At 41.6% G+C, this 57,671-nt stretch carries 44 protein-coding genes and 1 pseudogene (1 of these 45 running past the window's edge); 16 read left to right on the top strand and 29 right to left on the bottom strand.

Annotation, left to right across the window (positions count from 1 at the left end; all coding sequences use genetic code 11):
* The 4 genes from HWQ39_RS27625 to HWQ39_RS27610 all read right to left on the bottom strand — a co-directional run.
* Nucleotides 1–300, bottom strand: partial view of a hypothetical protein gene (locus HWQ39_RS27625; protein WP_292852461.1) — the 5' portion only. 3 nt of this gene lie to the left of the window's left edge; 300 of the gene's 303 nt are visible here — the first part of the coding sequence; it begins with the start codon at nucleotides 298–300; the stop codon falls past the left edge of the window.
* Between the two features lie 179 nt (nucleotides 301–479).
* Nucleotides 480–1,427: an NAD-dependent epimerase/dehydratase family protein gene (locus HWQ39_RS27620; protein WP_292852459.1), complete on the bottom strand. Its 948-nt coding sequence runs from the start codon at nucleotides 1,425–1,427 to the stop codon at nucleotides 480–482.
* Nucleotides 1,428–1,680: 253 nt separating this feature from the next.
* Complete coding sequence (locus HWQ39_RS27615; RefSeq protein WP_292852456.1) at nucleotides 1,681–4,434, bottom strand: GAF domain-containing protein; 2,754 nt, start codon at nucleotides 4,432–4,434, stop codon at nucleotides 1,681–1,683.
* Nucleotides 4,435–4,991: 557 nt separating this feature from the next.
* A complete protein-coding gene (locus tag HWQ39_RS27610; protein ID WP_292852454.1) occupies nucleotides 4,992–5,462 on the bottom strand; it encodes an NADAR domain-containing protein in 471 nt (156 codons plus the stop codon).
* A 227-nt stretch (nucleotides 5,463–5,689) separates the two neighbouring features.
* On the opposite strand from HWQ39_RS27610, the gene HWQ39_RS27605 reads away from it, so the two are divergent.
* Nucleotides 5,690–7,987: a response regulator gene (locus HWQ39_RS27605; protein WP_292852451.1), complete on the top strand. Its 2,298-nt coding sequence runs from the start codon at nucleotides 5,690–5,692 to the stop codon at nucleotides 7,985–7,987.
* Nucleotides 7,988–8,117: 130 nt separating this feature from the next.
* Here the strand turns inward: HWQ39_RS27605 and HWQ39_RS27600 are convergent, their stop codons facing one another.
* The 3 genes from HWQ39_RS27600 to HWQ39_RS27590 form a co-directional block, all read right to left on the bottom strand.
* Nucleotides 8,118–9,320: an AAA family ATPase gene (locus tag HWQ39_RS27600; protein WP_292852448.1), complete on the bottom strand. Its 1,203-nt coding sequence runs from the start codon at nucleotides 9,318–9,320 to the stop codon at nucleotides 8,118–8,120.
* A gap of 516 nt (nucleotides 9,321–9,836) precedes the next feature.
* A complete protein-coding gene (gene argJ, locus HWQ39_RS27595; protein ID WP_292852445.1) occupies nucleotides 9,837–11,006 on the bottom strand; it encodes a bifunctional glutamate N-acetyltransferase/amino-acid acetyltransferase ArgJ in 1,170 nt (389 codons plus the stop codon).
* A 161-nt stretch (nucleotides 11,007–11,167) separates the two neighbouring features.
* Nucleotides 11,168–13,123: a PAS domain S-box protein gene (locus HWQ39_RS27590; RefSeq protein WP_292852442.1), complete on the bottom strand. Its 1,956-nt coding sequence runs from the start codon at nucleotides 13,121–13,123 to the stop codon at nucleotides 11,168–11,170.
* A gap of 556 nt (nucleotides 13,124–13,679) precedes the next feature.
* On the opposite strand from HWQ39_RS27590, the gene HWQ39_RS27585 reads away from it, so the two are divergent.
* Nucleotides 13,680–14,036: a hypothetical protein gene (locus tag HWQ39_RS27585; protein WP_292852439.1), complete on the top strand. Its 357-nt coding sequence runs from the start codon at nucleotides 13,680–13,682 to the stop codon at nucleotides 14,034–14,036.
* Between the two features lie 133 nt (nucleotides 14,037–14,169).
* Here the strand turns inward: HWQ39_RS27585 and HWQ39_RS27580 are convergent, their stop codons facing one another.
* The 3 genes from HWQ39_RS27580 to HWQ39_RS27570 all read right to left on the bottom strand — a co-directional run bounded on the left by HWQ39_RS27580 (nucleotide 14,170) and on the right by HWQ39_RS27570 (nucleotide 18,060).
* The gene (locus HWQ39_RS27580) at nucleotides 14,170–14,517 is read right to left on the bottom strand and encodes a cupin domain-containing protein (protein WP_292852436.1); all 348 of its coding nucleotides are present in this window, start codon (nucleotides 14,515–14,517) and stop codon (nucleotides 14,170–14,172) included.
* Nucleotides 14,514–17,417, bottom strand: a complete 2,904-nt coding sequence (locus HWQ39_RS27575; protein WP_292852433.1) for a glycerol-3-phosphate acyltransferase — start codon at nucleotides 17,415–17,417, stop codon at nucleotides 14,514–14,516. Before HWQ39_RS27575 ends, HWQ39_RS27580 begins: the two co-directional genes overlap by 4 nt.
* A 466-nt stretch (nucleotides 17,418–17,883) precedes the next feature.
* Nucleotides 17,884–18,060, bottom strand: coding sequence for a hypothetical protein (locus HWQ39_RS27570; protein WP_292852652.1), 177 nt, complete (start codon nucleotides 18,058–18,060; stop codon nucleotides 17,884–17,886).
* A gap of 233 nt (nucleotides 18,061–18,293) precedes the next feature.
* On the opposite strand from HWQ39_RS27570, the gene HWQ39_RS27565 reads away from it, so the two are divergent.
* Nucleotides 18,294–19,253 (top strand): SGNH/GDSL hydrolase family protein, encoded by a 960-nt coding sequence (locus HWQ39_RS27565; RefSeq protein WP_292852430.1) that lies wholly within the window; start codon nucleotides 18,294–18,296, stop codon nucleotides 19,251–19,253.
* Between the two features lie 165 nt (nucleotides 19,254–19,418).
* Here the strand turns inward: HWQ39_RS27565 and HWQ39_RS27560 are convergent, their stop codons facing one another.
* The 5 genes from HWQ39_RS27560 to HWQ39_RS27540 all read right to left on the bottom strand — a co-directional run bounded on the left by HWQ39_RS27560 (nucleotide 19,419) and on the right by HWQ39_RS27540 (nucleotide 25,805).
* Nucleotides 19,419–20,768, bottom strand: a complete 1,350-nt coding sequence (locus HWQ39_RS27560; protein WP_292852427.1) for a nitrate/sulfonate/bicarbonate ABC transporter ATP-binding protein — start codon at nucleotides 20,766–20,768, stop codon at nucleotides 19,419–19,421.
* 25 nt (nucleotides 20,769–20,793) lie between these two features.
* Nucleotides 20,794–22,527 (bottom strand): ABC transporter permease subunit, encoded by a 1,734-nt coding sequence (locus HWQ39_RS27555; protein WP_292852424.1) that lies wholly within the window; start codon nucleotides 22,525–22,527, stop codon nucleotides 20,794–20,796.
* A 180-nt stretch (nucleotides 22,528–22,707) separates the two neighbouring features.
* The gene (locus tag HWQ39_RS27550; protein WP_292852421.1) at nucleotides 22,708–23,355 is read right to left on the bottom strand and encodes an HAD family hydrolase; all 648 of its coding nucleotides are present in this window, start codon (nucleotides 23,353–23,355) and stop codon (nucleotides 22,708–22,710) included.
* A 139-nt stretch (nucleotides 23,356–23,494) separates the two neighbouring features.
* Nucleotides 23,495–24,688, bottom strand: coding sequence for an NAD(P)/FAD-dependent oxidoreductase (locus HWQ39_RS27545; protein ID WP_292852418.1), 1,194 nt, complete (start codon nucleotides 24,686–24,688; stop codon nucleotides 23,495–23,497).
* 295 nt (nucleotides 24,689–24,983) lie between these two features.
* Nucleotides 24,984–25,805, bottom strand: coding sequence for an SDR family oxidoreductase (locus tag HWQ39_RS27540; RefSeq protein WP_292852415.1), 822 nt, complete (start codon nucleotides 25,803–25,805; stop codon nucleotides 24,984–24,986).
* Between the two features lie 280 nt (nucleotides 25,806–26,085).
* Between HWQ39_RS27540 and HWQ39_RS27535 the strand changes: the two genes are divergently transcribed.
* From HWQ39_RS27535 to HWQ39_RS27520, 4 genes are all read left to right on the top strand, one after another.
* Nucleotides 26,086–27,804: an ATP-binding protein gene (locus HWQ39_RS27535; RefSeq protein ID WP_292852412.1), complete on the top strand. Its 1,719-nt coding sequence runs from the start codon at nucleotides 26,086–26,088 to the stop codon at nucleotides 27,802–27,804.
* Between the two features lie 370 nt (nucleotides 27,805–28,174).
* Nucleotides 28,175–28,453: a GlsB/YeaQ/YmgE family stress response membrane protein gene (locus HWQ39_RS27530; RefSeq protein WP_292852409.1), complete on the top strand. Its 279-nt coding sequence runs from the start codon at nucleotides 28,175–28,177 to the stop codon at nucleotides 28,451–28,453.
* A gap of 58 nt (nucleotides 28,454–28,511) precedes the next feature.
* Nucleotides 28,512–29,426 carry a general stress protein gene (locus tag HWQ39_RS27525; protein ID WP_292852406.1) on the top strand — a complete coding sequence of 305 codons (915 nt, stop codon included), beginning with the start codon at nucleotides 28,512–28,514 and terminating at the stop codon, nucleotides 29,424–29,426.
* Nucleotides 29,427–30,336: 910 nt separating this feature from the next.
* Nucleotides 30,337–33,981, top strand: coding sequence for a response regulator (locus tag HWQ39_RS27520; RefSeq protein WP_292852403.1), 3,645 nt, complete (start codon nucleotides 30,337–30,339; stop codon nucleotides 33,979–33,981).
* On the opposite strand, the gene HWQ39_RS27515 is transcribed toward HWQ39_RS27520, so the two are convergent.
* The 10 genes from HWQ39_RS27515 to HWQ39_RS27470 all read right to left on the bottom strand — a co-directional run bounded on the left by HWQ39_RS27515 (nucleotide 33,955) and on the right by HWQ39_RS27470 (nucleotide 44,011).
* Nucleotides 33,955–34,290 (bottom strand): hypothetical protein, encoded by a 336-nt coding sequence (locus HWQ39_RS27515; protein ID WP_292852400.1) that lies wholly within the window; start codon nucleotides 34,288–34,290, stop codon nucleotides 33,955–33,957. The genes HWQ39_RS27520 and HWQ39_RS27515 overlap by 27 nt on opposite strands.
* A gap of 287 nt (nucleotides 34,291–34,577) precedes the next feature.
* Nucleotides 34,578–35,795: a M20 family metallopeptidase gene (locus tag HWQ39_RS27510; protein WP_292852397.1), complete on the bottom strand. Its 1,218-nt coding sequence runs from the start codon at nucleotides 35,793–35,795 to the stop codon at nucleotides 34,578–34,580.
* A 98-nt stretch (nucleotides 35,796–35,893) separates the two neighbouring features.
* Nucleotides 35,894–36,586 carry a DUF4337 domain-containing protein gene (locus HWQ39_RS27505; protein WP_292852394.1) on the bottom strand — a complete coding sequence of 231 codons (693 nt, stop codon included), beginning with the start codon at nucleotides 36,584–36,586 and terminating at the stop codon, nucleotides 35,894–35,896.
* A gap of 83 nt (nucleotides 36,587–36,669) precedes the next feature.
* Complete coding sequence (gene bioD / locus HWQ39_RS27500) at nucleotides 36,670–37,350, bottom strand: dethiobiotin synthase (RefSeq protein WP_292852391.1); 681 nt, start codon at nucleotides 37,348–37,350, stop codon at nucleotides 36,670–36,672.
* A complete protein-coding gene (locus tag HWQ39_RS27495) occupies nucleotides 37,350–39,101 on the bottom strand; it encodes a serine/threonine protein kinase (protein WP_292852389.1) in 1,752 nt (583 codons plus the stop codon). The genes bioD and HWQ39_RS27495 overlap by 1 nt, the downstream gene beginning before the upstream one ends.
* A 172-nt stretch (nucleotides 39,102–39,273) precedes the next feature.
* Nucleotides 39,274–40,842 (bottom strand): glycosyltransferase family 39 protein, encoded by a 1,569-nt coding sequence (locus HWQ39_RS27490; RefSeq protein WP_292852386.1) that lies wholly within the window; start codon nucleotides 40,840–40,842, stop codon nucleotides 39,274–39,276.
* A gap of 52 nt (nucleotides 40,843–40,894) precedes the next feature.
* Entirely contained in the window at nucleotides 40,895–41,230 is a 336-nt protein-coding gene (locus HWQ39_RS27485; RefSeq protein WP_292852383.1) for an EamA family transporter, read from the bottom strand.
* Between the two features lie 52 nt (nucleotides 41,231–41,282).
* Nucleotides 41,283–41,912 (bottom strand): YqeG family HAD IIIA-type phosphatase, encoded by a 630-nt coding sequence (locus tag HWQ39_RS27480; protein WP_292852380.1) that lies wholly within the window; start codon nucleotides 41,910–41,912, stop codon nucleotides 41,283–41,285.
* A 299-nt stretch (nucleotides 41,913–42,211) separates the two neighbouring features.
* Nucleotides 42,212–42,850 (bottom strand): bifunctional 2-polyprenyl-6-hydroxyphenol methylase/3-demethylubiquinol 3-O-methyltransferase UbiG, encoded by a 639-nt coding sequence (locus HWQ39_RS27475; RefSeq protein ID WP_179068695.1) that lies wholly within the window; start codon nucleotides 42,848–42,850, stop codon nucleotides 42,212–42,214.
* A 171-nt stretch (nucleotides 42,851–43,021) separates the two neighbouring features.
* Nucleotides 43,022–44,011, bottom strand: coding sequence for a decaprenyl-phosphate phosphoribosyltransferase (locus HWQ39_RS27470; protein ID WP_292852374.1), 990 nt, complete (start codon nucleotides 44,009–44,011; stop codon nucleotides 43,022–43,024).
* A 658-nt stretch (nucleotides 44,012–44,669) separates the two neighbouring features.
* Between HWQ39_RS27470 and HWQ39_RS27465 the strand changes: the two genes are divergently transcribed.
* From HWQ39_RS27465 to HWQ39_RS27455, 3 genes are all read left to right on the top strand, one after another.
* Nucleotides 44,670–45,686, top strand: a complete 1,017-nt coding sequence (locus HWQ39_RS27465) for a ribose-phosphate pyrophosphokinase (RefSeq protein ID WP_292852372.1) — start codon at nucleotides 44,670–44,672, stop codon at nucleotides 45,684–45,686.
* Nucleotides 45,687–45,795: 109 nt separating this feature from the next.
* Nucleotides 45,796–46,014, top strand: a complete 219-nt coding sequence (locus HWQ39_RS27460; protein ID WP_292852370.1) for a hypothetical protein — start codon at nucleotides 45,796–45,798, stop codon at nucleotides 46,012–46,014.
* Between the two features lie 180 nt (nucleotides 46,015–46,194).
* Entirely contained in the window at nucleotides 46,195–46,875 is a 681-nt protein-coding gene (locus tag HWQ39_RS27455) for a RibD family protein (protein WP_292852368.1), read from the top strand.
* 49 nt (nucleotides 46,876–46,924) lie between these two features.
* Here the strand turns inward: HWQ39_RS27455 and HWQ39_RS27450 are convergent, their stop codons facing one another.
* Together HWQ39_RS27450 and HWQ39_RS27445 are read right to left on the bottom strand one after the other, a co-directional pair.
* Complete coding sequence (locus tag HWQ39_RS27450; protein WP_179064094.1) at nucleotides 46,925–47,275, bottom strand: histidine triad nucleotide-binding protein; 351 nt, start codon at nucleotides 47,273–47,275, stop codon at nucleotides 46,925–46,927.
* A 149-nt stretch (nucleotides 47,276–47,424) separates the two neighbouring features.
* On the bottom strand, nucleotides 47,425–48,075 hold the full coding sequence (locus tag HWQ39_RS27445; RefSeq protein WP_292852365.1) for a hypothetical protein: 651 nt from the start codon (nucleotides 48,073–48,075) through the stop codon (nucleotides 47,425–47,427).
* A gap of 149 nt (nucleotides 48,076–48,224) precedes the next feature.
* Here HWQ39_RS27445 and HWQ39_RS27440 point away from each other — a divergent pair, with 149 nt between their 5' ends.
* Entirely contained in the window at nucleotides 48,225–48,908 is a 684-nt protein-coding gene (locus HWQ39_RS27440) for a response regulator transcription factor (protein ID WP_292852363.1), read from the top strand.
* Nucleotides 48,905–50,419: an ATP-binding protein gene (locus tag HWQ39_RS27435; protein WP_292852360.1), complete on the top strand. Its 1,515-nt coding sequence runs from the start codon at nucleotides 48,905–48,907 to the stop codon at nucleotides 50,417–50,419. Before HWQ39_RS27440 ends, HWQ39_RS27435 begins: the two co-directional genes overlap by 4 nt.
* Nucleotides 50,420–50,501: 82 nt before the next feature.
* On the opposite strand, the gene priA is transcribed toward HWQ39_RS27435, so the two are convergent.
* Nucleotides 50,502–53,060 (bottom strand): primosomal protein N', encoded by a 2,559-nt coding sequence (gene priA, locus HWQ39_RS27430; protein WP_292852357.1) that lies wholly within the window; start codon nucleotides 53,058–53,060, stop codon nucleotides 50,502–50,504.
* Between the two features lie 801 nt (nucleotides 53,061–53,861).
* Between priA and HWQ39_RS27425 the strand changes: the two genes are divergently transcribed.
* The 4 genes from HWQ39_RS27425 (at nucleotide 53,862) to HWQ39_RS27410 (ending at nucleotide 57,465) form a co-directional block, all read left to right on the top strand.
* Nucleotides 53,862–55,031 (top strand): RpoD/SigA family RNA polymerase sigma factor, encoded by a 1,170-nt coding sequence (locus HWQ39_RS27425; RefSeq protein ID WP_292852639.1) that lies wholly within the window; start codon nucleotides 53,862–53,864, stop codon nucleotides 55,029–55,031.
* A gap of 162 nt (nucleotides 55,032–55,193) precedes the next feature.
* Complete coding sequence (locus tag HWQ39_RS27420) at nucleotides 55,194–55,688, top strand: GNAT family N-acetyltransferase (protein ID WP_292852636.1); 495 nt, start codon at nucleotides 55,194–55,196, stop codon at nucleotides 55,686–55,688.
* 346 nt (nucleotides 55,689–56,034) lie between these two features.
* Complete coding sequence (gene petJ, locus HWQ39_RS27415; protein WP_292852633.1) at nucleotides 56,035–56,370, top strand: cytochrome c6 PetJ; 336 nt, start codon at nucleotides 56,035–56,037, stop codon at nucleotides 56,368–56,370.
* A 171-nt stretch (nucleotides 56,371–56,541) separates the two neighbouring features.
* Nucleotides 56,542–57,465, top strand: a complete 924-nt coding sequence (locus HWQ39_RS27410) for a tetratricopeptide repeat protein (protein WP_292852354.1) — start codon at nucleotides 56,542–56,544, stop codon at nucleotides 57,463–57,465.
* Between the two features lie 11 nt (nucleotides 57,466–57,476).
* Here the strand turns inward: HWQ39_RS27410 and HWQ39_RS27405 are convergent.
* Nucleotides 57,477–57,671: pseudogene (locus HWQ39_RS27405) on the bottom strand (hypothetical protein); the annotation flags it as partial.

The raw sequence follows: 57,671 nt of genomic DNA, 5'->3' as shown, positions 1-57,671 counted from the left end.
TCGCGGACATTCTGGTAAACTTCTCTCAGCGTAATTGCAATCAAAATAAATTAGAGCTTCCCTACTAGAAGCAAATGCTCTAGTTGTGGAGTGTGCGTCACTGTTTTGACTTGCTTCAGATGACCAAATTTTCAAGTAGTAACCACTATTATCATCGGTAGACCATAATTCATAACGGTAATTACCTCCTGAACCCTGACTATTTAAATAGTCAGCTAGTGCTGTATTGGATGTAGATACAAAGCTAAATACAGTCAAAACAGGAATTACAGCTACCTTTAGTATTTGGATTAATTTCATATATCCAGAAAAAATTTACCTCCTCTAGCTTCCTGTACCGAAGTGATTTTTGGAACCAGTAATTATCAGGAATGTTTTGTGAGGATATCGTAATGTCTAACTTTTGCTGAAACGGCCCAACACCAAAGCCTGCTTGACTGTGAGATAAAACCTAAAACCCAATCCCTAGTTGTCTAAAGTTAATACAACGACTTAATCCACTCCCATTCCCGTGTCAAACCCTCTCTTAGGGAAACTTGCGGCTGATATCCCAGGAGTTTCTGCGCTTTAGATACATCAGCAGCCGTGTGGCGGGCGTCTCCCATCGCCTTTTCTATGTGGTTTCTTTTAATTGGTTTCCCGACAATTTCTTCAATCGTATCTAAAACTTCTGCTAAAACTACTCTGCTACCACCACCGATATTAAAGATTTCTCCCACGGCTTCGGGTGCGATGGCGGCTGCTAAATTAGCGGCAATGATATCACTAACAAAGGTAAACTCCCGCGTTTGCTGCCCATCGCCGTAAATAGGAATCGCCTCATCTTGCAAAATGGATTTAAAAAACTTATTAAATGCCATATCTGGGCGCTGTTTAGGGCCATAAACTGTGAAATAACGCAATGCCACACAGGGTACGCCAAAGTTTTTGTGATACACTTCACATAAAAACTCCGCTGCTAGCTTCGTAATGCCGTAAGGAGAAACTGGTTGAGGACAAATTCTCTCATGGGTAGGTAATGTTTCCGCATCACCATATACACTTGATGAAGAAGCAAACACCAACCTTTTCAGGTGTTTAGCATCCTTAGCTGCTTCTAGCAAAACTTGTGTAGCATTAATATTTCGTTCTGTATAACCTCGAAAAGATTTACCCCAACTTGCTCTAACACCTGCTTGGGCTGCTTGATGGTAAACTACATCAACATCTTTTAGGAGTTGCTGCCAATCTAAAAACTGCATATCTCCTTCAATTAAAGTAAAGCCAGGTGACTGATGCAAGTGTGCAATATTTTTAAACTTTAACATCGGATCGTAGTAATCATTGAATTCATCAATCCCGATCACTTCTTCCCCTTGTTGCAGCAATGTTTCTGCAAGATGAGAGCCAATAAAGCCAGCGGCTCCAGTAATAATAATTTTAGCCATGTTGCTTATTTTTTGATATTTTCATTAATCTGCATATTCACAGGTTAATACTTGTAATCAATGATCGTCATTACCTGAAGATGATTTTTTACTCAATTATTTCAATGCTTAAAAAAATCATTATAAACACTTAAGCTTTATAGTTATACTTTAAAATCCTAAGTATATTTATTGAATTATTGCTATTAATAACATTGATTACATCTTTTGCTTAAGTTGACACCAATGCCCTGTGCCCCTACCTCCTCTACCTTTAGTTAACTATTTTGGCTGGAGGCTTAATGGGAATCTCAATCCAGAACTCTGTACCTTTGCCTAGTTCTGAAATGCACTCCATTATTCCCCCATGTTTTTCGACGATAATCTGATAGCTAATTGACAGTCCCAAACCTGTACCCTTACCTACGGGTTTGGTAGTGTAAAACGGGTCAAAAATTCGCTTTTTCACCTCTTCAGTCATTCCAGGCCCATTGTCACTAATACGAATCAACAGACGCAAGTTGTCTGCTGAGGCTTTAGTAGAAATCTGAATAGTTGGAATTGGGCATGAGTTATTCTCCTCATCTCCCTCATCCCTATTCCCTGCTTCCCACTTGCGACTCGCCACTCCCAAAGCATCTATGGCATTGCTGAAAATATTCATGAATACCTGATTCATTTGACCGGCATAGCATTCTACCCGTGGAATGTTGCCATAGTCTTTGATTATCTCAATGCGTGGAGATCCAGCGCTTCCTTTTAGCCGATGTTGCAAAATTAATAAGGTGTTGTCAAGACCTTCGTGAATATCTACGCGCTTGTTTTCAGCCTCATCTAAGCGAGAAAAATTACGTAATGACAACACTATTGAACGGATGCGATCGCTTCCTACTTGCATTGATGTCAGGATTTTGGGGAGGTCTTCTATCAAAAATTCAAAATCGATCGCTTCGATCGCGGCGCTAATTTCACGATGGGGATGGGGATAGTGTAGTCGGTAGAGACGTAAAATTTCTAGAAGTTGTTCGGTGTAGTCACTGGCATGGCAGAGATTACCGTAAATAAAGTTAACGGGGTTATTGATTTCGTGAGCGATACCTGCTATTAACTGTCCTAAGCCAGACATTTTTTCGGTCTGAACCAATCTTGTCTGTGTTTCTTGGAGTTCACGTAGGGTATGCTCTACCTGAACAGCTTGATTCCTAGCTTCAATTTCAGCATCGTAGGTTTGTTTGTAGAGTTGTGCTTGTTGAATGGCGATCGCAGCTTGATCTCCTAACTGTTGCAATAAATCAATTTCTGCATCCTGCCAATTTCGAGGAGCCTCACATTCATGGGCAATTAATAAACCCCATAGTTCCATACCTATATTAATTGGAACTATTAAGTTTGCTTGCACTTGCAGACTCTCCAAAAACTCTCGATGACAATCTCTTAAAGAAGCAGCTGCAACGTTGTTAATTGCCCGCACCCGGCCCTGAAAGTATAGAGGGGTATACTCATCAGGAAAGCATTCTGGTGGTGCATTCACTCCTATAACTGACTGCCAATCGCCATTAATCTCTTCCACAATTACCGATTTAGTCTTCAGTTCAAAAATCAGCAGTCGGTCGGAATTTAGTAGGGAACGGACTTCCCGGACGATAGTTTGCAAGGTTGTCTGTAAGTCTAATGTACGGCGAATATGCTCTGTAACTTGCTTGAGTACTTTGGTAAACAATAATGATTTTTCAAGTTCAGCAGTTTGCTCTTGCACTCGCTGTTCTAGGTTGGCATTCAGGACTTGTACCTGTTTATACATTTGCTGTTGCTCAATTGCCATTGAGAAATGCTCATATAAGGCTTGTGCCAATAAGATTTCTTCTGGCTTCCACTCAGATGCTTGCCCCTTTTTTTGTTCTCGCCAAACATCAAAGGAAACCTGGGGTAATAGTTGTCGCCGATTTTGATCGCATTGTCCCGCCCATAAGATTTCTGTTTCAAATTCAGAGCGAAAAATACTTAATACACCGATAAATTTTTCACGGTAATGTAGAGGAATCACCATGAGTCCGCGAATTTGAGTAGAACGAAACGCTAAAGCCAAAACTCGTAAACGTGGTTCTTTGTATAGGTCAGGGGTTGACCAGATATTACCTTGTTTACAGTCAGCCATCCAGTTTTGCCAGATGGGATGCTGTTCGAGAATACTGTTATCTAATTCGTAAGGAAGTGTCGGTTGGTCGCCCCAAGTATATAGTTCCCCAGTCTGTTCAATGTAAAGTCTGCCACCGACTCCACTAAAGGCAGCAATAACTTCTTCTAGCGCTCCCTGTAATTGGATTGTCGGCAGTTTGTGCAATAGTGTGGTAATTCGATTAATAGTAGCTTCTCGCTCTTGTTTGGCGCGGGCTGTGGTGAGTAGATTACTTTGAGCGATCGCGATCGTTACCTGATCAGCAATTGGCTGCAATACTTTTAGTTCCCGCTTCAAAATCTCTCGCGGTTTACTGTGGTGACATACCAATAATCCCCACAATTTCGCCTTTGCTGATTGTTCTTGTGGATCGTAATGTAAAATTGGCACTACTAATGAAGACTGCACCCCCATTGCCTTTAAGTATTGAATATGGCACGGGTCTACCTGCCGATAGTAGATATTAGTTTCTAGACGTTTACCAGTTTCTTCTGACCGTAGAGGCGATAGCCCAATCTTCTCATTTGCCACATCCACAATTGAGCGTTGCCCAAGTAACAAAAACATCTCTCTGGCGGCTTCTGGAATATCATGAACTGGAAAGCGTAACCCCAATAAAGACGGCAGACGTTGCTCATAAATAGATTCAGCAATAACTTCACCACTACCATCAGCATCAAAGCGATATACCTTTACCCGATCTGCACCCAAAAATAAACGCACTTCGCTCACAGTAGTCGTTAATATTTCTTGAAGGTCGAGCGATCGCCTGATCTGTTTTGTCATCCGATGCAGTAAACTTTCTTGGTCTAAACTTTGCTGCAACCCGTTTGGTTTATCGCTAAGTGTCATTACTGCTATACACCACAATGGAAGTATAATTTTTTATATAATTGTCCATGATAATAATTTCTAACTTAGAATGCTTTGATTTTCACCATATTTCCAAAACTTTCTACTAAAAATGTATTGCTAGAGGCGTACACTCATTTATTGTAGATACTTTTGGAAATGGATCAGAGGATATTTGAAAAGCATCAGATATTTTGCTTGATCCCTGTAGCCCTTATACAAGTGGATTTAAAGAGATATCAAAACGCTGTATCATTAAAGACTTTTAAGTATCATCTCAAATCTAAAGTTCAGAAAATGTTTAATCATTGACACTTATTAATTTTATATTCTCACCCATTAAACTATTCCAGTAATTTCACTTAAATTAGTGCCTAAATAATTTAGTGAAATTAAAAATATTTTTGATCATTTTTGCCCATGAATTCAATTAATTAAGATTTTTTCAAATCACTTACTAAATTAGTGGTAACTTTTTCAAATATTTTTGACTGGGGAATTTCTATATTCCCCGTTTAATTGCTGACTTTATATTGAATGTAACTATTTTGATTAAACTATTCGTAAATTACCGTTAAAGATAGTAAATTACGAATTTCTTCACGCACACTCATGAGAGTTTTACCGAGATAGTTTTGACCGGCTTGATTAGCACCACAGCCCCAAAAAGAATCGGTTGGGGAGTTTTCCACCAAAATCTCATCACCTGTTTTCAAGAGAACTTCTCTAATATCAGTATGAGTAAGAAACTTTTTGAGTACAGCTTCTCGCATAATTTGAGTTTTGACCAAATTCCAGTCTTGACGGAGTTGGCGAGTGCTACATCTTCCCAAAATGGCAGCTTCTTCTGGGGTGGTAGCGGCATGGATGAGGGGTATAATTGCTGCATCTGTGCTGCCGACAAACTTTTGTGCTTGATAGTAATGCTCAACCGTTGACCAATAAGTACCCTCGATGTGGATTCTGTGGGGAGAAAAGTTAGAAAAACAGCCATAAGGCTGCCAAACCTTATAAAAGTAAATGGTCATTTGAAAATTGCTCTTTTATATATCAACTTCAGGGTAACTGAAAGTTTAGGGTTCAAAACCTTCCTTTGGATGAAGGGTTTTAACATTAGGTTAAGGGAATTATTTTACACAACTTTACACAATTCCTGGAACCAGCTAACTTCTGATATCTTTTTCTTGTAGAAAAATAACCACCTACTGTACTATTTTTTTGGGTGAAGTAGCAAATTATATTTTGGACGGGTGAGATGAGAATCTTGCTAATCGAAGATGAAGAGGTTTTAGCAAGTGTCTTGTTGAAGTCGCTTACTAAACAACACTATGTTGTTGATGTAGTACAAGACGGACAAATGGGTTGGGAATACACGCAAAGTACTAACTACGACTTGCTCCTAATAGATGTTGGACTTCCGAAACTGGACGGTATTACATTGTGTCAGCGATTGCGTTCTGGTGGTTGTTTCACTCCCATTTTGCTGATGACGGCGAAAGATGGTAATAGAGAGCGCATTCAGGGACTCGATGCAGGTGCAGACGATTATCTGATTAAACCTTTAGATTTGGAAGAACTGCAAGCACGGATACGGGCACTAATCCGTCGGGGCGATCGCCCCCGTACCCCAATACTGGAAGTAGGCGCACTACGACTAGACCCCAGTAGTTGCGAGGTTAAATATAACAACAAATTGTTAGAATTAACAGCCAAAGAATACAGCTTGCTAGAGCTATTTCTACGGAATCCATCGCGTGTTTTTAGTCGGGGGGATATCATTGAACACCTGTGGACTTTTGACGATCCACCCCAAGAGGAGACTGTAAAATCACACATTAAATACTTACGACAAAAGTTGAAAGCTGCTGGAGCAGTAGACTGGATTGAAAATGTTTATGGTTTGGGATATCGGCTGAATCCTGGAATAGTAGAGGGAGCAGGGCGCAGAGAGCAGGGGGAAAAAGAAAAATCTCAAATCCCTAATCGTGATGTTGAACAGCAGTTTAAGCAAGCGATGGGCGGTTTGTGGCAGCAATATCAGGGCTTGATGGTGCAGCGATTGACGGTATTGCAAGAATTAGCAGCAGCATTATCAAGTAAAACGCTGACTAAAGAATTGCGGCAATCGGCAGAACGAGAGGCGCACAAACTAGCTGGTGTCTTGGGAATGTTTGAGCAAGACAATGGCACTCAAATAGCGCGGAAGATTGAACAAATTTTAGGTAAAGATGGTGATTTCTCCGCAGGTGAAAAGCGGCAATTGCTGTCGTTGATTGAAGATTTGGGTACCTTAATCAATCTGATGGGGCAAAATGCAGATAATCAGATTTCGAGTGCGATCGCAACCGAAATTAGTACTCGATTGATATTAGTTGACCCTAATCCGCAACTAGGCGATCAGCTGCAACAACTGGTTGAGGGCTGGCAGCAAATCTCCAACTTAGAAGAAGCAAAAAACTTTCTACAAACCACATCACCCGATTTAGTAGTCTTAAATGTCGATGATGCCGGGTGGCGCAAAGAAAGCTTGGCATTACTTTCGGACTTAGCAACACGTACCCCACCCGTACCCGTTCTCGTGCTGGCTGCCACTGATGAGTTAGTAGAACGGGTAACTTTCGCTCAGTACGGGGCGCGGGGTTTTCTAGTTAAGCCTGTAACAGCTGCTCAGGTTTGGGATGTTTCGTCTCAACTATTACAACGTACTCGTTCTTTACGGCTAAATATACTAGCAGTAGATGACGACCCACTAATTTTAGCAACACTGCGCCCAATGTTAGAACCTTGGGGTATACGAATGACCGGATTAGAGAATCCGCTACGTTTCTGGGAAATACTGCAATCTACTGCACCAGATTTGTTGATTTTGGATGTAGAAATGCCTCATGTAACTGGTATCGAACTTTGCCAAGCAGTTCGTACCGATCCCCGATGGCAGGAATTACCAATTGTGTTTCTGACTGCTCACCGAGAGATGGAAACTGTGCAGCAAGTGTTTGCTGTTGGGGCCGATGATTATGTGGTTAAACCTGTTGTTGGGGCAGAATTGTTGACACGCATTACCCATCGCTTAGAACGCAGCCGTTTACTACAGTCTCTTTCTAGCAAAGATTCTTTAACCGGACTAGCAAATCAGTTTCAGTCTAATCGCGACTTGCAGCATCTAATTGCTCAAGCCGAGAAAAATCAGCAATCTGTTTGCTTGGCGATCTTAAGCGTGACTGATTTTCGGCAAACTAATATTAAATATGGTCATCAGGCTGGAAACCAGGTATTACAAAGATGGAGTCGTTTATTTCAATTGGGATTTTGCAGTGGTGAAGTGCTAGGTTATTGGGGTAATGGTGAATTTGTCATGGGAGTTTCTGGGTTAACCAAAACAGAAATCAGCGATCGCCTTAACGACATTTTAACTACCCTCCGCCAGCAAATATTTACAGCCTTCGATGGCGATCGCTTTCAGGTAACATGTAATTTTGCTGTAGTTGAATATCCCAGTGATGGACTAACGATCCAATCACTATACCAAGTTGCCGCTGGGCGTAATTTGTAATTGTTATCAACAAAGGCAGTCCTGATGAAACAAGTTTCACAGCCTTGAATGAAAATGACTGGGGACTGGGGACTAGTATTTTTACTCAGCACTCATTACTCATTACTCATTACTCAGTCCTCCTGCCTTCTCATACAAATAGTTGCGTAAACTCATATATCAAATCCACCCTACCCTTACGTAACATAGCTGGATCTAATCGTTCAGTAGTGTTGCAAGTCATCAAGATAACTAACCGTTGCTGCATTTGAATACCAGAATCATCAATTACACTCTGATATAAAGTGCCGTCTAGCAAACTGAGAATGTGTTCGGTTTTATTATTGTATTGGGCTACTTCCGAAGCACGATTTTGCGCCAGATTATCAGCTTCGTTAATTACTATACAAATACGCTCTATGTAAGTCGGTGGGACAAAGTTAGCGATCGCATCATGATCTAGAATAAAAATTACATACCCCAAAGGTACAAGAATTTCTTTTGCTACTGCCTGTGTCCAGACTGTTTTACCAGTACCCGGCTCCCCATGCACAACAACCGCTAACTGGTTTTGATTCAGAATCGCTTGCTGTACAGAATCAGTAAAGTTTTGGATATCTGCGGGAAATGTCCGAATCGCAAATTGACTATGAACTTTGCCTACACGACTTTGATATCCACTCAGCATCACCGCTAAGTCGTAAGTCGCTTTGTTAATGAGTGGTGCGAGATTTCTCGCCATTAAAGTATATTGTCGTCGCCCGCGATCGTAGGGATCAATTTGCAACCAAATATCATATTTAGACCAATAAGCATAAACAGTATTGATAACGTCTAAGCGTTCCCAGGTTACAAATTTATCTATAGGTAAATAAAAATCTCTTTCTGAATAATACTGAGTAATAATGTCGGGATTACCCAAAACACCTAAAACTCGCAGTACAGTAATTTCTTGTAGTCGGTTAAGAACATAATCAATAGGAATACTACTACGATTTACAAATTGAACAATGGGTGTTTCGGTACTCAAAACATCTTTGTAGCGATGATCTGGTGATTCGGGATCTGGCGTGATGTAATTCCAAAACTTTTCAACTTCGTAGCGGGTATTATCAGATACAATACTTAATAAATTAGCCCACCAAGCATAATTATTTCTTCCTAAAATCTCAGTGACATTACTCACTAAATTCAAACTTTTTTGACTTAATTCGCGTGAGTCACTGTGCAATAGTTGCCACAAAAACCCCCAGTCTAATTCTCGGTTAAATGGCCGCCAACCACAAGCTAGCAAGCTTTGCCTGGTATTATTTGTAGGAGTACCTTCATTGCTTCTAAAATAATCGAAATCCATATTTATTAGTTATGCAGCGTTAATCGAGTTATTTTGTGTTAAGTAGAATATTTGGAAAATTTTTTATCGAACAGAATTCTTTTTCAATGCAATCTCAAGTAATTACGTACAAATGACAATTTTATTTCCACCGTACTGTACTGGCTATGAAGTCTTTTTAATTTAACTCATTCTTTATGTATTACACTATAATACATGTTGATTACCTGTGTCAACTTTTTTGATAGAGTAATTGGTGAGTGAGAATTTACTTTTAACTATTGATGTACCGACACCACTTATCCATCTCTTCATCAGGACTAATATCAATCTCCGTATAATTGCTCGTAAAATAAAGCACCAAACCCGATGTTTAGCTAACGCCAAAGTTTTTTTACTGCTCGCTAGGTTTGTAGTAAAGGCTTTCTTGAGTACTATTTTAAGAGTTAAAGCTTTTACTACAAACCTTTAATTGTTCACACTTAAGAACGTGGAATAAATTGTATGTTATTTAATTCTTATTCCTTACCGACTTAATCAAGTCGAATATTTGCCATTAATTTCTATATAGCCTTCTGAAAGATCGCAACCCCATACAGTTGCAGAGGCTTCGCCAACGCCAATATTGAGACTAACATGAATCTTTACTTGATCTTTTGACATAATTTGCCGCAACTGTTCCAGATTTTCATTAGTTAAGCTATTAGGATAAACTTTCACATTATCAAAACTGATAACCACTAGTTCTGGATTTATCTCCTGTTCGTCTTCACATTTGCCTATAGCCATAGCAACTCTTCCCCAATTCGGATCTGCTCCATAGACGGCGGTTTTTACTAATGGTGAATTCACAATTGCTTTAGCTACTTTTTTAGCTTGTGCATAGTTAATCGCCGAATCGACAGTTACCTCAATAACTTTAGTAGCACCTTCTGCATCTCGTGCAATTTTCAGTACTAGTTCTTGTGCAACTTCTTGCAATGCAATGGTAAAATCTGATTCTGAAACTTCACCAGCTAAACCGTTAGCTAGAATCACGGCAGAGTCACTAGTAGAAGTGTCAGTGTCTACACTCAGACAGTTAAAGGTTTTATCTATAGTAGAGCGAAAAATAGAACGAAGGCTATTTGCAGAAATTGCCGCATCAGTAAAAAAGAAAGTTAGGAGGGTAGCCATATTCGGCTCAATCATGCCGACACCTTTGGCAATTCCTACCAGCTTGACGTTTCCTATTTGCCGTGTAACTAGTTTTGGTACTGTATCGGTGGTCATAATACCACGGGCTGCGGCATGAAAATCAGCATCAGTTAATTTTTTTCCCAATCCTAATAAACCTGTTCTGATTTTTTCAATTGGGTAACGTCTGCCAATTACACCTGTAGAAGCGATCGCAATATTATGTGCAGCAATTCCAGTTTCAGTTGCAACTAATTGTAGAACTTCTTGAGCATCAGCGATGCCAGCAGCACCATTAGCGACATTTGCATTCTTAGATATAACAACAATTGCTTGTGCTTGTGAATCTTTTAAGTTATCGCGGCTAAGAGTAACACTTGGGCCAGCAAAAAGACTTTGAGTGAAGACTCCATCAGCAACACAAGGAACTGATGATTTAATAAATACAAAATCATCTGTTGTATCTCGGATTCCCAAATTAGTAATAAATGCACTAAAACCTTGAGGTGTGGAAGATATTGTTGATGACATTTTTCGGGATTTAATAATTTGCTTTAATTATCTCATATCCCCACCCTTACCCAACAATTTTGGATTTTTTGAGTACTATAAATCAGTTAAGGTGAGGGTAAATATTGTCCATCCATTGCCACTTTCTACTTGAATATTTCCGTTTGTCATATTTTAGTTTTTTATATTAATGTAAATGTCAGATGACACTCCACTCCCATAGCACCTTGGATATTGATATTTCCTGAGATTTGATTGCTTAAAGCATCTACTAACAACCAACCTAAAGAGGCTAGATTTTTGAAATTAAAGTTTGATGCTAAACCAATTCCATCATCACTAACTACAAGTGTAACCTGATTTTTATGGTCTTTTTTAAGGTTGATAGAAATTGTACCATTTCTACCTATGGGAAATGCATATTTTAAGGAGTTGGATACAAGCTCATGAATAATTAAGCTGCAAGTAATTGCTGTATCCAAGCCGAGAAATACGCGATCGTCGATATTTATTATGAGAGCGATCGCATCTTCATTGACTTCATAAGCAGCAAATAAACTTGTTACCAAATCTCGAATATATTCACCAAAATTAATCTTTGCTAGGTCTTGAGATTGATACAATTTTTCGTGAACTAGAGCCATTGATTCGATCCGTTGCTGGCTTTGCCGGAATATTACCAAATCGTGTTCGTCTTTAATATGAGCAGATTGCAAGTTTAGTAAACTGGAAATAACCTGTAAATTATTTTTGACACGATGGTAAATTTCTTTTAATAACACCTCTTTCTCTAACAATGATGCTTGAATTTGCTGCTCCCACTGTAGCCGTTCGCTAATGTCTTTAATCACAGAAATAAAATACTTTGGCTCTCCAGAAAGTTCACGCATTAAAGACACAGTGACATTAACCCAAATGATGGAATTATCTTTGCGGAAATACCGCTTTTCAGTGGAATAAGTTTGAATGTTATCTGCTAAAATCTGGTCAACATATTCTAGATCGGTGTTCAGATCGTCAAAGTGAGTAATATCTTGGAAAGTTAGCAACTGTAGTTCTTCGGGTGTGTAACCGAGAATATTACAAAGCTTCTGGTTAACTAACAACCAGCTTCCATCTATTGCTACATGGGCGATACCAACAGCAGCTTGATGGAATGTAGCACGAAATCGCTGTTCGCTCTCTCGCAATGCTTGTTCTATTCGCTGGCGCTCTGTAATTTCTGCCTGTAGTGATTCGTTAATCCTAGTTAACTCTGCTGTCCGTTCCTCAACCTTGCTTTCTAGTTGCTCCAGCAGGCTGCTTAGTGCCTCCTCTGCTTGTTTCCGCTCAGTGATATCTTTTTGTGTACCTGTCATCCGTAGTACGTTACCATCTTCATCCCACAGCGCTTGTCCCCGATCTAAAATCCATTTATAAGCGTTGTTTTTACATTTGATTCGATACTCGGCAACATAAAATGACTTTTTTTGAGCAAAATGCTCTTGAACTGCTTGTGTCACCCATTCAACATCATCTGGATGCACTCGTGTTACCCATTCATCTAAATGGTTAGAAATATCGTGTTCTTCGTAACCAAGCATTTCTTTCCAGCGAGGTGAGAAAAAAACTTCATTGGTTTTAACATTCCAGTCCCAAATTCCATCATTATTGCCGCGTAAAGCTAATTGCCAGCGTTGTTGACTTTCTCTCAATACCTCTTCAGTGCGTATACGTTCAGCAATTTCTTTTGCTAGTTGGCAATTTGCAGCCTCTAGTTGGGCAGGACTCGGTAGAGCTAATAACTGGGGCATTAATAGCACAAGTTCTATAGCCGTCAATACGGAGATAAAAGCGGTGATAGCTTTGAGTAAACCTGATAGCCAATAAGTAGGATACCAAAGCGTCCATACATCCATTAAATGGGTTGTACCACAAGCAACGATGAATATGCCAAACATTAGGAATATCCATCCAAAAGGCATATCTCGCCGTTTACGGGCAAAATAGATCAACATTAATGGAATTGAATAATAAGCAAGTCCAGTTAACACATCCGAAACCAGGTGCAGCCATATTAATTCTGGTTTCCAGAGGTAGCAATGACCGTGGGGAATAAAGTGGCTAGTAGAGAAAAAATTACTTAAAAATTCCATCATCAAAACCTATACATTGCACAAGTCTTCACCAAAGCCTGAAGTGCGAAGCAAGAGGTTTTTAGCCTAAAGGACTGACAAGAAATAAATTAGACCTCTTGTGGGTTAAGCATCCTGTCATTGGGATGAAAGGGAATAGAGAATGCATTCTTAATCGGAGACTGGGAACGAGATAATACCTAAAAGCTGTCCGTCAGAGTTTTCCCGTAGTAGCCATAGGCTAGACTCGATTAGCGGCTGGGGCTTCTACATCCTTTACCTGTCATACGTTCTGAGTTTTTTAACCCGATAATATAAGATTTATTGAACTTAAAGTACCGCGATCGCTTCGGTTATTGTTACCGTATATTTTCTGAAATGAGCCATCAATATAATATATATACCTTCAAAATCACAGTAATATTTCGCTCATATAAGGTAATTATCATTTAGTTTAATACGTGTATTTACGCATTAAAGCTCCTTCAGAAATGTATGTTTACTACTCCCTTGATGTTTACTGACGCGTAGGATTTAATCGAATAGTCTGAGCGCTCGCAACTATTTTCTAAAGAAACTAATGAACAAATTCATCTTGAGTTTGCTTTCTTCTCCTGTACTGATTAGCTCTATTCTCTCTATGGGAGTGATGCTCAATCCAGCACAAGCTATGGAGCCACAATCAGAAGCCAAAACCACAGACCGTTTATCTTGTATACGCAATAAACATAAAGTTGGTTTAGTGTGTGCCAGGGCTTCTGTATTGGCTCAAATTCCTAAATATCAGCCAGAAATAGAGTTTTCTCAAGAAGATGCTCCGATGCTACAATTCAATGACCAAGAAAGCGATATGGCAATCAACTTATTTGGTTGCGACTGTGCTGCTTGTATAAATTCTTTACGTCAAATGCGCGGTGCAACACCTTTGGTATATTAGGGACTTCTAACTAAAAAAATATCCTATCGCTGTGTAGGCAGGGAGCAGGGAGCAGGGGGAGAAAGAAAAATATTATCTGAGCAAATTGGATAATTTATTTTCTGAAAGTACCTTAAACCAAGTTACTTGATGATTAGCTTGATTTTTCGACTCGCAAACCAAAGTATGTCAAAACAAGCTCAGTTGAGCCACTATTGACAACTTCGTGTACTTCTCCTGGTTCTATCGCTACGCAGTTTCCCGGAAGCAGGGGGTATTCTTTAGCATCAATGTGAATTACTCCCGAACCGGCTTCCACAAAGAATACTTCACACATATCTTGGTGCGCGTGTGCTGGTGCGGTTTGTCCAGGAGCAAAACGTGCTTGAGAAAAGTTTGTGAGGTGAGGTAAATCGCCGAAGCGTAGCATCACCTTTTTCTTGATTGCGGCATTGTGAGAAACAGACTCTTCAGGCAAATCTTGGAGGGAAGTGGTAATCATTCGGGTCTTAAATCATTAGATAATTCCACAATACCCCTAGACCCATCAATCCTGACTCGTTGCCCATCTTGCAGAAGCCATGTAGCACCGTGAACATCCATCACTGCGGGAATTCCATACTCACGAGCAACGATCGCACCATGAGAAAGTCTTCCACCAGCTTCGGCAATTAATCCGCCAGCCCTTAATAACAATGGTGCCCAGCCGGAATCTGTGTAAGGTACTACTAGAATTGTATCCCGATTAATCTCCGGCACGTCTTGTAAATTTCGCAACACCTTTACTCTCCCTTCAGCTTGCCCATGACTGGCTCCAATACCTTGTAAAATTTGGTCAGAGTAAACCTCAGAGGGCGCTAAGGGGTGAGGAGGTGTATTGCCGTAGACTAAAAGAGGTACTTGAATAATCTCACTATCTTGCAGAAATTGCGATCGCCTAAATTCCACTAACTCATCTAAGTTGGAATCTTCACCTAAAACTAAACGCCGCACTTCATCAAACTCTAGAAAAAAGATATCGCCTGTTTTTCTGAGTAAACCAGACTCTAACCAAATTTTCTCTAAAGCCAGAAAACTCCAACGCAATTCAGCTAAAAGCCGCGAATAAACTTCGGTGACTCGTCCTTTAATATCTACACGCCGCTGGACAAATCCACGTTTGCGCTTACTGGCAAAGATACTATTAATTGCATCTTTAGCGCCTGCTTGTGGTTCGTTCCCCTGCATTAACTGCACAAACATCTGCTGAATCATCTGGGGATTCTCCCGCCAAGTAGGAACGGAGATATCGGTTCCAACTTCACTTAGGTAACCGTAATCCTGAAGTAATTCGTTAAATTCTTGGAGGATTTTTTCACCCTCTGGGGTTTGCTTCAATTGCTCAAATACCTGCTGTGGCTCAAACTCAGGCAATATCTGCTTGGCATCGGTTGCGATCGCACTGAGTGTTCTTAATGCTGCAATCTCTGGTGTGACGCTATAATCCATTTGGCTATCTTTCACCCGGAAAATCGCCTGTCTCAGAGCAGCACTCAAGGGAGCTAAAATGCTGTAATATGTTCCTCGGTGCAGCAACTCCAGAATAAAGTCAATTCTTGCTAACAGCTTGGAACCATCCAAATTATCGACGTTTTCCTGTGCCAGCTGCGACAATCCAGGAATAAACAGTTTATAATAATCCTCCTTGAAGTCCTTTTCTAAACTTAATTCCCGCTTCAGTAACTTCCCTAGTCCTGGCAAATTTTTCCAGGTTGACTGCAAGGATGGTTTACTTAATTTAGCTCCTCTGGTTAAAAATTCCAGACTTTCCGGTGGCAATCCCATACGGAGAAAAATATCTCCTAAGAGGGAGGCATTAAAATAGGCTCTGGAGTAATGCAGACTTGCTGTCTCGGTGAAATCTAACCCCAAGGCGCGTTCGGCTTTGCCGTTGCCGAAGGCATCGCCCAAAACTAAAGTAAAAAATTCTCCCCAAACTCCACAAGTTAAGGGACGATTAATCGACCATGTTAAGGGGTGAATGACTCCAGGAATCACTTCGGCGGCGATTTTGCGTGTCCAGATGGGCAGCAGAGTAGTGATTGGTCGAGATTGCAATACCCAAAGCGTTTGACCATCATAACTCCACTCAATATCTTGGGGAGTGCCATGATAACGTTTTTCCAGTCGGTAGGCTAAGTATGCAACTTGTTTGATTAATGCTTGTGGGACTCGTCCTTGACCCTCTAATTGTACAGAGTAAGAATTTTCTGTTTCAATAACAAAAGCGCGATATTGTTCTGGTGTGACTTTTCCCGAAACAACTTGCGTCGCGCTGCCTGGAAGGGCTTCAATGATAATTGCATCACCTTGCTGGGTAATGGGATCGCGGCTGAAAGCAACACCAGAAAAGACACTCTGGACTTGTTGTTGAATCAACACAGCCATTGCTGTATCATTTGAGCCGCGATCGCGCCGATATTGGATAGCAGAGGGATGATTGTAGGAAGCTTGGACTTGAGCGATCGCTTGTTGCAATCCCTCTACACTGATAACATTTAAAACTGTTTGATATTGTCCAGCAGCAGAAGCGCGTTCAGAATCTTCTCCAATCGCAGAGGAACGCACTACTAAGGGAGATAATTCTGATGGCTGGAGAAATGTCAACAGTTCGGGATTATCGATTGGCGCGAGTACCCACCCTTTCGGTACTGGATAGCCCCAGCGCTTGATTTGCGATAACGTCGCCGCCTTTTCTCCGACAATGGCAGCATCCAACTCTTCGTCTAAAGAAACCGTTGTGCGGTCGCCGCGTAAAAATTCCAACATTGCTTGCGATTCTGTTTGTGCCTCTTGGGCTGGCAGGTTCATATCATCAGGAATTTTGCGATAAATCCAGCCCATTAAACCCGCTAAGGCAACAGCAACAAGTATTCTGGGAATATCGTTAAAGTGCAGAATTGCCACAAACAGAGGGAAAAGAAGCAAAACTCCGAATTTGACTACCTTTCTTGATTGCAGAATTGTAAAACTAATACCTGCAAAGAAAGACACAAACATTGCCACTAGTGGATCGTGTACGACAAATCCCCAGACAACATTTGTCGTACCTGCCCCTCTACCAATCCAGTATCTACCAATTACTAGAGCAATCAGGGCAACCAATTCCCAAGACGATCCATCAGGAAAGAAAGCGCGGGTGAGTAAAACTGCCGCAACTCCTTTAAAAGCTTCTGACAAGACTGCCAAAATGCCGACAAATTTACCACCATGATAAAATGCAGCCGATACACTAATATTTCTTGTACCAACTTGTGATAATCGCTTCCGCTTGAGGGCGTAAGTAATCCATTCAATCAGGGGTAATCCGCCCAAGAGGGGGCAGATAATTACAATAACTAAGACACCCCAAGGTTCAAACATTCTGGATTTTGGATTTTAGATTTAAATTTTCCATCTAAAACCTCAAATCTAAAGTTTTACTGAAATTTTTGATGGTTATTAGGGGGCTTTTTATAGAAAGAATTCAGGAGTCAGGAGTCAGAATTCAGAATGATGGCTAGGGCATGAACACAAGAGTTAAGTAGGTCGGCGTAAATAATTATCGTTGGGATAAGGTAGGGAGCAGGGAGCAGGAGGAAAGAGAGTTTGAGCCTTGTTTACTTCTCTTTACACAGTTTGGTTTTATTGTGCCGACTTACTTAAAAAACAATCCAAATTATAGATTTAGAGGTCTACAATCAGCTAGGGGTTTGAATCCCCCAAAGAAAAGCATTCTGGATTCTGGATTCTGTATTCTGTATTCTTCTTCAATTACTAGTTCCTAAATGGACACTTGGCTAAGACGGAAACCGTTTAAGACAAGTGTCCTTCTAAACTACTAATGGTTTTAGTTTAGCGCATAGGCCGCTTGCAGCGCCCAGACGATGAGAGCAGCGATCGATCCCAGAAGCAACACGGTAGATATAGTGACTACTTTTGGGGAATCTGCACCCTCAAATTTCATAATTCCTCGATTTAAATCGGACATAGCTTTGTAATCCTCTGTTTTTGGAGCATGAAACATTTGTCCGTTTTGATTGTAGTCTTTCTCTTTGCTGATGATGTTAAATTCACTCTAAGAATTTAGGAATGGGCATTGGGAGCAGGGGGCAGGGAGCAGGGAGAAGAGGAAATTGGGAATAAGAGGAGATTTTTCTTCATCCCCCTTGCACCCCGCACCCCGCTTCCTTGCCTCTTTTCAATCCCCAATCCCCCAGTATCATTGAAGAGCAACTTGGTATAAGAGGGTATGAGTAGGTGAAAATAGCACTGATCGTAATTTCGGCGGTGGTTGTGGGATTGTTTGTGGTAGTTGAGATCGGACTGCGATCGCTCTTCGGTTTTGGTAATCCCCTAATTTATATTGGTGATGAGCAGATTGGTTATTTATTAGCTCCTAATCAACGTACCCGCCGTTTTGGTAATCGCATTGAAATTAATGAATATTCTATGCGAGGTAGTCCGATCAAAAAGATACCTGCACCTTCTGGGTTGCGAATTCTACTATTAGGTGATTCTATCGCTAATGGTGGCTGGTGGACAGATCAGACGAATACAATATCTAGTTTGATAATGCGTTCTCTAGTATCATCCACTAATAGTAATTACCAGGAAGTAGAAGTGTTAAATGCTTCAGCTAACTCTTGGGGGCCAAGGAACGAATTAGCTTATTTAGAGAAATTTGGCAATTTCAACGCGCAAGCAGTGGTGTTATTAATTAATACAGATGATTTGTTTGCTACTCTTCCGACTTCTTTACCAGTAGGACGCGATCGCAACTATCCAGATCGGAAACCGCCTCTGGCGTTAGCAGAAGTTTGGCAGCGTTATATCCTTAAACAAAAGTCAATTCCCGAACTACAAGCCGTGCAAAATGAACCAGGCGATCGCGTGGGAATTAATCTAGAGGCGATCGCTAAAATTCAAGCCTTGACTCGCCAAAGCAACAGCCAATTTCTTCTTGTCATGACTCCCTTACTACGAGAAATTGGTGAACCGGGCCCCCGCGATTACGAAATTAAAGCACGTCAGCGCTTGAGCGATTTTACCAAAGCACAGCAAATTAACTATATAGACTTTTTACCAGCTTTCAATTCAACTACCAACCCGCAAGGTTTGTTTCACGATCATATTCACCTCAACTTGCAAGGCAATAAATTTGTCAGCGAAGTTATGGAGCGATCGCTTTTGAAAATACTAAATATTTCCAAAAAATAAATTTTCCCACCCACATATTTATCAACGGTTGCTAGTGAATGGTTATTAACTATAGCCCACTAGTTCACTGAATTAGTGGAGCTAAAATAGAGATTCAGTAACTATGCCGGAGACAATCTGCCTCCGGTCATTCCATCGACTCAGATTCACTACTTGGCGTTGCTGCTAGTTCTGGCAGTACAATCTATCTTCACTAGCATCATACTCAAACAATTCGGCATAACGCCCCCAATCTACGGCTGTGGCAAATTGCCGCTCGGCTTCTTCATGGGGATAATATTCATTAAGTAAATCGATAAAGAAATCCGCTCGCATTGAGCGATTCCGTTTTTCCCGCAATGTCTGCACCATGCTAACGACGACTGGCACATTTGATAACACTTGCTGCCGGAATAGGTCTTTACTGCGAAGAATAGTTGTAGTTGCGAAATCTTGTCCAATTTTGGTGAGAAAAACATCTCCTTGGGCAACCTCAGCAAAGCCTAGCATCACGGTTGCATCAAGCATCGGTAGGAGATCGTCAACGGTTAGCCGGATTCGTTCTGCCAAACGGGGAATATCATCTTTGCCCTCTGGTTGATCGACAATTAACTCCAACAGACCGCTAATACCGCCGACTCTGACATGAGGCAAGGGCTTTGCATAGGGCGATTCTTGGATTGCAGCAGGCGATCGCGATACTTCTATAATAGTTGATGTGGTTGTTGCAACTGCCCCAGTTACTTCCACATCTGGGTTAGTCATCACCGTGTAGATATAATCTATCAGTGATTTGAAGCGGATACTGGTGCGATCGTGAGGCCGCGGCATATCAATCACCACCTCACCGCGAATATGCCCCGGATTTGATCCCAAGATAATTACCCGATCTGCCAAAAACAGCGCTTCTTCAATGTTGTGGGTGACAATCAAAATACTTTTGGATGGAAATGTGCCAGCATTCCATAAATCATCAATTTCCCCCCGCAGGTTCTCAGCCGTCAATACATCGAGGGCGCTGAATGGCTCATCCATAAATAGTACTTGTGGCTCTAGTACAAATGCCCTAGCAAAGCCAACCCGCTGTCTCATTCCCCCCGATAACTCTTTAGGATAGGCACTTTCAAAACCATCCAAACCCACTAAGTCAATAGCTTTTAGCGCTCGTTGTCGTCGCTCATCTCGACCAATACCTTGGGCATCTAGCCCTAACTCGACGTTTTCTTGTACTGTCAGCCAGGGCAGCAGTGCAAAGCTTTGAAATACCATTGCGACACCAGGGTTAGCACCTTGCAGGCGTTTACCATTGCTGATTACCCTACCTTCACTTGCTGGAATCAAGCCGGCCATAATCCGTAGTAAGGTACTTTTGCCGCTGCCACTGCGCCCCAGTAATGCTACTACTTCACCCGCAGCTACCGTCAGATTAATGTTGCGGAGAACCTTAAATTCCCCTTTGCCCTCTGGTAGTGGAAAACTCTTATTGACTTGTTCGACAGAGATTAATACGTTATTAGTAACTTGGGTAGAAGTCATCCTTGCTCCTCTAGCGAACGATGGTTTAGAGATGGTATTTGGTTTCTGCTAACTCATACAATCGTCGCCAAAAAACTCTGTTCAGGCCAACAACGAATAGGCTCATCATTCCAATCCCCAGGGTAATCCGAGGCCAGTCACCTGCTCCGGTGGCGTGAGCAATATATGCTCCCAATCCGTTAGCAGTCAGGGTAGTTGAACCCCAAGCGACAACCTCAGAGACAATACTGGCGTTCCATGCGCCACCGGTAGCAGTGACGCCACCTGTTACCCAGGCGGAGAAGATGCCGGGAATGATTAACTTGCGCCACAGCAGCCAACCACGCAAACCGAGGCTGGTTGCCATCTCGCGCAAATCCGTTGGGACGCTCATCGCTCCAGCAATGGAGTTGAAGAGGATATACCACTGTGCGCCCAGGGACATCAACAGAATACTACCCCAATCAATGCTGATATGGGAACGGATAAAGAAGAGGGTAGCGAAGGGAAAGATAAAGTTTGCTGGAAATGAAGCCAGGAATTGCACCACAGGCTGCAACAAAGTTGCTAGTCGGGGATTAAACCCAATGGCTACTCCAACGGGTGTCCAAACTAGAGTTGAAAATACCAGCAATACCAGCACACGCAACAGAGTGAGTAATCCTAGCCCAAAGGTTTTGATGACTTCACTTAGTCCCACTGTTGTGAAAATGAAGTGCAGCCCGACAACCAACAACCCACCAATTACTACCAATAGGATCGAGTTGTAGAGGCGATCGCCTATTTCTTGCCCACCAGTCTTTACAGTACGGCGAGTTTGCGGTGGCGTTAGCAATGAGAGAATACGATTGATAGCTTCACCCAAAGGAGCTAACACCCGCCCCAGTAGACGCGGAATTCGGGCTGCTTTGAGCAGATCGTAAACCCAGGATTCGGGGGCTTGGGCTGCGGCACTCTGTTCCAGACGGAACTTATCTGCCCAAGCGACTAATGGTCGCCAAAATAGTTGATTTACTAGGATAATTACGATCGCGATCGTCAATAGCGCCCAACCCAAGGCAGATAAATTCTTGGCGGCAACTGCGGCGGCTACATAAGAGCCAATTCCTGGTAGAGTGTATTGCTGATTGAGTACGCTGATTGCTTCACTCGCTGCGACAAAAAACCAGCCACCTCCAAAACTCATCATTGCATTCCACAGCAGCCCAATCATGGCCGTCGGAAATTCCAGTTTGGTGAACCGCTGCCATCCCGACAACCGATAGAGCCTGACGGCCTCATCTAGTTCTGGTGGTAGTGTTCGCAGTGAGTGGTAGAACGAAAAGGTCATGTTCCAGACTTGGCTGGTGAAAATCGCAAAAATCGATGCTGCCTCTAGTCCTAATAGGCTTCCGGGAAACAGGGCAATAAAACCTGTAACCGTAATGGACAAAAAGCCTAGTACTGGAACCGACTGCAAGATATCGAGTAGGGGAATCAGAACTCTTTCAGCACGGCGGCTTTTAGCAGCAATGTAACCATAAATTAAAGTGAACAGCGTTGAGTAAAACAGGGCAATAAACATTCGCAGGGTTGAGCGCCCAGCGTAATAGGGTAAATTACGCGGGTCAAGACTAATACCTGGTACTACATCTGGTGGTACAAAGCTCACTAATGTTCCAGCACCAACACGCGCAATCAACGCCAGCAGTACTAATGTGCCAAGAATGAGGGCAATATCAGCCAGACCAAAAGGGAACCGTCGGAGTGCCTCAGGGGAAGGAAAAGTTTGCTTCAGCATTTAACGATAATTAGAGGGCTGGCATACCTTTTTTGAGCTAATAATACATTACTGCCCACCGTCTACAACGGCAAATAATCTCGCATCTGGTCAATTAACTCTGCTGCGATCGCTAACTAAGTAGTTTATGTTTTCGTGTATTACAGTTGAGATTGCACAGTTTTCACTGTCGATCAACTCTCATTTTCCCCGGTTGATCCAAACGCCTCTCAATCCAGCGGCTTTCGCTGCATGATAGTCTTCTACAATGCTATCGCCAATATGCCATGCGGCTTCTGGGGAACATTTATGTTTATCTAAAGCGATCGCAAAAATTTGAGGATCGGGTTTAGCTGCACGTACCTGGGTAGAAATGGTGACGGAGGTAAAAAACTCTCTCAATCCCAAACTTTGCAATACTGAATAAATCCGAGAATCAAAATTGGATAGCACCCCCAAGCTAACTCCCAAGCGCCGCCAGTTGATTAAAGCAGGTAAGACATCAGGATAGACAAACCACGGTTCGCCAGTGCCAAAGTGGATGTAAAGTTCGCTAAAAAAAGCCGAAAAGTCAGAAAATTCCTTGAGAACACCTGCATTTTCAAAAGTATTCAAGGCAATTATCCGCCACCAATCAAACTCGCGCTGGGGAATATCTTGCAGTTCCGCATCTGGAAATATCGGCGGCGGCGATGCTTTAAAGCTTTGGATGAAGGCTGTATTTAATGTTTTGGCTGAAACTATAACGCCAAATTCTTGGGCTATCTGACTATAGACTTCACCCACACTACCTTTGACATCAAAGAGTGTACCCACAGCATCTAAAAAAATAACTTTCGGTTGTTCCATCAGTGTTGAATTTTAGATTTTGGCTTGTTAGAAAGTTTCTGTGGGTAGAGTCTAACATCTACTAAATAGGTTGACGGAAATAAAACAAATCATCATAGATGTCTTGGTTTTTCAGCAATGCCCAATGCCCAACCTTAAGTTAGCGAGAAAGTGTTTCTATGATCGGACGGACTAGCCAATTAAAACCAACTTTAAGCTGATGGTCTAAAGTTGGTAGCCTGTATAAATAAGCAGCACGGCGGGCGACGTATGCCAATGGCCCATCTAGTTTAATTCCTAAACCAGTGAGAGTAGCATTGTCTATTCCTAGTGCCATCATTTCTCCTAACTGTTGGTAATGGAAGGGAAGAAGAGGGCGATTAGTCAGACTTGCCCAGATGTTCCAAGCAGTATAATCAGCTTGTTGGAAAGCCGCTTGTGCGGTAGCGGGGACTTGCTGTCCTTCAGTATCATGACAGTCTGCTAAATCTCCCAAGGCAAAGATTTCTGGATGATCGATAACTTGCAGATTGGATGTAGTGCTGATTTGACCACGCTGATTTTGCTTGAGGGAAAGAGATTTGACTACGGGCGCAACCCTAGTTCCTACTGTCCAAATTACCAAATCTACGGGAATCGTATCTAACTGGTTTTTGTACTCTAGGGAAATGGAATTTTGCTCTATAGATTCGACTTTAGTTTCTAAATCAAGAAACACACCACGGGCTTCTATTGCTTTCTTTGCTGCTTCCCGATTAAACTCTGGGGAAGTTCGTAAGATTTGGTCAGCGATTTCAACGATCCGAAAGCGTCCCCTTTCGCCTAGTCTGTCAGCTAACTTACAGGCTAACTCTACACCACTGTAGCCAGCCCCAACGATCGCTACCCGAATTTTATCAGCATCCGATTCTTCTAAAAATCGCAGGCGTTCTTCTAAACGATAGGCATCAGAGATTGTGCGGAATGTATAGGCGTAGGCTGCTGCACCAGGTACTAAATCTAACGGTGTCTCACCTCCTAGCGCCAGTACTAATCGGTCGTAAGGGATTTCTGGCCCTTCTTGGATATTTACCCGTTGCTGGTCGATGTCAATACCAGATACAACCCCTTGATAGAAACGTATACCAGTGCCTTGTAAAAGTTCTTCAAAGGGTGGGGCAATTTCCCAAGTTTGCAGTTCGCCAGTGAGTAATTCGTAAAGTAAAGGAGAGAATAGGAAGCGATCGCTTTGATCTACCAAAACAATTTCGGGCTTTTGCGTAGATTCCCAAGGTAATTGACTTAAGCGCAGGGCTGTGTATAGACCACCAAAGCCCCCGCCAAGGATACAAATTCTAGAAGTTTGTTGAGTCATCTATTCTATCTATGGGAAAGTCAATACTAGTTGGACAACTAACTTCAGGGTAACTGAAACGGAAAGACCTGGCTCAAAAGAAGCAGGGCGCAGGGGGCAGGGAGCAAGGGAGAAGACTTGTATTCCGCCCCAGTTCAAGCGCCCTGGAAGGGCTTCTCTTCTCTACGAGACGCTCCGCGAACGTACTTATGCTCCGCAATGCTTGGCGCAGAGGGGAAGGGCTTGCTCCCCCTGCTCCCTGCTCCCTTCCCCTATGCCTCTTCGGTGAGATGGTCAACCCAGAATTAGGCATTACTCACTCCAGCTTAGAGAATAGAGTTTCCCAGTCAATAACAGACGGTCTTTGTCCTTGGTTGATTATTTCAAAAATTTTCCTAGAACTACTTGGCTGAAAAAGGGATTCTACAGAAGCGCTGGCTACGTCAATCCGGCTAGTATCACCTGAAAGTGTATCGCCAGTACCTACGACTACACCGTATTTACCTCCTGTTTTTGCCTTCAGAAGGGTATTGAGGTCGTATGAGGTATAGGGCCCGTCTATCAAGCGTCCTGGGCGGATAATGGTGTAGGGCAATCCTGAATTAATAATGGACTCCTCACCTTTTTGTTTGGCATCCAAGACACCAAAGGCATTAAGAATACTAAAAGGAAACTGATTTTTACGGAGAATTCCACAAGAAGAAACGAAAACGAATCGTTTCAAATTCCGGGGTGCTGCTGCCACTAGATTTCTAACACCTTGGGCATCGACCTTTGCCGGACTATTCTTTGCTTTTGCTTCACTAGATTTGGGGTTAAGGAAAGTGATTCCCCATTCAATCAAGTTCGGGGGTTGGTCAAACTCCCAGCGCGCAGAGGGAAAGGCGGTAGTTCCAGTACAATTTATGATGTGGGTAACATTTTGGGTTGCAGCTGGCAGTGTCGCTGGCTGGCGAATGTCACCAACAGCAATTTCCACTCTCTGGTTAAACATCTCTTCAGCTTTTACGGTATTGCGTGTCAAGACACGAACTTTCAAGCCTTTCTCTAGTAACTTGCCTACCACCAGTTGCCCTACGCCACCAGTAGCACCAGCAACTAGTACCAAATCTTCAACTGAAGTTTCAAAAGAAGTCATAAAGTGCCCTTGAGATAATCTATTGCTAATCTACTGAAAAAATGGGGTCGGGTAGTATTTCTAAGTGCTGAGTAATGAGTAATGAGTAAAAATACCAATCTCCAATCCCCAGTCCCGATGAAACAGGGACTGCCTTCTGGCTCTCTTGCGAAATTAAAAATTTTGCTCATATCTGCTAAATATGTGGCTTTCAGCCGGAAAAATGGGAATTTTAGGAAAGGGGCAAAGTCCCTAAAACTAAATCAGCACAGTAGGTGGCAATTGAGGTTTTGAGCAAGGAATGAAAATTAGTCAAAAATTAATTTCGGGTATTCTAGGAATAGCTACTCTCTCAGGAATTATTGGTGCGATTAGTGCCCATCAACAATTAGAGATAGCTAAGTATCTTGCTCAACAAGAGGCAGAAGAAGTTGCTGGACTACTGGGATATTTCGTAAGTCATGAGCTTGAAGACCATAAAATGCGATCGCAAAATGAGATGCTAGCCCATCTGCAAAAGCATGTTGAATCGCTACACAAACAACGTCAGCGCGATTTGGAAATTGTAGACCCCCATAAAATCATTCTGGCAGATGTAGTTACGGAAGATATCGCTACACGATTAGATCGTGATCGCAATAATGAAGTTGGTAAAACTATTCAAGATGGTATAACAAGAACATATATTGAAACTAGTCCTGAATACCCAAATGGAATTCAATTAATTGCTGTTGTTTTTAAGACTAGCAAACATGAAACAATTGGTGCAGTAATTTTAGAATATACACCGCTTTATCAAGCAGCACTAGCAACAGCCCATAAAAACATTCTCGTGACATCGGTCATCAGTTTGGGATGTAGCATATTTGCCTTAATAGCCGGTTATCTACTTTCTATAACCATTTCCAAACCAATTAAACAACTCCAACAAGCTGTAATGAATCTGGCTGAAGGTAAGCTGAATACCAGAGTTAGTATTCGCTCCCACGATGAGATTGGCGAGTTAGCTACCTCATTCAACAAAATGGCAGACGATCTGCAATCTTCCAGAAATGAATTGATCAATGCTAACGAACAATTACGAGACGAAATTACCGAGCGAAAATTGGCAGAAGCCGAACTTCAGCAAGCTTTAAAAGACCTGAAAAAAACCCAAATCCAATTAATTCAATCAGAAAAAATGTCGAGTCTGGGTCAGCTAGTGGCAGGAGTTGCCCATGAAATTAACAATCCGGTTAATTTTATCTACGGTAATCTCCAACACATTGATGATTACACTCAACAATTGCTGCTATTAATTAAGCTTTATCAAAATTATTATCCTAACCCAGAGCCAGAAATTAAAAATGCTAACGAAGAAGCAGATATTGAGTATCTAACAGAAGATTTGCCTAAGATGTTAACCTCGATGAAGATGGGGGCTAAACGCATCCGAGAAATTGTTCTTAGTCTCCGAATTTTCTCTCGTTTGGATGAAGCTGAGTTCAAAACTGCCGATCTCCATGAAGGAATCGACAGTACCCTATTAATTTTGCAACATCGTCTAAAGGCACAAAATAATCGCCCGGAAATTCAAGTAGTGACACAATATGCTGAAATGCCTCAAATCCAGTGTTTTGCAGGGCAACTAAATCAGGTATTTATGAACCTCTTAGCAAATGCAATCGATGCTTTAGAAGATGCTTTCCAAAAGGAACTTTGTCTAAATCCTCTGATTCGCATTTCTTGTGAGCAGATAAATGAAAATGTAATCATTCGGATTGCTGATAACGGAGCAGGAATTCCACAAGAAATCCAGTCGCGTTTATTTGACCCTTTTTTCACCACAAAAGCAGTTGGTAAGGGGACTGGTATGGGCTTATCGATCAGCTACCAGATAATTACTGACAAGCATGGTGGATCTTCGCAATGTATTTCATCACCAGGACAGGGTGCAGAGTTTATAATTGCAATCCCGATTCGAGTCGCAAAATCAGCACAATCATCAATTTACGATCACCATAAGCTAAATCATATCTAGTTTGCATATCTAAAATTTATCAAAACAGAATTCAGGAGTCAGAATTCAGAATGGGCTAAACCTTAGCTATCCGCTAACAGAATGAATTCTGTACAAGTTGCAGATAGCGCAGTGGTAGTCAGTATTCGTACACTTACAGCAAGCTAGGCTTTTAGCGTCTGTCTGCGACATGCTGCGCGAACGTAGAGAGCATCGCGTCTTTATTCTGACTCTTATTAGCGCAAGTTAAAAGTCGAACAGCTTACCTATCAGTAATATCTAAAGATTTTTGATATTAGTTCTCTAGATAGATCAGAAAATTTGCAGCCAAACTTTAATATGAAGTCAGTCAAAAACAAACAAAGCAGATCCTCAAAGAAGGAGAAATTCTATGACTAACATTATTGCTTGGCTGGTTTTAGGTTTAATCGCAGGTGCATTAGCTAAGTTATTTTATCCCGGAACCCAAGGTGGTGGTATTATCTCCACCATTGTATTAGGAATCCTTGGAGCCGTATTCGGGGGTTATTTGGGTCAAGTCTTGCTCGGAAGTGGTTCAGCCGCCGCCGCATCTGTAGGAGCTTTATCTCTGGGAAGCATTTTATTTTCTGTGATTGGGGCGATGATACTAATTTTTGTTTGGGGTTTACTAACTCGTCGGGCTGTGTAATTACCTCAAATTAGCTAACAGTTTTGGGAATCACTTCTAGCTGCAATAAACCGATAAAATGACACTAGAAAAAGAGCGAAGAACTGTAGGAGTTTTCGCTGGGTATTCTGATGCACAATTGGTACTTCAGGAGTTAAAAGCTGCTAATTATCCAATGCAGAAAGTTTCCGTTGTTGCACGGAATACAGAAGAACAAAGTGATATTGCTGGTGTTGAGATTAGAGAACACACTAGTAATACATCCTCAGAAGATGCTGCTGGAGCCGTTACTGGTAGTGCTTTAAATGGTCTTACTGGCTTATTGGTCGGTTTAGTACTCTTGGTAATTCCTGGTATAGGCCCAGTCATCTTAATCGGAGCAGAGGTAACTGCGATCGCTACTACTTTAGCAGGTGGTTTGCCTGCTTTGTTCATAAGTTTAGGAATTTCTGAAAAGCCAGCCCAAGGTTATAGCGATCTTGTCTGCAAAGGTTACTATTTGGTGATAGTAACTGGCATAGATATAGAAATCCGCATTGCTAAGAGGATTTTTAATCGCCGCGATATTCAACAGTGGGGGATTTATGAGCCATACTCTACCCCAAATAATCGCTATAAACACGCCCTTGGCGTTTTTTATGCGCGCCAAGATGCAGAAAAGGCGCTTACTGAACTGAAAACTGCTGGCTTTCCAATGAGTCAAATATCAATAGTCACTAAAAATACAAGCAGTCTAAATGATATTTCGGAGGTAAATATCAGCAGTTACCAAGATAACTACACTAATAATTTAGGAATTTCTGACGATATAGCTAGATATTATGAGCATCATCTGAACCTCGATTGTTACCTATTAGTCCTAAAAAGCACTGATATATATGTAGCTGGTGCAAGAGCTATTTTAGAGAGTAACAAAATTCAACACTTTACTATTTATAGCCCATCTGAACTTGATGCGACTAGAAGCGATCGCCAGGTTATGACAAATTTATAATTCAACGTCAAGTTAATATCAAGAGGCTTGAGTAAACATCGTGATTGTGTGTATTCCTGAAAATTTATTAGCTAAGTTATACACTTATTCTGTAAATCATCAACTCATAAGAGTATTAATTGCCTTTTGAAACCTTAACTTTCTACCAAAATAATGTTTGCGATCGCCAAGTTATCAGTTTAACTGTATATTGATGTAAAATGGTGTTGATTTAATATTTAACTGCGAAAGCCACTATATTTAGCGTTTCTAGAAATTGTGTTTTCATCAACTTAATTTTTATTATTCGGCTGTTTGATTTTACTATCCAGCTTTTTTAAAGACAATAATTAGTAGCGTAGCAAGACTAAAATCTTACGAAAAAATTGTTGGTTGGGGAGCCACTGCGTTGCGCGGGTTTCCTGCATTGTAGCAAGTGGCATTGGAGGTTTTGCCAAAGCCAGCCAACATCGTGATATATGTGGGTTGCACTCCGCTCCACCCAACCTACTTCTAATGCACAATTTTTTTGCTTGCCACGCCTCTAGGATATTAAATTAGCGTTGTATTATTTTTACTACAATCATTTTTTAGTAAAGTCTGATGCTCAATTTATAATCTAAGAATAAGTTTTTAATTATCCACCACAAGATTAAATTACAAAATAATGTGGCTGCTTCTTTTGAAAGAAGTTATGCTGTCTAAAGGTTTAGTTTTTTAAATGAGCATAATGCTAGGTAAAGAGATTATTGATATACTTATTTAAAATAGCGTTACATTTGTAAATAAGCGAGGATACAAATAGTAATATTTGCTCTACAAAAAACTAGGTAGATTCCATAAAAACGTATCCTAATATTGATTTTGGATAGCTAAAATATCATCACAATAGTCTCAGAAACAGAAATAATTTCACTACTTGCCTGGAATAATGTTGAACCGTATGAAGATTGGAACCAAGATTGGAATAAGTTTTGCCTTGAGTTTGGCAACTCTGACCACCATTGGTCTAATCTCCTACCAAAGCACCAATGAGCTAATTGCAACTTCGCGCAAAGAAAGTCATACTTACCAGGTGTTAAGTCAGCTTGAAGACCTCAACTTGCAAGTGACAAATGCTGAGACTGGACAACGTGGTTACGTTCTTACTGGAGAACAGCGCTATTTAGAACCATATAACGCAGCCATTCAAGTACTAGCTCAAAAAGTTAAGGAGCTTCAGAATTTAACAGCAGATAATCCCAAGCAGCAAAAGCAGCTGGATATTTTACAGCCATTAATAACTCAGAAGTTGGACGAACTTAAAGAAACTATTGATTTGCGCCAGAACCAAGGTTTTGAAGCTTCTCAGAAGGTCGTTCTGACAGACCGCGGCAAGCAGCTAATGAGTGAAATCCGCAAAGTTATCCAAACGATGGAACATGAGGAGAATACGCTGCTGAAACAGCGCTCTGAAAAGGCACAAGCAGCAGCACGACAAACCATCGCCAGTATTGTCTATAGTATTCCCTTATTTTCTTTGCTTTTAGCTTTAATCGGATTTGCCCTAGCCAGACATATCTCAGCACCCCTGAAGCAAGTTTCTAATTTAGCAGAAAAAATGGCGGATGGGGATTTATCGGTAAGTTTACCAGATAGCGATCGCCAGGATGAAATTGGTGTGTTGACGCGCACCTTTAACCAAATGATTGTTAATCTGCGAAACACAAATCAAAGAAATGACGAGCAAAACTGGCTAAAATCTAACTTAGCTGAATTTACCCAGATGCTCCAAGGACAGCGAAATCTGGAAAGCGTGGCTCGGATGATATTGTCGAATTTAGCACCACTGGTTGGGGCATCGCAGGGCGTTTTTTATGCGATGGACTCCATAGATGACCAGCCTGTGCTGAAGTTGTTGAGTAGTTATGCTTACAAAGAGCGGAAAAACCTCGCAAATCAGTTTCGTTTAGGTGAAGGATTGGTGGGACAAGCCGCCCTAGAAAAACAAAGAATCCTTTTAACAGAAGTTCCTCATAACTATATCCGCATCAATTCCGGCTTGGGAGAAGCACCACCGCTAAATATTATTGTCTTGCCTATACTATTTGAAGGGCAGGTAAATGCTGTAATTGAACTTGCCTCTTTTGGGCCTTTTAACCAGTTGCACCTAACATTTCTAGAGCAATTGAGTGAAAATTTTGGTGTATTTTTAAATAACATCGCCTCGCAAGTGCAAACCCAGCAACTACTTGAAGAGTCTGTTATTTTAACAGAAGAACTCCAAACCCAGCAAGAAGAACTACAGCAAAGCAATCAACGCCTAGAAGAACAGGCGCATGAGTTAGAGGAATCACAATTTTTGGTCAAGCAATCTAACGAAGAATTACAACAATTAAATGAGGAATTAGAAGAAAAGGCAGAATTATTAGAAGTCCAAAATCGAGAAGTTGCCCGCCAGAATCAGGAAGTTGAAGGAGCGAGGCAGTCTTTGGAAGAAAAAGCTGAACAATTGGCATTGTCTTCCAAATATAAGTCAGAATTTCTCGCGAATATGTCCCACGAGTTAAGGACACCACTAAATAGCCTGTTAATTTTGGCAAGGCTGCTAGCAGATAACTCTCTCAAGAATTTAACTGACAAACAAGTAGAATACAGCCGGACTATTTACTCAGCTGGAAATGATTTGCTGGAGTTGATTAATGACATTCTAGATTTAGCAAAAATTGAGTCGGGCACTATGTCGCTTGATATTGAACAAATTGCTTTAGTAGATTTGGAAACATCTCTAGAGCAGACTTTCCAGCAAGTTGCCCACAATAAAGAACTCAGTTTTACTATTGAACTGGATGAGAACTTACCCCCAACAATTTATAACGACTCCAAACGCCTACAACAAGTGCTGAAAAATCTCCTAGCTAACGCTTTTAAGTTTACAGAACAGGGAAGCGTGAAGTTACAAATAGCCCAAGTTGATAATTCCATGATTGCTTTTGCCGTCAGCGATACAGGTATAGGCATTCCAGCCGAGAAGCAGAAGATTATTTTCGAGGCATTTCAGCAGGCAGATGGCACCACCAGCCGCAAGTACGGCGGGACTGGCTTAGGCTTATCAATCAGCCGTGAATTGGCTCAACTGTTGGGAGGGAGAATTGAAATAGTTAGCGAACCAGGGCAAGGAAGCACCTTCACCCTTTTCTTACCCAGGCGACAAGAAAAAAAGAATAGTCAAAATACTCTCACCACCCCACCCCCTGAGCCAACTACTTCTATCCGCACAGCTTCTATCCGCACAGCATCGACTATCAAAGATGTGCCAATGGTGGAAAAAAGAACCGCATTGGTAGATACATCTTTATCCGCGAAAGTACTTACTATCCTCTCTAGCGAAATTCCAGATGATCGGGAAAGAATTCAACCAGGCGATCGCACCTTGTTAATTATTGAGGATGACGATAAATTCGCCCGCATCTTACTAGATATGGCGCGTCAGCAGGGCTTTAAAACTATTGTTGCTTTACACAGTAAACAAGGTCTAGCACTAGCAGAACAGTTTAAACCCAATGCGATTATGCTAGATATCCACATGCCAGAGATGGATGGCTGGACGGTGCTAGATCGTCTGAAGCATAAACCAGATACCAGACATATACCAGTACACATCCTTTCTGTTGATGAAAGACAACAACGAGGATTACATCTAGGAGCGATTACCTATCTACAAAAACCTGTGTCTCCAGAAGCCCTAACTCAGGTCTTGACTGAGATTAAAGGCTTTATTGAGCGTCAGGTAAAAAATCTTCTGATCGTCGAAGATGATCCAGTACAAGCTCAAAGTATTATCGAACTGATTGGGAATGGCGATGTCCAGAGTACAGCAGTGGGTACGGGAGCAGAAGCCCTCTCGATTTTGCGATCGCATCATTTTGATTGTATGGTACTGGATCTCGGTCTGCCTGATATGAGCGGGTTTGCCCTCATTGAACAGATCAAGCTTGAACCCAGGCTGTTGAAACTGCCAATCATTGTGTATACAGGCAAAGAACTCAGCCGACAAGAAGAAACCCAATTGCGGGGACTAGCAGAGACAATTATCATTAAAAATGTGCGATCGCCAGAACGATTGTTAGATGAAACTGCCCTATTCTTGCATCGAGTGCAAGCAAATTTGCCCCCACCAAAGCGGCAAATACTAGAGCAACTACATCAAAATGATCCGGTGCTGGCTAATCGGAAAATTTTGATTGTAGATGATGACCTGCGAAATATTTTTGCCCTGACCAGCTTTTTAGAAAGCTATCAAATGCAAGTCCTATTTGCCGAAAATGGTAGAGATGGCATAGAGAAGCTGCAAACAAATCCTGACATTAATATAGTTTTGATGGATATCATGATGCCGGAAATGGATGGTTACGAAACCACCCGCGCCATCCGCCAGCAACAACAGTTTCGCTCACTACCAATCATTGCTTTAACTGCCAAAGCCATGCCAGGCGACAAGGAAAAATGCATCGAAGCTGGAGCTTCTGACTACATCACCAAACCTGTAGATACTGAGCAACTGCTTTCACTACTGCGAGTTTGGCTGTATCGGTAAGGAGTCATCTTTTTTATTAGCCTTTTCCAAGAGAGCTTTTCCATACTCATCACATTCTAAAGAATCCTCAAAAACAGGAACTCCCATTTTTTCAAGATACCTTATGTATATTCCATTAGCTTGATCGTCTTCAACTAAAAATGTAAAAATTTTATTGTCATAAGATAAATAGTATATTATCCCATTGTTTAATTTAGGTGTACCCCAAATATAATGATTTTCTATTAAACCGAACTGCGTAAGTTCATCATGAATAAGCTCATCAGTGATCCCAGGTCTAGTCTTAATTTTAACTTTTTTAGCTTTCATATTTTTAACTTCCTATAAGAAGTGTCAAGGCTAATTTTTTGCAACAATTTAGTCTTGACATGCTACTAAGTGTATTTCAAAAATCAAATAGAAGTCCTATAGACGAGATAAATTGATAGAACAAGTGAATAAATTAAGTTTAGAGTGTTTCAAAAAATAAATGATTCAAAAACCGTCATTGCCAGCGAAGCGAAGCAATCGCAAAGACTGGGATTGCTTCGCTTCGCTCTGTACGAGACTCTACGCGAACGCAATGACAATTGGGCATTTTTTTACTTGAAGTACTCTTAAAGAAAGTACCTTTCCACGCATCTAATAAATATTTCCACACCCATCGCCAAAGCGGTTTCGTCAAAATCAAACCGGGGATGATGATGGGGATATGCTAAGTCTTTCGCTGGGTTAGCAGAACCCAAAAAGAAATAACAACCAGGAACCTCTTCTAAGAAAAATGACATATCTTCAGCAGCCATAGTTTGGCATTCTGGCACAATACCTAGAGAAGTTTCTACCACTTCTTCAGCTACAGAACGCACCAGTTCTGCTATTCTCATATCATTAATTACTGGTGGATAAAGTGACCAGTATTCTAAGTCATAATTCGCACCATGACTCTGACAAATTCCAGCAATAATCTGCTCGACACGCTCTTTAAAAAAGCCTTTTAAACTAGGATTAAAATACCTGACAGTCGCACTCATTCTTGCTGTATCAGCAATCACATTACGCTTGGTTCCTGCATGAAGTTCGCCTACTGTCACCACTGCCGAATCAATGGGATTCACATTTCGGGCGACAATGGTTTGTAAAGCATTGACAATTTGGGCAGCAACAACAACAGAATCCACCGTTTGATGGGGTAGTGCGCCGTGTCCACCTTTGCCCAAAATTGTGCAGTTGAAGCACTCCACAGCGGCCATCAACGCCCCAGCCCGCACACCCACTGTTCCCAATGGCAAATTATTCCACAAGTGCAAACCAATAATTGCGTCAACATCAGGATTTTTTAGGACTCCAGCTTCAATCATCGGCTTCGCGCCTCCTGGTGATTCTTCTGCTGGCTGAAAGATAATTTTCACCGTACCAGAAAAATCTTGCCGATGCTGCTGGAGATAATAAGCTGTACCTAAAGCGATCGCTGTATGTCCATCATGTCCACAAGCGTGCATCACTCCCTCATGCTGCGATTTATACGGTACTTCGTTGAGTTCTTGGATTGGCAAAGCATCCATATCCGCCCTAATCGCTAAAACTTTGTTTGTGGGGAGTTTATTACCTTTGATCGTGGCAACAATGCCAGTGTGGGCAATACCAGTTTTATGCTCAATCCCCCATTCTTGCAGCTTTTGTGATACAAACTCAGCTGTCAGTTTTTCTTGAAAACCCAACTCTGGTTGTTGATGCAATCGCCGCCGCCACTCTACTAACTGCGGTTGCAATGAACGAATCGCTAGTCGGATGCGAGATAGATCAACAGAAGAGGGATTGGGAAAGGTAGAAACCATTATGAATAGAAACTAATTTAAGTACAGCGAACTTAGAGGATGTTTTAAAGTTTATTTTCCCAGTTTATCGTCGGGAATGGGGAAGAATCATCCAGAAATTAAAAAACTTTGGGATTTGGGGAAGCGGCAATGGAAAGCACTATTTTTTTTTCGGCTGGCTTTTCTAAGAAATTTTCGGATAGTAATTTAGTCAAGGCATCAGGATGTAGTTGCCAGTTCAATAATCCCGATAACCCCATGACCAAGCCAAATAGAGTTGGAACTAAGGCAGCGTAGAACAACCATTTTTTCTGAGATAGAGATGTAATGGCAAATAGCGAGACAGAGAGCGATAAGGAGGCATCAGCTAGATCAAACTGGTCGTCATGATAATTAAGCTGATCATAGGTTGTTTGATCTTGTTCGGCAATTACCTTCTGTTGCTGCTTTTTCTGGTCTTCTTTATCAGCAATGCTTTGATAAGCGGCAATCTGTTTTTCATAGTCAGCCCTCACAGCAGCAGGTTGAGAAAGAGATTGCAATTTGAGTTGCGCCACACTAGATTTGGCTATTTCTTCACGAATATTACGAGCCTGGTATAACGCCCAATCATCAATTTTATTTGCTTGAGCTTGCTGCATTGCCTGAACTATATTATCGTCTTTGACTTTGCAGACGCCCATAAAAGTTGCTATCAATGCAACTGCAATTGCCACAGCACTATTTAGACGACTTTTGCGTTTTTCACGGTTAGCTGGCGTTTCAGGTTCATCGTCGTCTTCCCCAAGCAGGTCAATTGGGTTGATGTCCATATCGTTATACCAATTTCACTTAAATATAAAACAAGGGTTGTTTAATTTGCAATTGATATTGTTAATAATACCTAATGCTCAATTTAAAGAGTAAGTGTTTCCCAATCTAAATCTGATGCTATTTGAGCAAGTTTATCTAAATCAGTCAGATTATCTAAATAAGGCAAGCAGCCTAAAACTGGTGTGTTGGTAAGTGATTGAATCAATCGATGCGGTGTCCAGTCAGCGATTTCTGCATCTGTTCGGGGTTGTATGCAGTTCAGAACAATACCTTTGAGATTGACGCGCGATTGTCTCGCTAATGCTACATTTGCCACTGCTTGAGCGATCGCACCTAATCTCACTGGTACTACTAATACTGTTGGTAAACGCCATTCCCCTGCCAAATCAGCTACCGTTAATTCCTCTGTGATTGGCGAACCCAACCCTCCCAAGGCTTCTACAAGCACAAAATCACGGTGTGATCGCAACTTAGACAAAGCTTGCCACACAAGAGCTAAATCTATTTGGCGATTTTCCCGTGCTGCTGCGATCGGAGGCGCTAGAGGTGCTTGAAAGTACAAAGGTGTAATTTCTTCAGCAGATTGTTCTAGTGAAAATAGCTTTTGATACCACTCGCGATCGCCAATTCCGGATTGAATCGGTTTCATGATTCCCCAGCTACGCTGCGGGTAATATTTTTGCCAATAGGCTGCTAATGCTGTCGTTAAAACAGTTTTACCAGCTTCCGTATCAGTTCCAGTAATTAGTAGTGTGTTTAACATTAATTTCTTTGACCAGAAAATGGTTGTGTTCCATCAGTCGGTGGCAAAGTTGGCGTTTCAATAGTGGTAGGAATTGGCAAGGGTGTTTCTGTGGGTATTGGCAAGGGTGTCTCTGTAGGTATTGGCAAGGGTTTCTCTGTGGGAATCGGCAAGGGTGTCTCTATGGGTATTGGCAAGGGTGTTTCTGTGGGTATTGGCAAGGGTGTCTCTCTGGGTATTGGCAAGGGTGTTGTTGTCGGTGTTGGTTTAACTAGTTTTTCTAATGCAACATTCAGGTTGTAATTGCTTTCGATAACTCCTGGAACCAGAGTTAACTCAATAGTATATCTACCAGTAACCAGCAATATGCCTTGATATGCTGTTACTTGTTGGGCATTAATATCAATTGGTTGTTGATTGGGACTGAAGACTGTTAACAAAATGTTGCTTCCTGGGTCAAGAAACGCAGTTAGCTTGTCGCCTTTTTGTCCGAAAAAAGTGTACCTGATTCTTTGATTTGTTTTCAGAGTATCGTTAACCGTGGCTGTGTTATTAGATGCTCCTAGATTGAGGCGTTTACTAGGTACAACAGATTGATTGCTGCTGGGTGTGGGTGTAAGTGTAAGTGTCGGTGTGGGTGTAGTGCCACCAGGAATCACTGGTGAAGGGAAATTTTGTGGAGGCGTTTCAACTGGAGTTTTCGGTTGACTGCGGATGGAACTTACCAGCGCCCAAGAACCGAATCCGGCGATAATCACGACAGCGCTGCCAATTGCGGTAATCGCTAAGGGATTATCCAAAATTGAGTTAGTGGTGCTTGGTGGAATCACAGGATTGGGTTTTTGAGGCGAAGCTGGTGGTGGTACTAAGTCAGGACGACGACCAACAACCATTGTCTGTAAGTTGGAAACATTCAGAGGAGGAAGACTGGGTTGCTGTAAAGGTTGGAGTGCTTGAAATACACTAGCAGCACTTTGATAGCGATCGCTCGGTATATGATTCAACATCCGATTCAACACTATAGCAAATCGCGGATTCACTTTTACCCACTGCTGCCAATTCCAGGTTAGTTGGTTTTCATCAAATAAATCCTTTGGTTCTTTACCAGTTAGCAAAACGACCGCGCTTACCGCTAAGGCATACAAGTCACTGCTAGGATAAGCTCCCCCTGTTTGCATTTGTTCGCTAGGAGAGTAGCCTAATTTTCCCACAGTGGTTTCTGGCAGGGCACTATCTGGCGATCGTAAACGCGTTGCTAGTTCTTTGACTACCCCAAAGTCAATTAACACAGGTTTCGCGTCACTATCTCGCAAAATAATATTTTCTGGCGAGATATCTCGGTGAATAATCCCTCGACTGTGAATATGCTCTAAAACAGGCAGCAACAACTCTATTAGCTGTAATACTTCTGCCTCTGTAAAAGCTTGGCCCACAGCTTGACGTTCAGCTAGCAGAGTTCGGTAGGTCTGACCTGCAACGTAGTCCTCCACCAAAAATAAGCGTTGATCTTGCTCAAACCTTTCCCGAAATTTAGGGACTTGTGGGTGTTCGATTTGATATAAAATGGCAGCCTCTCGGTGAAAAAGCTCTTGTGCCTTCTCCCAAGCTAAAGCCCCTGTTGCTGTTGAAGTCAATTCCTTGATCGCGCAAAGTTCGTTAAAGCGCCTCTGGTCTTCTGCCAGATAGGTTCTACCAAATCCTCCTTGTCCGAGAATTTGAATTATGCGGTAACGGTTTTGCAAGACAGTACCAACTGGAATGGGTGGTTGCATGATCGATTGATTGAGTGTAGTAGCAACTGAAGAGGAAGTCACCCACAAAGATTAAGTCCAAGAGGCGACTGACAGTTACCTGCCGCAATATTCTACTATACCTAACAACTACACCCCCACCAGAGCAAGGTTGTTTTTTACTCCATAACTTCAGAGCCTCCAATCCCCCAATTCAATTTTTCTTCTTGACAAAACGATATATTTTAAAATATGCAAAATCAACTTGAGAATCCAGCTTATACAACTTACTCATTTCTCTTTCAATCAACCCTTTAGGAAATTGATAATCACGATTAATTGTGAGGAGAACTGTATCCTTATTATTTGTTAATTTTTCAATTTCTTCTGCAAGTTTTTCATTCGGAATTCCTTTTTTTAAGGGATCTCCCAAATTTCTTGCATCCAGAGTTAGACTGTCACCATAGTATTCAAATAATCTGGGATTAGCAAATAAAAAGACAGATTGTGTAGAAGAAGAACGGTTTTTTATTAGGTACTGTACAGCAGAGCGATAATCATCTCTCTGATAGTCTCCATTGAAGTAGTAGTTACCAAGAGAATAAATATTCATAACTATCAGAGATATGACCGCAATTTGAGCCAACTGAGACACTCCATAGCGCTTTGATGTGATACTAGGTCTTTGACTCAAAACCGATGGGAGAAGTATGGCAAGTGGTAACCAAAGATAATAAGAGTGACGAGGCACCCAATTAGTTTTGGCGACTATAGCTAAGAGCAATCCCAGCAAAAATGATATGATAAAAACAGAAGTAAAAAAGTAATCAGGATGTTGCTCTCTGCCCTTTTTCTTGTGTATCAATAAAACTCTTACTAAAGCCAATAAAATTACAGTACCGACAATTAATAATAAAAGTAGTTGAGGCCAGTAACTAAGCATAACTTGCACTCTATTGTCGCCGCGCAGCTGCTCCATTGAAGGGCCATAGGTTGTTCCCACCAAAATTCCATTTAACACAAAAAGAATATTTTGGATTATGGGTAATCCCAAACGATTAATTGCAATTGTTTCGGGATCGGTTGCTCCAGGTAAAGTCAGGTGATATATAACTGATGGTATAGATAAAAAAGCAGCAGGAAGCCACCATTGTAGCCATTGCTTGAAATTTCTATAGATGGCAATATGAGATATACATAAGGCTGTAGTAAAAAGCCACATAGTAATGTTACTAAAAATCCCTAAGGCAGTAAAAATACTAAATAGCCATTTTGAAGTATTTTGATGAGTTTGATCTTTAACTAATACTTTGCTAAAAAAATATAATTGAAGTGAGGCGATAAACATTGCGAAAGAATAAATTCTTGCTTCTTGGCTGTAGTTGACACAGAAAGAACTGAATGTCAAAATTACCAGAGTCCAGAAGGCGTGCTTTTTACCATATATCCGCAAAGCAGTAAAGAAGAGAATGACATTTGAGCCAATACCTAAAATAGTAGAGAGTGAGCGAAGGGCAAATTCACTTTCGCCAAATAGCTGACGCCACCAAAACATAACTATAAAGTATAGTGGCTGAAACCTATCACTATTGCCGATGTTTCTAACTCTCGAAATACTCTCTTGAAAAGTCGAGACATCAGAATTAGTTAAAGTCAAGCCTTCATCGTACCAAAGACTCTGGCTTGAGAGCATAAAAAAGCGGAGTAAACCACTCAAAAAAACCAATATTAAAATAGAGATATAATATTTAGACCATCTCTTATTTTTGATTGTCATCATCATTTATTTTACGTCCTGGCACTTTTACTTCTTACATAATTTAGTTTTTTTATAGTCAATGTTTACCTGAAGCGATTGCCCAGATACCACTCAACATCAAACCTGCTCCTAACCATTGGGAAATTAAGATTTTTTCTTTCAAAATTACAGATCCAGTAATCATTGTAACTATAATTGTTAATCCTATTACTAATGGATAGGCAACAGATAAATTCAGTTTACCCAAAACTATTACATAAAAAACCGCACTCAAACCATAACTCAAAATCCCTGCCATTAAATAGATATTTAACGGATTTTGTCCTGCTCCTAGTTTCAATAGATTTTGCGCCAGTGTGTTTAACCCCACTGTGGTTAAAATCAGCAAGCTAAAAACTATCTGGTTATTCATAGAATTTACTCAATTTATAAAGTGAGTGATATTTTTTGATGAAAAGAGCAATTTAGAAGAAACTCTCATAGCCAGCAGTATCGTCAAAATCCCAAAGTTCTCCCCCAGATGGATAATGTATTTGAACCCATTTCCCAGCAAGTTTTTCCCACCATCGAGGCGGGTGCGGTAGGCTAGCAACTTGCATGAAGCCACATCTACAAAGTAATGCTCCCACAAAATCAGTATGTAAACTATCACCAATGACGAGTATTTGTTTTGCTGGTAACTTCATATAAGCTTTTGCCTGTCGAAATGCAGGGGGAAAGGGTTTTTTCGCCGGACTGAGTGCTGGAATATCAAGGCGATGAGACCAATATTTGACGCGATAGCAACGTTTCCCATTTGAGAGGATAAAAAATTGCAATCCGGCTAACTTTGCTTGCTTAATCCAATCTTCTGCATAAGGAGATAGGTAGCGATCGTCTTCTGAAACAATAGTGTTGTCTAAATCGAGGATTATCCCTTGAATTTTACAGGTTTTTAGCCACTCAATTTCGATACTTGCCAATGTATAGACTTGTCGTGGTAGTCTGTGGGGGTTCCTTTTAAAACCTCGTTGGTTGTTTCCCTGAATGAGCAAATGTAGCCAGGAGATAAAGGTGCTGAAGAGTTTTCTGAAAATAGCTATGGGATTTTTCATCTACAAATTCCGTCAAGTTTCCTCCCATCAGGCCTTTAGGGACTTCCAATAAATAAATTATCTTTCTTGTCGGGTGGGCAGCGTTTGACTGACTTGTACTGAGCAGTTCGACAGGCATACTGTCAAACTTGCAGTAGCACTTTGTGGAATAAAACTACGTACAGAAAGAGTTTAGTAGAGAAGAGTCGAAGTGTCGCTCTAAGTTCTGCATACCCTGAAGGGATGGGTGTTCGCGTCGCGGCAGGTAATGCGGACACTCATCAACAAGAAAATTTGAGATTTTTTTATTTGGAAGTCCTTTAAGGTACTAATACCACAATTTGAAAGTGTGGATACCAAAGAGTCCAACGGAGAATTGGACGACTAACTGTAGCTCCCATTGATTGAAAAACCTGAACAAGATCGCTACTTCGGCGTTGGTGAACCCATTCTCTTGCCAGTAACAAGTCATGAAGCTGATTCATAAAAGACCCAATAATCTTGGATGCCTCAATGTCTTTAATAATCAGCCTTGCTCCCGAATCCATCTGCGAAATTGTTTTACGGAGAAAATCGTCTTGTAATTTTGGAGGAATGTGGTGGAGAACATCAATCATAGTTACAGTGTCATATCCATGCAAATCTGGTGGTGTTTCTTCTGGATGCAAATGCCTGACCTGAAAAATTTCAGATTTCATTGCAAAAGCCTCAGAAGCTTTCACAGCTTCACGTGAAATATCATAACCATGAGCTACTTTTACTGAACGCAACTTTAAAGCCAGATAAAGTAATGCTCCTGTACCGCAGCCAATATCATAAAGACGTGCGCCTTCGGGAATCTTGGCAAGAACCATATCAAGCGGACAAATGAATGGACGATAGCGCGTTTTTAGTGCAGCAAGTCCAGACATTTTTTGACAAGGTAGTTTCATCTCGTCAGCAAGGCTAAAACTATTCATACAACTTGTTAGGGTGAAACAGTTACAAGCTTGAGCGGGCAGACTAACTGCTAGTACAGCACGGCGTAAATAAATAGACTATTTCAAATGGCGTAAGAGCTTGGAATACAATTTTTTTAATTTTGAATTGTGACTTCCGCCTTGCGGTACTAGTAGCTTTTCCTGTGAGATTTATTCAATTATCCCTTGCTTTCTCAACCAGAGAATCAAAAAGCATGTGATAATCCAACCAATAACTGTGATTAGTATCGGCAAGTCTTTCAATAAAACTTCTTCTGGGCGTTCACTACGTCCAGTTTCCTCTGGATCATGGTTGTCGCTATAAGTGCTAATCTGTTGAGGATCGCTCAACAGTTGATAGCGAAAAATTCCATACAACACAAACGGTAAAGTCAGTAGCATCCAAGATGTGGGCGCTCCATGTAGATAGGGCCCGGAACTCCAAAGAGCATAAGTGAGAACTGTGCCTGTGGTGACAACATTTTCCATGCGACCCAGCAGAGGCAAGGAATAGTATTTGAGAACAGAGCGAGGCTTGTTGCCTTTAAGTTGTGCTAACCGTAGTTCTGCTTTGCGTTTTTCAATACCTAGAAATAGCGCCAACATTGCAGTACACATTAAAAACCAAGATGATAAAGTAATACTGGTAGCAGCAGCGCCGGCATAAGCTCGTAGCACAAATCCGGTAGCGATCGCCCCAACATCCAAAATTACCATCCGTTTGAGTCGCAGATTATAGGCAACCTGTAACAGCGCGTATGCAGTTATCGCTGCACCCAAATGGGGCGATCGCAACCACCCAAAAATTAGGGCACCACCTAAAAGTAGCAATGCCATCACAGTCGCAACACGGATGCTAACTAATCCAGCCGCTATTGGACGCTTACACTTTACAGGGTGTTGACGGTCAGATTCCACATCTACGATGTCATTGATTAAGTAGAAGCCACTTGATGCACAGCAAAATAATACAAATGCCAATAAGCTACCCAATAGAGATTGCACATTGATGCTAAATGCGAACAATGGTGCTGCAAACACCACCAGGTTTTTCGTCCATTGTCGCGGTCGCATGGCAGCTAAGTAGTACGCTGACTTCTTGGAATTAGTTGCTATGGCAGTTAAAGATTTTTCTACTACTGAAGTACGCCGAGAGTCCATAAGTATGCCTACCGCTTCTATATCTCAAGAGAATTTAGATTCAACAACTTCCTTTATATTTATTATTAATAGATTTTTTAGTAAAAATACTTACAAGGTTTCGCCTAGAAAATACTATCGTTATTTTGGTATCAAAAAAAATTTTTTATTTAATCTTTATTCAAGCTTTATCCAATCTTTATTTAAAACTGGACTATACGTAGGTGAGTTTTGGGCGCTGCTAGCTTCTTTTAGACTTCGCAATTGATTATCGTTTTGATCAATGCGTAATGTTTAGAACAAAAAATACATTCATTGTACTTAATAATAGGTGCTATACTGTTATGAGAATAAACTCATTAAGTTCTAAATGCTTTACTGCCAGCTATAAATAAGATAGTTAGAAAAACTTACCACAACAATGTTTAAGCGATTGGGGTTATTTACCTCAACCTAAAAAAATTGAACTATAGACTTAGTGGATGAAATTGATGACAGTTAAGCTATCAATACCTTATTTGCCAAGAAGACTAAATAATTAGCGAATCATAATTTGATAATTTTATGCAGAAATGTTTAAATTTTGTATGGAAGCTTTAACAAAACTCACAGATGTTTTTTTAGGCTGTTTCTCGGTTAAATCTATTAAATCTCTAAAATCTCTAATGATAATATTACTATGAATGCACATAGAGGATCTGCTGTACTCAGTTCTGCAACTTTCAAAGTGGAACCATCTACAATTGGATTGAACGATAATCATCGTCTGCGGCTGTTTTCTGGCTCTGCCAACATACATCTGTCTCAAGAAGTCGCTCGTTATGTGGGTATGGACTTAGGACCAATGATTCGCAAAAGATTTGCGGATGGAGAACTTTACGTTCAAATCCAAGAATCGATTCGGGGTTGTGATGTCTATTTAATCCAGCCATGTTGTCAACCCGTAAACGATCATTTGATGGAATTATTGATTATGGTTGACGCCTGTCGTCGGGCTTCTGCGCGACAGGTAACAGCAGTAATTCCCTACTATGGCTATGCTCGTGCTGATCGCAAAACAGCAGGGCGAGAGTCAATAACCGCCAAGCTGGTTGCTAACTTGATCACTGAAGCAGGTGCCAATCGCGTTCTAGCAATGGATTTACACTCGGCTCAGATTCAAGGCTATTTCGATATACCCTTTGACCATGTTTACGGTTCACCAGTATTGCTGGATTATCTAGCAAACAAGCAATTACCCGATCTAGTAGTTGTTTCTCCCGATGTTGGTGGTGTAGCAAGAGCTAGGGCATTTGCGAAAAAACTGGGTGATGCCCCATTGGCGATTATTGACAAACGTCGTCAGGCGCATAATGTTGCAGAAGTGTTAAATGTCATCGGCGATGTTAGAGGCAAAACAGCAGTATTAGTGGATGACATGATTGATACTGGGGGCACGATCGCCGAAGGAGCGCGATTACTGCGTGAAGAAGGAGCGCGTCAGGTATATGCCTGTGCAACTCATGCGGTGTTCTCTCCACCAGCGATGGAGCGGTTATCCAGTGGCTTATTTGAGGAAGTCATTGTGACAAATACGATTCCTATACCAGAAAACAATCGTTTTCCCCAACTAGTGGTACTGTCAGTAGCTAATTTGTTAGGAGAAACTATTTGGCGGATTCATGAAGATACTTCAGTCAGTAGTATGTTTCGCTAGACTGTCATTCTAATGGCGTAAATTACCTACACTGTCCTCTTTATTGGGGGACAGTGTAAATTTTTGGCAACCCTAAATATAGAAATCTGATTTGATTTGGAGAACTTACTTGCGTAGGAAGGAAATTTACCGCTTTTTCCGCAATAATGTGATTCAACACGCCCAACCACCTCACGGTACTGCTACCCAAGTTTGTATTAGTTTAGAGCAACAGGGAGTCAAATGTATTTTAGCGATCGCCAACGATGCTTCAACTATCAAACCTACCGCCTGTGAATGCCCAAAAGGTGGCTATGGCAGTAAAATGATGAGTGCGCGTCGCCTCTGAACTTCCAGATGGTGCATGGAAAATGTCAGCTTTGCCTCTATTTCTCTCCCTGCTCAAGAACAGCTTGCCTCAACCAAGAAATTCCAAAACCTACGCAGTATTGCCTGCCTATCCATCCCGACACTAAACTGAGTACAGTTATACTGTGGGACTTCCGGCAAAGAAAGTTAAAAGGTAATCATGTCAGCTATCCAAACAACTGTGGTTCTTGCCATGACGGCCGATGGAAAAATTAGTGCCGTAGATCCGAAAGCGCCTCGTGAATCCGATGCAGCCGATCAAGCACACTTGGAGTATCAAGTTTCTCTTGCTGATTTAGTTCTGGTAGGAGCAGGGACAATTCGGGCTGAGGGAGGAACTTTTTCAATTCGCAATCCTGAGTTGTTGGCAGCACGTGAGGTTCGGGGTCAGTCTCCTCAGCCGATTACCTGTGTTGTCTCAGGTTCCCTAGACCTATCGCCGGACTTGGCTTTTTTGAGTCAGGACATTGAGCGATGGATATTCACCACACGGACTGGTTTAGAGCGCAATTCTGATGCAACAATCCTGCACAAGCTGGCTGAATTAATTGATTTGGGAGATACAAACCTAGACTGGGATCGAGCTTATACATTGATGGCAGAGCGGGGTATTCACAAAGTTGTTGTTTTGGGAGGCGGCTCTTTAACAGCTGCTCTATTGCAGGCAGGACGAATTGACGATTGGTGGTTAACCATTTGGCCAGTCATTTATGGAGGAAAGGACGCCCCTAGCCCAGTGGAGGGAGAGGGTTTTATTCCTAGTGCTGCTCCTCATCTTCAACTCGTTGAAACTCGTCAGGTTGGAAGTGAGTTGTTTTTACACTACCGCACACTTAAGTGATTTTTTTCACTGATGAATTGCGTCTAGAGACGCAATTCATTTGGTTTTATTAGCCAGGGGGCCAATCCAACTGCCGTCCTCCTAAAATATGTAAATGTAAATGATGGACTGTTTGACCACCGTCATCACCAGTGTTAATGACAACTCGATAACCATTTTTCAGTCCCGCTTCTTCTGCAACACGTTTGACGGTTAACAAAAGATGACCCAACAGAGCATGATCCTCAGATTCAGCATCAGCTAGTGTAGCCAGAGGTTTTTTGGGAATGACCAGGATATGAGTCGGCGCTTGGGGATGAATGTCTTTGAATGCCAGGGCTAAATTATCCTCATAAACAATATCAGCCGGAATTTCCCGACTAATGATTTTGCTGAAAATCGTTTCCGTAGTCTCACTCATGTCAATTTACCTACTTATCTCTTAGAGATTTTATATTAGACATCATTAAATGTAGTGAGATAAAAACTAGCTTCTCTTAAATGGAGAAGCTAGCTATTACTACGATTGATGAATAATTTTATTTTCTCCTTAATATAGAGAATGTTCAGCTATTTTGGTTGAGTAGGGCGAGCTTCTTGGGGAGAAGTTACACCATCGCTATGAGGATGAGGTGGAATACCTAGTGCATCAATCAACTGTTGTTCTGTAACTCCTAACTTGGCGGCTGCGGCTTTAAAATCCGGTCTGGGTGGACGTTGATTGCGATCGCCTGGATTCGGAGGATTGGCAGGAACTCCCAAGGCAGCCTTTAACTGTGCTTCTGTGACTCCTAACTTTGTCGCTGCGGCGGCAAAATCCGGTCTGGGTGGACGTTGATTGCGATCGCCTGGATTTGGAGGATTAGCAGGAACTCCCAAGGCAGCATTTAACTGTGCTTCTGTAACTCCTAACTTGGCGGCTGCGGCTTTAAAATCAGGTCTAGGTGGACGCTGATTGTGATCGCCTGGATTTGGAGGATTGGCAGGAACTCCCAAGGCAGCTTTCAACTGTGCTTCTGTAACTCCTAATTTTGTGGCTGCGGCGGCAAAATCAGGTCTGGGTGGACGCGGCTGTTCGTTTGATGGTTGATCGGGTGGTTGTTGTGCCTGTGCTATTTGATCGAATTGATTAGCAGCATTTGCTTGATTGAGTGAAATAAAACCAAATGTGCCAACTAAAACAGGAATTGCTGTCACTACTAAAACTCGACGAATATTCATAAAAATCAACCTTCAAAAGGTAGGGTGTTCATATTTATAATTGAGCCACCTCAAAATTACAGCTTGTCTATTTTATAAATTACAGTTTTGTAATTTAAACAGAAAATAATGAATTTAAAATGGAATAATATGTGAACTCATAAATACTTGTGAATGTTCTATTTGTCGAAGATGAAGCGAAAATTGCTAACTTTGTCCGGGCTGGGCTGAAGGAGCAGGGATTTGTTGTAGATTACTGCGATAACGGTGATGAGGGATATCTGCGGGCATTAGATAACGCTTATGATGTGATTTTACTCGACATTATGATGCCGGGAAAAGATGGACTATCGATTCTAAAACTGTTGCGGCGGCAAGGTCGGAATACTCCAGTAATTTTGTTGACGGCTCGAAATGAACTAGACGATCGCTTGCAAGGACTAAATTTGGGAGCCGATGACTATATCGCTAAACCGTTTTTTGTGGAAGAGTTAGTAGCTAGAATTCATGCCGTTATGCGTCGAAGTGTGAGCGAACGCCAAAATGTACTTGGCGTTGGGCCGATTAAACTCGATCGCATCACCAGAGAAGTCACTTGCAATCATCAGGCGATAGAACTCACCAGCCGCGAATTTAATCTTCTAGAATATCTGATGCGCTCTCCCGGACGGGTTTTCACTCGTACTCAAATTCTAGAACACGTTTGGGGCTACGACTTTAACCCCAATACCAACGTTGTGGATGTTTGTATTCAGCGAATTCGTAAAAAAATTGACCCCATTGATGAAGCAGTCTGGATTGAAAGCATTCGAGGGGTTGGATACCGATTTCGCAAGCCAGATTCTTCCTCATGAAACTTGATTCCTTTCGACTCCGCCTTGCTTTGTTGTCTGCGGCTCTAGCTGGAAGCACATTAGTCGGATTTGGTGCAATTTCCTGGTTGCAGATTTACAATGCTAAGATTAGCCGTCTGGATGCAGAACTATTAAATCAATTGCTGCGGGTAACTCCGAACTCGCCTCAACGACAGGAACCTCCCGTTCCCGAAAGTTTTTTCCAATCAGGCAATCGCTCGCGATGGCAATCTTACGAAGATTCATTATCTTATACTTTTGGAACCAACACAAAAACCCCCGTCGCCGTTCTGGTGCTTGATTCAAACGGCAATATACTTTATCAATCAAACTCCTTACCTGCCGATCTTGAGGTGAATCGTCTGTTGCTGGTGCGTCTCCAGTTGACACCTCTACCACCACCCCCGAAGAGAGAACCACCGCCTTTATCCCCCAATACAAATCCATCCTTCGACCCGCCGCCGCCGATTCGTCCACGTCCACCTCAACTTGTCACTCAACAGACGGCAAAAGCAGCCTGGCGGATTGGGGCCACTAAATTTCCCAATGCTCAGATTGCCATTGCTGTTAGCTTACAAGCCGTCGATCAAGAGATGGCTACGATTCGCAATATCTTTCTGATTTCAATTCCGGGAGCGCTGTTGCTAGTTGCAGTAGGAGCATGGTTGGTTTCTGGTGGTGCTTTGCGTCCTATCCGTCAATTAACGGGCGTAATTCAACAGGTGACTGTCAAAGGGTTAGATCAGCGGATTCCCATTGGAACAACTGATGTGGAATTTGTCGAACTGATTCAGGTGTTTAACTTGATGTTGGAACGCTTGGAACGCAGTTTTACTCAAGCTTCCCGCTTTAGTGGTGATGCGGCTCATGAACTGAAAACCCCACTAACTATTTTACAAGGCGAACTCGAACGAACACTACAGCAGGTTGATTCTGGTAGTGAAGTGCAACAGCGCTTAAGCAACCTGTTGGATGAGGTGCGCCGCCTGAGTGGAATTATGCGGAAACTTTTGTTACTATCGCTGGCAGATGCAGGAAAAATGAGCTTGTATCTGGTTGAAGTGGATATGTCTGAGTTGCTCATGGAGATGCTAGAAGATGTGGAAATGCTAGCTCCCCAGTTGACTGTGCAAACTGACTTCACTGATGGACTGCGGGTACAAGGCGATCGCGATCTTTTAATTCAAGTTTTGCAAAACCTGTTCAGTAATGCCATCAAATATAATCTTCCCAACGGCTGGATCAAAATTCGCACTCATCAAACTCCAGCAACCCTCAATGTAACCATTGTCAATGCCTCCCAAAATATTCCAGCAAGCGATCGCCTACGCATTTTTGACCGCTTCTATCGCGGCGATCCGTCACGTAACCGCAAAATAGAAGGTATTGGACTAGGACTCAGCCTATCCCGCGAAATTGTCCGCGCCCATCGTGGCGATCTCACCCTTGACTCAACGCCTTTAGGTCAAACAGCATTCACCCTAACTTTACCAGTGAAGTTACAGAATTGAGTTTCTTAACTCTGTGGTTAATAAATACTTTTAAACCGCAGAGGCACAGAGGGTACAGAGATTTTCTGACATCGAACTCAGGTTACATAATATTAATTGGGTCTACATCAATAGTTAAACTCACAGACGAAGGACAAAGCGATCGCACTTCTTCCCAATCTGGCAACTTTGGTAAGGCATCGGGGTCAAATTTAATCAATATCTGCCAGCGATAACGATTAGCTACTCGTAAAATACTGGCTGGTGCTGGGCCTAATATTTCAAATTCTTCTTCTGTACTCAAGGTTGTAGCAATAATTTGCGCCGTATTTTGTACTTGAATCGGGTCGAGACTACTTAAACGCAACAAAATTAACCGTCCATAAGGAGGATAATTGAGTGCTTGGCGTTGTTCTAATTCCGCTTGAGAGAAAGACTGATAATCGTGCGATCGCACTGCTGCAATTACCTGATGCTCTGTAGTATAAGTCTGCACAATCACTCTACCCGGATCTTCGCCTCTCCCAGCACGCCCAGCGACTTGAGTCAAGGTTTGAAACGCTCGTTCGCTGGCACGATAATCTGATAAATTTAGCAATCCATCGGCAGCGACAACGCCCACAAGTGTCACCTGTGGTAAATCCAAACCTTTGGTGAGCATTTGCGTACCGACTAATAAATCTGCTTCGCCGTTGGCAAACTGCGTGAGTAGGGTACGGTGTGAGCCTTTGTTGCGAGTGGTATCGCTATCAAAACGAATCAAGCGCAACTCTGGAAACTGTCGTGCTAATTCTTGCGTTACCCGTTGCGTACCGCTACCGAAAAATTTCAGGTAAGGGGAACTACAATCAGGGCAAAATTTGGGGTGCGATCGCGCATAGTTACAATAATGACACCGCAATAATTCCGGCGCTTTTTCTTCAGTGTGGTGATACGCCAGCGACACATCACAGTGCGGACATTCCAAAACATATCCACAACTGCGGCAAGAGACAAAAGTACTGTGTCCCCGGCGATGGATAAATAAAATTCCCTGTTGTTTTCTTTCTTGCAACTCTTGCAAAGCTGTTTGCAGGGATCTACTAAATATAGAACGATTTCCCTGCTGCAACTCTTGCCGCATATCGACGATTTCCACCGGCGGCAAAGGGCGAGAGTTGATCCGTTCAGGCAAACTTAAGTAATGTGAGGAGTTTGGAGTTATGAATTCTCCCCCTGCCCCCTGCATCCCCACACTTATCCAACTCTCCAAGGAAGGCGTAGCGGAACCCAACACCAAGGGGCAATTTTCTAATTCGGCTCGCCACCGGGCAACAGTACGGGCGTGGTAGGTGGGTATGGGGGAATCTTGTTTAAAGCTGCTGTCGTGTTCTTCATCTAAAATAATTAAACCCAAGTTGGGTAAAGGGGCGAAAATGGCGCTGCGAGTCCCAATGACAACTTGCGGTTCTCCCGTGAGCATAAGCCGCCAAGTATCGTAACGTTCACCATCGGAGAGGGCGCTGTGATAAACGCTGACTTTATTGCCAAAACGGGCACGAAAACGATCGGTTAGCTGGGGTGTAAGTCCAATTTCTGGGACTAAAACCAGGGCAGATTTACCTTGATTGAAAAGAGGTGCGATCGCTTGCAAATATACTTCGGTTTTTCCTGAACCTGTCACCCCATGCAATAAAATTTGAGCAAATCCATCTAGTGTCTGGATTGTCGCTAAGGCGCTGGCTTGGGCTGTAGTTAAAGATTTAGCACCATCACCTACTAATGTTGGGCCTTGTTCTGTTCGCAATACTTCCCGTTCTTCAACAACGATGTAACCCTTTTGTGTCAAAGTTTTGAGAATAGAGGAACTAGCATTGCAAATTTGCAGTAATTCATTTTGCCACAACTCCCCGCCACGTCGCCGCAGCACTTCTAAAATCTCTCGTTGGCGACTAGTTAACTCTTGGTCAATTGTACCTGTGAGCGTGACTGCTTTTTGCAACTTTGGTCGAGTTAGTCGCGGTGGTTCTAAGTAGCTTTCTACTAAACCAAATCGCAATAATTCCCGAATTCCCCGATAAGCAGATTTGACTTTTTGCTGAAGGTAAACAAAACTATAGTCCCCCGCCGGCTGCCCTTGCAAAAGTTCCCAAACTTGCCGCGCCGTCGGAGTCAAAAAAGCCAACGGATCGGCAGATCCCAGTAAATAACGACTTCCCCGCACCCCCTGCACCCTGTCCCCTGCCCCTCTCCCTCCAACCAGGCGGATACGACGCTGCGATCGCCCCAGCAACCCTGGTGGCAGAGCAACCCGGATTACTTGAATCAGTGGCGTATAGTAATATGCAGCTACTCGGTTGAGTAATTCCCAATAAGCACTTGGGAAAAATCCAACGCTGACTATATCTTCTACTTCCCGGATTTTTTCTAGTGGTAAATCGATATTTGGTTGTGCCAGTAACCGAATAGCGATCGCTCCTAATTGTTGTGCCCCAAATGGCACGCTCAAAATATCCCCTGGTTTGATTTCTAACTGGGCTGGCAATCGATAAGTAAATAGTCCTGTACTTCCTGGACAGTCTACTAATACTTCAACCCACCGATTCAGATTTGCACCTGACTGGTATGATTCACCTGCTTGGGCCACCACTAAAGGAGATAAATTTATTTCATTAATATACATACTTGCTGAATTTATATTTAGATATTTTCCTCACATAGCTGGTTAAAATCAACCTCGCTAACTAAACTCTGATTTTTCTTTTTCTTAAATTTAAATTGTATTTCTCAATACTGTTATTCTTCATAATACTTGATAATTTTCCTCTTATGTAATCTACTAGACAAATTCGTATCAACTATACATGCAATAAATATTTGGTGCCCACTATACAAATAAAAGCATGTCGGCTATTGCTGCAACAGTTGCTCTATCTACTAAATATGGAGTAGCCTTTTTCCGCCTATCGGTAGATATTCAACTCTATCTGCTTATGAGATGCTTTTATACAAAGTAACATCGTACCAAAATTAATCTACTATTTCTGTAATTTGTCTCATGTAGGCAACTTTAAATGAAATTGGTAATACATAAATCGAGTAGTAGATTTTTTCTTATCTAGTGACATCTAGCACTTAAGATATTAAAAATATTTAGAAAAATATATGAAAGTTTAAGAAAATTGGATGAGTAACTGAGATTTTTATATTTGTTAAGGTTGAGAAAGTTTGAGGGGGATTTGACATATTTGATAATTCAGAAAAAAATGAAGAATATATCTGTTGGGAATCTGAGAAGAAAGTTTTGGGTGCTAGGGTAAGTTTCGCTATAGGTTGTATATAACTGTAACCTATATGTACTAAGTAGATGCCGATTTTTATTTCTGTAGATAAATTAGCATCAGCCTGTATTTCGCTATCTAAAGGGGTGCATCGTCCATTAGGGAAAACTACCAAGCCTCAAAAGAGTAGGTGTAAATAAATTCTGTACCAAATAAAGCAACAATCCCTAAAGGAAAATATGAATATTGTTGAATTAGGAAAAATGGAAATATTGGAGAATGCTGCTGATATTGAAGAACTATCACTCGATAGTTTAGATGCAGTAGCAGAAGAAGCTCCAATTTTAGTAGAAAATCTGGAATCAGACGAACGCGATGGAGATGAAATGGCGGCGGCTCGTCCTTCGGGATACAACAAAACCGAACATGATGATGCTGTTGGCGCGTTTTTTAAAGAAATGGCGCGTTATCCGCTCTTGAAAGCTGATGAAGAAGTAGAGTTAGCGCGGCGAGTCAGATTTCTAGAGGAAGTTAGAGAAATACAAGCGGCTTTAGAGTTAAAACTGGAACATGAAGCCAGCAAACTAGAAGTAGCTTCCGAGCTAGGAATGACGGAAAAGCAATTAGAAAGTCGCTTGTATCAAGGGAGAGTAGCGAAACGCAAAATGATTCGCTCGAACTTAAGATTGGTAGTATCTATTGCCAAGCGATATCTAAATCGGGGAGTGCCTTTTCTGGATTTAATTCAGGAAGGAGCAATGGGTTTAAATCGTGCTACCGAAAAGTTTGATCCCGATAAAGGATATAAGTTTTCTACTTACGCTTATTGGTGGATTAGACAAGCGATTACTAGAGCTATAGCTAACGATGCACGGACAATTCGGCTACCTATACATATTGTTGAAAAGCTTAACAAGCTGAAAAAAGCCCAACGGGAACTCAAACAAAAACTTTCTCGTAATCCCACTGAAGCTGAAATGGCAGAAGCTTTGGAAATGAGTGTACAACAACTGCGCCAGCTACAACAACTACGGCGACAAGCACTTTCTCTCAACCATCGTGTCGGTAAAGAAGAAGACACAGAATTGATGGATTTGCTAGAAGATGAAGACAACTTGTCTCCAGAAGCAAAAATGAATGAAAACATGATGCGTCAGGAGATTTGGGAAGTCTTGGGTGACGTGTTAACTCCACGAGAGAAAGATGTGATTTCTCTGCGCTATGGTTTGACAACCAGCGAACCCTGCACTTTAGAAGAAGTTGGCAATATATTCAATCTTTCTCGTGAGCGAGTGCGTCAAATTCAAAGCAAAGCCATGCGGAAATTGCGCCGTCCTCACATAGCTAAACGTTTAAAAGGTTGGTTGATTTAATCACATTACTCAAGATAGAGATGCAATACCTGACTTAATTAGTTTTGCAATTCGCAAAAATCAGGCGTTTTGTAGCTTTTCTCGGCTCTTGTTTAGTCAATACTCAAAAAAATTGCCAAGTTACCTATAGACTATGGACTATCAACTATGGACTATAGACTAATGACTTCGGGTAGCAATTTGATTGTGCGTTTTGCCGAACCAGCCGATTACAGCGTGCTGTTTAAATTAATTGAAGGACTTGCAGAGTATGAAAAATTATCTCACGCTGTTACTGGTAATGCTCTAGCACTTCAGGAGCATTTATTTGGTTCACGGAGATATGTAGAGGCAATCTTAGCGGAATCTCAGAGTCAAGCTGTTGGTTTTGCCCTGTTTTTTCATAATTATTCAACATTTCTGACTAAGCCAGGAATTTATCTAGAAGATTTATTTGTTTTACCAGAATATCGCAGGCAAGGTATTGGTAAGGCTCTCCTGACTAAAGTAGCTCAGATAGCTGTAGAACGTGATTGTGGGCGATTAGAGTGGAGTGTCTTGGATTGGAACGAGTCAGCCCAAGCATTTTACCGTAGTATGGGAGCATCTATATTAGATGATTGGCGAATTTGTCGCGTTACAGAAGATGGGCTGATTCATTTAGGATCGGTTAAATAAAAAATAAAGGATGAAGTATAAAAGATGAAGCAGGAAAATTTTCATCTTTTATACTTCATCCTTAAATTTTGATGATTTTTTTGATCAAATCTCCTAACTTACATAAATATAAAGTAATTTAAGATTGCCATAGTCTAGATGTAGTATTTTGTCAATAAGCACCTTCTCGTCAGATATTATTGCTGACTAACAACCTAAATCTAAAAAACCTCAAAGATTCAAAAACTAAAAATTTTATTTAATAAAGCGAAGTTTGACAGCTTGTCGTTTGACTATGGTAGCGGCTCAACTCACAATTATGGAGGATATTGCACCGAATAAGCCGTTATTGCAGAGGGAACACGAAATGAAAAAAATGATTACAGTCATGCTGTTAGGCATAGCAATCTTCACCTTTGCCTTCAGTAGTCCAGCTTTGGCAGGAGATGCTGCTAGTGGAGCTAAAGTATTTAGTGCTAATTGTGCCTCTTGTCACGCAGGAGGAAAGAATCTGGTTCAAGCTGCCAAAAACTTGAAGAAGGAGGCTTTGGAAAAGTATGGTTTATACTCAGCAGAGGCAATTATTACCCAGGTTACAAACGGTAAAAATGCTATGCCCGCCTTCGGCAAACGCTTGAAGCCTGAACAAATTGAAAATGTTGCTGCTTATGTGCTTTCACAAGCAGATAAGGCGTGGAAGTAGACTAAAATCCAACTTCAAAAATTAACAATTTGCGGGGCTTTTTGTCCCCGCTAATTTTGTTGCTACTGAAATGATCAAATAGGATGTTTATACCAATTTTGGATTAAAGAGTCTTTACAAAAAGACTGTTCCAAAAATATCAAACAATACTACCTATCCTAATTTGGTATTATGAGTGATTTCTGGCGATTATTTTTCAGTATAATTATTGCTTTACCTCTCACTTTTTTGACTTTGCCTGCAAATTCTGCACCCATTTTAATTACCCAAATTACAGCAGGTGATTTCTTAGAGCTGGGTGTAGATAAGATACAGCGCGGTGATTATCAGGAAGCAATAGAGAATTTCAACCAGGCGATTCAACTAGAGAAAGATTTGGCTGTGGCTTATAGCGATCGCTGTCTTGCTTATCTCCAATTACAAGATTACCATCAAGCGATTGCAGATTGTACTCAAGCCATAAATTTTGCACCAGATAACTCTGAGGCTTATCTGAACCGGGGAGTAGCATTCTACAGACAAGGCGATTATCCTGCTGCCATTGTCGATCATAACCGAGCGATCGCACTTAAACCCTACGATTTTCGAGCTTACTACAACCGAGGGTTAGCCCGTGCTGGCGATGGGAAAGACTCGGAGGCAATTCTTGACTTTAATTTAGCTTTAACTCAAATTCCTCGAATCAGTAGCTTACTGCTTGCAGATATCTATAATGACCGAGGTTTAGCGCATTTTGTCTTGCAAGATACCCAAGCTGCAATGCTCGACTTTAGTTTAGCAATTCGCCTCAATGCTAACGATTATAGAGCGTACTTTAACCGAGCTTGTGCTTGCGGCCGAAACGGAAATGACTTTGGTGCAGTGCGTGATTTTTCTCAAGTCATCAGACTTAACCCCAGTAATGCTCAGGCTTACGTTAATCGGGGAGTAGCTCAGTATCGCTTAGGATATCATTTAGCTGCGATCGCTGATTTACAAAAAGCATCTGAGTACTTTGAAAACCAAGGAAAGAGAGTTGCCTACGAAAAAACTCTAGATTTACTAAAGAATCTGCGACAAAAAATCTCCTTTGCAACGGAAATCGCTCTTTTATAAGATTTTCAGTACTATACAGGGTATCCACCAGCTTGAAAAATCTGTTCGGCGGTTAAGTTTAATTCGGGGAAAGTAGGTGAGATAATGCGATCACTACCTTGAAATTGGCTAACTTGATATTCTTCCTCAATTAAAGTGTAAAGCGAGACAGTAGACATCTCCGAAAACTGCCTAAGTATCTCTGTGACTAGCTTATAGCGTGCGCT

The sequence above is a fragment of the Nostoc sp. NMS8 genome (assembly GCF_017115045.1).
In the GTDB taxonomy this organism is placed as follows: domain Bacteria; phylum Cyanobacteriota; class Cyanobacteriia; order Cyanobacteriales; family Nostocaceae; genus Nostoc.
The sequence above is the reverse complement of the archived record's forward strand: the minus strand, read 5'-3'. Positions and strand labels throughout refer to the sequence as shown.

Bases quoted from the DNA above. Each gene is read 5' to 3' on its own strand.
- HWQ39_RS27530 (WP_292852409.1), top strand. From the start codon at position 28,175: ATGACTAACATTATTGCTTGGCTGGTTTTAGGTTTAATCGCAGGTGCA.
- HWQ39_RS27475 (WP_179068695.1), bottom strand. From the start codon at position 42,850: ATGAATAGTTTTAGCCTTGCTGACGAGATGAAACTACCTTGTCAAAAA.
- HWQ39_RS27435 (WP_292852360.1), top strand. From the start codon at position 48,905: ATGAAACTTGATTCCTTTCGACTCCGCCTTGCTTTGTTGTCTGCGGCT.
- HWQ39_RS27485 (WP_292852383.1), bottom strand. From the start codon at position 41,230: ATGAATAACCAGATAGTTTTTAGCTTGCTGATTTTAACCACAGTGGGG.
- argJ (WP_292852445.1), bottom strand. From the start codon at position 11,006: ATGTCATCAACAATATCTTCCACACCTCAAGGTTTTAGTGCATTTATT.
- HWQ39_RS27525 (WP_292852406.1), top strand. From the start codon at position 28,512: ATGACACTAGAAAAAGAGCGAAGAACTGTAGGAGTTTTCGCTGGGTAT.
- HWQ39_RS27410 (WP_292852354.1), top strand. From the start codon at position 56,542: ATGAGTGATTTCTGGCGATTATTTTTCAGTATAATTATTGCTTTACCT.
- HWQ39_RS27520 (WP_292852403.1), top strand. From the start codon at position 30,337: ATGTTGAACCGTATGAAGATTGGAACCAAGATTGGAATAAGTTTTGCC.
- HWQ39_RS27470 (WP_292852374.1), bottom strand. From the start codon at position 44,011: ATGGACTCTCGGCGTACTTCAGTAGTAGAAAAATCTTTAACTGCCATA.
- HWQ39_RS27480 (WP_292852380.1), bottom strand. From the start codon at position 41,912: ATGAAAAATCCCATAGCTATTTTCAGAAAACTCTTCAGCACCTTTATC.
- HWQ39_RS27585 (WP_292852439.1), top strand. From the start codon at position 13,680: ATGAACAAATTCATCTTGAGTTTGCTTTCTTCTCCTGTACTGATTAGC.
- HWQ39_RS27505 (WP_292852394.1), bottom strand. From the start codon at position 36,586: ATGGACATCAACCCAATTGACCTGCTTGGGGAAGACGACGATGAACCT.
- HWQ39_RS27580 (WP_292852436.1), bottom strand. From the start codon at position 14,517: ATGATTACCACTTCCCTCCAAGATTTGCCTGAAGAGTCTGTTTCTCAC.
- bioD (WP_292852391.1), bottom strand. From the start codon at position 37,350: ATGTTAAACACACTACTAATTACTGGAACTGATACGGAAGCTGGTAAA.
- HWQ39_RS27620 (WP_292852459.1), bottom strand. From the start codon at position 1,427: ATGGCTAAAATTATTATTACTGGAGCCGCTGGCTTTATTGGCTCTCAT.
- HWQ39_RS27540 (WP_292852415.1), bottom strand. From the start codon at position 25,805: ATGACTTCTTTTGAAACTTCAGTTGAAGATTTGGTACTAGTTGCTGGT.
- HWQ39_RS27450 (WP_179064094.1), bottom strand. From the start codon at position 47,275: ATGAGTGAGACTACGGAAACGATTTTCAGCAAAATCATTAGTCGGGAA.
- HWQ39_RS27610 (WP_292852454.1), bottom strand. From the start codon at position 5,462: ATGACCATTTACTTTTATAAGGTTTGGCAGCCTTATGGCTGTTTTTCT.
- HWQ39_RS27455 (WP_292852368.1), top strand. From the start codon at position 46,195: ATGTCAGCTATCCAAACAACTGTGGTTCTTGCCATGACGGCCGATGGA.
- HWQ39_RS27615 (WP_292852456.1), bottom strand. From the start codon at position 4,434: ATGACACTTAGCGATAAACCAAACGGGTTGCAGCAAAGTTTAGACCAA.
- HWQ39_RS27590 (WP_292852442.1), bottom strand. From the start codon at position 13,123: ATGATGGAATTTTTAAGTAATTTTTTCTCTACTAGCCACTTTATTCCC.
- HWQ39_RS27420 (WP_292852636.1), top strand. From the start codon at position 55,194: ATGACTTCGGGTAGCAATTTGATTGTGCGTTTTGCCGAACCAGCCGAT.
- HWQ39_RS27560 (WP_292852427.1), bottom strand. From the start codon at position 20,768: ATGACTTCTACCCAAGTTACTAATAACGTATTAATCTCTGTCGAACAA.
- HWQ39_RS27445 (WP_292852365.1), bottom strand. From the start codon at position 48,075: ATGAATATTCGTCGAGTTTTAGTAGTGACAGCAATTCCTGTTTTAGTT.
- HWQ39_RS27600 (WP_292852448.1), bottom strand. From the start codon at position 9,320: ATGGATTTCGATTATTTTAGAAGCAATGAAGGTACTCCTACAAATAAT.
- HWQ39_RS27490 (WP_292852386.1), bottom strand. From the start codon at position 40,842: ATGATGATGACAATCAAAAATAAGAGATGGTCTAAATATTATATCTCT.
- HWQ39_RS27495 (WP_292852389.1), bottom strand. From the start codon at position 39,101: ATGCAACCACCCATTCCAGTTGGTACTGTCTTGCAAAACCGTTACCGC.
- HWQ39_RS27545 (WP_292852418.1), bottom strand. From the start codon at position 24,688: ATGACTCAACAAACTTCTAGAATTTGTATCCTTGGCGGGGGCTTTGGT.
- HWQ39_RS27575 (WP_292852433.1), bottom strand. From the start codon at position 17,417: ATGTTTGAACCTTGGGGTGTCTTAGTTATTGTAATTATCTGCCCCCTC.
- priA (WP_292852357.1), bottom strand. From the start codon at position 53,060: ATGTATATTAATGAAATAAATTTATCTCCTTTAGTGGTGGCCCAAGCA.
- HWQ39_RS27535 (WP_292852412.1), top strand. From the start codon at position 26,086: ATGAAAATTAGTCAAAAATTAATTTCGGGTATTCTAGGAATAGCTACT.
- HWQ39_RS27570 (WP_292852652.1), bottom strand. From the start codon at position 18,060: ATGTTTCATGCTCCAAAAACAGAGGATTACAAAGCTATGTCCGATTTA.
- HWQ39_RS27605 (WP_292852451.1), top strand. From the start codon at position 5,690: ATGAGAATCTTGCTAATCGAAGATGAAGAGGTTTTAGCAAGTGTCTTG.
- HWQ39_RS27465 (WP_292852372.1), top strand. From the start codon at position 44,670: ATGAATGCACATAGAGGATCTGCTGTACTCAGTTCTGCAACTTTCAAA.
- HWQ39_RS27555 (WP_292852424.1), bottom strand. From the start codon at position 22,527: ATGCTGAAGCAAACTTTTCCTTCCCCTGAGGCACTCCGACGGTTCCCT.
- HWQ39_RS27510 (WP_292852397.1), bottom strand. From the start codon at position 35,795: ATGGTTTCTACCTTTCCCAATCCCTCTTCTGTTGATCTATCTCGCATC.
- HWQ39_RS27515 (WP_292852400.1), bottom strand. From the start codon at position 34,290: ATGAAAGCTAAAAAAGTTAAAATTAAGACTAGACCTGGGATCACTGAT.
- HWQ39_RS27550 (WP_292852421.1), bottom strand. From the start codon at position 23,355: ATGGAACAACCGAAAGTTATTTTTTTAGATGCTGTGGGTACACTCTTT.
- petJ (WP_292852633.1), top strand. From the start codon at position 56,035: ATGAAAAAAATGATTACAGTCATGCTGTTAGGCATAGCAATCTTCACC.